General features: G+C 36.1%; 47 protein-coding genes and 9 tRNA genes (1 of these 56 running past the window's edge). 36 read left to right on the forward strand and 20 right to left on the reverse strand.

Features of this window, described 5'->3' with window-relative positions; all coding sequences use genetic code 11:
* Positions 1-286 precede the first annotated feature (286 nt).
* On the reverse strand, positions 287-1,699 hold the full coding sequence (gene rlmD, locus QM481_RS15680; RefSeq protein WP_283382403.1) for a 23S rRNA (uracil(1939)-C(5))-methyltransferase RlmD: 1,413 nt from the start codon (positions 1,697-1,699) through the stop codon (positions 287-289).
* Between the two features lie 128 nt (positions 1,700-1,827).
* Between rlmD and QM481_RS15685 the strand changes: the two genes are divergently transcribed.
* Positions 1,828-2,643, forward strand: coding sequence for an SDR family oxidoreductase (locus QM481_RS15685; RefSeq protein WP_283382404.1), 816 nt, complete (start codon positions 1,828-1,830; stop codon positions 2,641-2,643).
* A gap of 90 nt (positions 2,644-2,733) precedes the next feature.
* On the opposite strand, the gene QM481_RS15690 is transcribed toward QM481_RS15685, so the two are convergent.
* A complete protein-coding gene (locus QM481_RS15690; RefSeq protein WP_283382405.1) occupies positions 2,734-3,471 on the reverse strand; it encodes a hypothetical protein in 738 nt (245 codons plus the stop codon).
* An 88-nt stretch (positions 3,472-3,559) separates the two neighbouring features.
* On the opposite strand from QM481_RS15690, the gene QM481_RS15695 reads away from it, so the two are divergent.
* The 8 genes from QM481_RS15695 to QM481_RS15730 all read left to right on the forward strand — a co-directional run bounded on the left by QM481_RS15695 (position 3,560) and on the right by QM481_RS15730 (position 5,177).
* A tRNA-Lys gene (locus QM481_RS15695) sits at positions 3,560-3,632 on the forward strand.
* Positions 3,633-3,716: 84 nt separating this feature from the next.
* A tRNA-Lys gene (locus QM481_RS15700) sits at positions 3,717-3,789 on the forward strand.
* A gap of 82 nt (positions 3,790-3,871) precedes the next feature.
* A tRNA-Lys gene (locus tag QM481_RS15705) sits at positions 3,872-3,944 on the forward strand.
* A gap of 82 nt (positions 3,945-4,026) precedes the next feature.
* Positions 4,027-4,099: transfer RNA gene (locus tag QM481_RS15710), tRNA-Lys, on the forward strand.
* Between the two features lie 82 nt (positions 4,100-4,181).
* A tRNA-Lys gene (locus QM481_RS15715) sits at positions 4,182-4,254 on the forward strand.
* Between the two features lie 82 nt (positions 4,255-4,336).
* Positions 4,337-4,409, forward strand: a tRNA-Lys gene (locus QM481_RS15720).
* A gap of 86 nt (positions 4,410-4,495) precedes the next feature.
* Positions 4,496-4,571: transfer RNA gene (locus QM481_RS15725), tRNA-Lys, on the forward strand.
* Positions 4,572-4,676: 105 nt separating this feature from the next.
* Positions 4,677-5,177, forward strand: a complete 501-nt coding sequence (locus QM481_RS15730; RefSeq protein ID WP_283382406.1) for a hypothetical protein — start codon at positions 4,677-4,679, stop codon at positions 5,175-5,177.
* Here the strand turns inward: QM481_RS15730 and holA are convergent.
* Together holA and QM481_RS15740 are read right to left on the reverse strand one after the other, a co-directional pair.
* Positions 5,154-6,173: a DNA polymerase III subunit delta gene (gene holA / locus QM481_RS15735; protein ID WP_166550188.1), complete on the reverse strand. Its 1,020-nt coding sequence runs from the start codon at positions 6,171-6,173 to the stop codon at positions 5,154-5,156. The genes QM481_RS15730 and holA overlap by 24 nt on opposite strands.
* Positions 6,174-6,271: 98 nt before the next feature.
* Complete coding sequence (locus QM481_RS15740) at positions 6,272-6,874, reverse strand: acyl carrier protein phosphodiesterase (protein WP_283382407.1); 603 nt, start codon at positions 6,872-6,874, stop codon at positions 6,272-6,274.
* A gap of 171 nt (positions 6,875-7,045) precedes the next feature.
* Between QM481_RS15740 and QM481_RS15745 the strand changes: the two genes are divergently transcribed.
* Positions 7,046-7,558 (forward strand): FKBP-type peptidyl-prolyl cis-trans isomerase, encoded by a 513-nt coding sequence (locus tag QM481_RS15745; protein ID WP_166550186.1) that lies wholly within the window; start codon positions 7,046-7,048, stop codon positions 7,556-7,558.
* A gap of 51 nt (positions 7,559-7,609) precedes the next feature.
* Here the strand turns inward: QM481_RS15745 and QM481_RS15750 are convergent, their stop codons facing one another.
* From QM481_RS15750 to QM481_RS15760, 3 genes are all read right to left on the reverse strand, one after another.
* The gene (locus tag QM481_RS15750) at positions 7,610-8,089 is read right to left on the reverse strand and encodes a deoxycytidylate deaminase (protein ID WP_166550185.1); all 480 of its coding nucleotides are present in this window, start codon (positions 8,087-8,089) and stop codon (positions 7,610-7,612) included.
* Positions 8,090-8,213: 124 nt separating this feature from the next.
* A tRNA-Met gene (locus QM481_RS15755) sits at positions 8,214-8,287 on the reverse strand.
* Positions 8,288-8,311: 24 nt separating this feature from the next.
* Positions 8,312-8,385, reverse strand: a tRNA-Met gene (locus QM481_RS15760).
* Positions 8,386-8,682: 297 nt separating this feature from the next.
* On the opposite strand from QM481_RS15760, the gene QM481_RS15765 reads away from it, so the two are divergent.
* Positions 8,683-9,075 (forward strand): START-like domain-containing protein, encoded by a 393-nt coding sequence (locus QM481_RS15765; protein ID WP_095165263.1) that lies wholly within the window; start codon positions 8,683-8,685, stop codon positions 9,073-9,075.
* 61 nt (positions 9,076-9,136) lie between these two features.
* Here QM481_RS15765 and QM481_RS15770 read toward each other — a convergent pair whose 3' ends face one another.
* On the reverse strand, positions 9,137-9,541 hold the full coding sequence (locus tag QM481_RS15770; protein WP_283382408.1) for a ribosomal maturation YjgA family protein: 405 nt from the start codon (positions 9,539-9,541) through the stop codon (positions 9,137-9,139).
* A gap of 96 nt (positions 9,542-9,637) precedes the next feature.
* Here QM481_RS15770 and QM481_RS15775 point away from each other — a divergent pair, with 96 nt between their 5' ends.
* The 7 genes from QM481_RS15775 (at position 9,638) to menD (ending at position 19,369) form a co-directional block, all read left to right on the forward strand.
* The gene (locus QM481_RS15775; protein WP_283382409.1) at positions 9,638-10,486 is read left to right on the forward strand and encodes a pirin family protein; all 849 of its coding nucleotides are present in this window, start codon (positions 9,638-9,640) and stop codon (positions 10,484-10,486) included.
* Between the two features lie 350 nt (positions 10,487-10,836).
* Complete coding sequence (locus tag QM481_RS15780; RefSeq protein ID WP_283382410.1) at positions 10,837-12,333, forward strand: LptF/LptG family permease; 1,497 nt, start codon at positions 10,837-10,839, stop codon at positions 12,331-12,333.
* A gap of 55 nt (positions 12,334-12,388) precedes the next feature.
* Entirely contained in the window at positions 12,389-12,664 is a 276-nt protein-coding gene (gene rpsO, locus QM481_RS15785) for a 30S ribosomal protein S15 (protein ID WP_095165896.1), read from the forward strand.
* A gap of 248 nt (positions 12,665-12,912) precedes the next feature.
* The gene (pnp, locus tag QM481_RS15790; protein ID WP_166550180.1) at positions 12,913-15,042 is read left to right on the forward strand and encodes a polyribonucleotide nucleotidyltransferase; all 2,130 of its coding nucleotides are present in this window, start codon (positions 12,913-12,915) and stop codon (positions 15,040-15,042) included.
* Positions 15,043-15,273: 231 nt separating this feature from the next.
* Entirely contained in the window at positions 15,274-16,137 is an 864-nt protein-coding gene (locus tag QM481_RS15795; protein WP_026995355.1) for a sigma-70 family RNA polymerase sigma factor, read from the forward strand.
* 116 nt (positions 16,138-16,253) lie between these two features.
* Positions 16,254-16,982: a carbon-nitrogen hydrolase family protein gene (locus QM481_RS15800; RefSeq protein WP_283382411.1), complete on the forward strand. Its 729-nt coding sequence runs from the start codon at positions 16,254-16,256 to the stop codon at positions 16,980-16,982.
* A gap of 680 nt (positions 16,983-17,662) precedes the next feature.
* Positions 17,663-19,369 (forward strand): 2-succinyl-5-enolpyruvyl-6-hydroxy-3-cyclohexene-1-carboxylic-acid synthase, encoded by a 1,707-nt coding sequence (gene menD / locus QM481_RS15805; protein ID WP_283382412.1) that lies wholly within the window; start codon positions 17,663-17,665, stop codon positions 19,367-19,369.
* Positions 19,370-19,764: 395 nt separating this feature from the next.
* Here menD and QM481_RS15810 read toward each other — a convergent pair whose 3' ends face one another.
* A complete protein-coding gene (locus QM481_RS15810) occupies positions 19,765-20,676 on the reverse strand; it encodes a tetratricopeptide repeat protein (protein WP_283382413.1) in 912 nt (303 codons plus the stop codon).
* Between the two features lie 188 nt (positions 20,677-20,864).
* Between QM481_RS15810 and QM481_RS15815 the strand changes: the two genes are divergently transcribed.
* Positions 20,865-21,308, forward strand: a complete 444-nt coding sequence (locus tag QM481_RS15815) for a peptidylprolyl isomerase (RefSeq protein ID WP_283382414.1) — start codon at positions 20,865-20,867, stop codon at positions 21,306-21,308.
* Positions 21,309-21,310: 2 nt separating this feature from the next.
* A complete protein-coding gene (locus QM481_RS15820; RefSeq protein ID WP_283382415.1) occupies positions 21,311-21,550 on the forward strand; it encodes a hypothetical protein in 240 nt (79 codons plus the stop codon).
* Between the two features lie 41 nt (positions 21,551-21,591).
* On the opposite strand, the gene QM481_RS15825 is transcribed toward QM481_RS15820, so the two are convergent.
* Positions 21,592-23,388, reverse strand: a complete 1,797-nt coding sequence (locus tag QM481_RS15825; protein WP_205690803.1) for a M61 family metallopeptidase — start codon at positions 23,386-23,388, stop codon at positions 21,592-21,594.
* Between the two features lie 125 nt (positions 23,389-23,513).
* On the opposite strand from QM481_RS15825, the gene QM481_RS15830 reads away from it, so the two are divergent.
* The 6 genes from QM481_RS15830 (at position 23,514) to trmB (ending at position 32,462) form a co-directional block, all read left to right on the forward strand.
* The gene (locus QM481_RS15830) at positions 23,514-26,516 is read left to right on the forward strand and encodes a tetratricopeptide repeat protein (RefSeq protein ID WP_283382416.1); all 3,003 of its coding nucleotides are present in this window, start codon (positions 23,514-23,516) and stop codon (positions 26,514-26,516) included.
* Between the two features lie 36 nt (positions 26,517-26,552).
* Entirely contained in the window at positions 26,553-28,232 is a 1,680-nt protein-coding gene (locus tag QM481_RS15835) for a TonB-dependent receptor (RefSeq protein WP_283382417.1), read from the forward strand.
* A 100-nt stretch (positions 28,233-28,332) separates the two neighbouring features.
* Positions 28,333-29,361: an HU domain-containing protein gene (locus QM481_RS15840; RefSeq protein WP_283382418.1), complete on the forward strand. Its 1,029-nt coding sequence runs from the start codon at positions 28,333-28,335 to the stop codon at positions 29,359-29,361.
* A 9-nt stretch (positions 29,362-29,370) separates the two neighbouring features.
* Positions 29,371-30,318 (forward strand): hypothetical protein, encoded by a 948-nt coding sequence (locus QM481_RS15845; protein WP_283382419.1) that lies wholly within the window; start codon positions 29,371-29,373, stop codon positions 30,316-30,318.
* 32 nt (positions 30,319-30,350) lie between these two features.
* Positions 30,351-31,643 (forward strand): bifunctional folylpolyglutamate synthase/dihydrofolate synthase, encoded by a 1,293-nt coding sequence (locus QM481_RS15850; protein WP_283382420.1) that lies wholly within the window; start codon positions 30,351-30,353, stop codon positions 31,641-31,643.
* Positions 31,644-31,796: 153 nt separating this feature from the next.
* Positions 31,797-32,462, forward strand: coding sequence for a tRNA (guanosine(46)-N7)-methyltransferase TrmB (gene trmB, locus QM481_RS15855; RefSeq protein ID WP_283382421.1), 666 nt, complete (start codon positions 31,797-31,799; stop codon positions 32,460-32,462).
* A gap of 206 nt (positions 32,463-32,668) precedes the next feature.
* On the opposite strand, the gene gap is transcribed toward trmB, so the two are convergent.
* Positions 32,669-33,682 (reverse strand): type I glyceraldehyde-3-phosphate dehydrogenase, encoded by a 1,014-nt coding sequence (gene gap / locus QM481_RS15860; protein WP_283382422.1) that lies wholly within the window; start codon positions 33,680-33,682, stop codon positions 32,669-32,671.
* 1,550 nt (positions 33,683-35,232) lie between these two features.
* On the opposite strand from gap, the gene QM481_RS15865 reads away from it, so the two are divergent.
* On the forward strand, positions 35,233-36,051 hold the full coding sequence (locus tag QM481_RS15865; RefSeq protein ID WP_283382423.1) for a 2,3,4,5-tetrahydropyridine-2,6-dicarboxylate N-succinyltransferase: 819 nt from the start codon (positions 35,233-35,235) through the stop codon (positions 36,049-36,051).
* 92 nt (positions 36,052-36,143) lie between these two features.
* Here QM481_RS15865 and QM481_RS15870 read toward each other — a convergent pair whose 3' ends face one another.
* Positions 36,144-37,031 carry a 3-hydroxyacyl-CoA dehydrogenase family protein gene (locus QM481_RS15870; RefSeq protein ID WP_283382424.1) on the reverse strand — a complete coding sequence of 296 codons (888 nt, stop codon included), beginning with the start codon at positions 37,029-37,031 and terminating at the stop codon, positions 36,144-36,146.
* A gap of 360 nt (positions 37,032-37,391) precedes the next feature.
* On the opposite strand from QM481_RS15870, the gene QM481_RS15875 reads away from it, so the two are divergent.
* From QM481_RS15875 to QM481_RS15885, 3 genes are all read left to right on the forward strand, one after another.
* On the forward strand, positions 37,392-38,237 hold the full coding sequence (locus QM481_RS15875; RefSeq protein ID WP_283382425.1) for a CvfB family protein: 846 nt from the start codon (positions 37,392-37,394) through the stop codon (positions 38,235-38,237).
* A 103-nt stretch (positions 38,238-38,340) separates the two neighbouring features.
* Entirely contained in the window at positions 38,341-38,826 is a 486-nt protein-coding gene (locus QM481_RS15880) for a helix-turn-helix domain-containing protein (protein WP_283382426.1), read from the forward strand.
* Between the two features lie 1,994 nt (positions 38,827-40,820).
* Positions 40,821-41,291, forward strand: a complete 471-nt coding sequence (locus QM481_RS15885) for a pyrophosphohydrolase domain-containing protein (RefSeq protein ID WP_283382427.1) — start codon at positions 40,821-40,823, stop codon at positions 41,289-41,291.
* 420 nt (positions 41,292-41,711) lie between these two features.
* On the opposite strand, the gene QM481_RS15890 is transcribed toward QM481_RS15885, so the two are convergent.
* Both QM481_RS15890 and gyrA read right to left on the reverse strand, forming a co-directional pair.
* Complete coding sequence (locus QM481_RS15890) at positions 41,712-43,196, reverse strand: tetratricopeptide repeat protein (RefSeq protein WP_166550162.1); 1,485 nt, start codon at positions 43,194-43,196, stop codon at positions 41,712-41,714.
* Positions 43,197-43,338: 142 nt separating this feature from the next.
* Positions 43,339-45,867 (reverse strand): DNA gyrase subunit A, encoded by a 2,529-nt coding sequence (gene gyrA, locus QM481_RS15895; protein WP_166550161.1) that lies wholly within the window; start codon positions 45,865-45,867, stop codon positions 43,339-43,341.
* Between the two features lie 1,036 nt (positions 45,868-46,903).
* Between gyrA and QM481_RS15900 the strand changes: the two genes are divergently transcribed.
* Entirely contained in the window at positions 46,904-47,407 is a 504-nt protein-coding gene (locus tag QM481_RS15900) for a guanyl-specific ribonuclease (RefSeq protein WP_283382428.1), read from the forward strand.
* Positions 47,394-47,810, forward strand: coding sequence for a barstar family protein (locus QM481_RS15905; protein WP_166550160.1), 417 nt, complete (start codon positions 47,394-47,396; stop codon positions 47,808-47,810). Before QM481_RS15900 ends, QM481_RS15905 begins: the two co-directional genes overlap by 14 nt.
* A gap of 297 nt (positions 47,811-48,107) precedes the next feature.
* Here QM481_RS15905 and QM481_RS15910 read toward each other — a convergent pair whose 3' ends face one another.
* The 4 genes from QM481_RS15910 to QM481_RS15925 all read right to left on the reverse strand — a co-directional run bounded on the left by QM481_RS15910 (position 48,108) and on the right by QM481_RS15925 (position 51,762).
* Positions 48,108-49,127 carry a LacI family DNA-binding transcriptional regulator gene (locus QM481_RS15910; protein ID WP_283382429.1) on the reverse strand — a complete coding sequence of 340 codons (1,020 nt, stop codon included), beginning with the start codon at positions 49,125-49,127 and terminating at the stop codon, positions 48,108-48,110.
* Between the two features lie 57 nt (positions 49,128-49,184).
* Positions 49,185-49,535 (reverse strand): dihydroneopterin aldolase, encoded by a 351-nt coding sequence (gene folB, locus QM481_RS15915; protein ID WP_166550158.1) that lies wholly within the window; start codon positions 49,533-49,535, stop codon positions 49,185-49,187.
* 86 nt (positions 49,536-49,621) lie between these two features.
* Entirely contained in the window at positions 49,622-50,782 is a 1,161-nt protein-coding gene (locus QM481_RS15920; protein ID WP_283382430.1) for a DivIVA domain-containing protein, read from the reverse strand.
* Between the two features lie 80 nt (positions 50,783-50,862).
* Complete coding sequence (locus tag QM481_RS15925; RefSeq protein WP_166550156.1) at positions 50,863-51,762, reverse strand: WD40 repeat domain-containing protein; 900 nt, start codon at positions 51,760-51,762, stop codon at positions 50,863-50,865.
* A 150-nt stretch (positions 51,763-51,912) separates the two neighbouring features.
* Here QM481_RS15925 and QM481_RS15930 point away from each other — a divergent pair, with 150 nt between their 5' ends.
* On the forward strand, positions 51,913-52,545 hold the full coding sequence (locus tag QM481_RS15930) for a 4'-phosphopantetheinyl transferase family protein (RefSeq protein WP_283382431.1): 633 nt from the start codon (positions 51,913-51,915) through the stop codon (positions 52,543-52,545).
* Positions 52,546-52,718: 173 nt separating this feature from the next.
* On the opposite strand, the gene QM481_RS15935 is transcribed toward QM481_RS15930, so the two are convergent.
* Positions 52,719-53,555, reverse strand: a complete 837-nt coding sequence (locus tag QM481_RS15935; RefSeq protein ID WP_283382581.1) for a transglutaminase-like domain-containing protein — start codon at positions 53,553-53,555, stop codon at positions 52,719-52,721.
* 576 nt (positions 53,556-54,131) lie between these two features.
* On the opposite strand from QM481_RS15935, the gene galE reads away from it, so the two are divergent.
* The 3 genes from galE to rfbA are packed head-to-tail and all read left to right on the forward strand — an operon-like array spanning position 54,132 to position 57,107.
* Positions 54,132-55,154 carry a UDP-glucose 4-epimerase GalE gene (gene galE, locus QM481_RS15940; RefSeq protein WP_166550240.1) on the forward strand — a complete coding sequence of 341 codons (1,023 nt, stop codon included), beginning with the start codon at positions 54,132-54,134 and terminating at the stop codon, positions 55,152-55,154.
* 21 nt (positions 55,155-55,175) lie between these two features.
* Entirely contained in the window at positions 55,176-56,231 is a 1,056-nt protein-coding gene (rfbB, locus tag QM481_RS15945) for a dTDP-glucose 4,6-dehydratase (RefSeq protein WP_095165376.1), read from the forward strand.
* A gap of 15 nt (positions 56,232-56,246) precedes the next feature.
* Positions 56,247-57,107: a glucose-1-phosphate thymidylyltransferase RfbA gene (gene rfbA / locus QM481_RS15950; RefSeq protein WP_166550154.1), complete on the forward strand. Its 861-nt coding sequence runs from the start codon at positions 56,247-56,249 to the stop codon at positions 57,105-57,107.
* Positions 57,108-57,206: 99 nt separating this feature from the next.
* Here rfbA and chrA read toward each other — a convergent pair whose 3' ends face one another.
* Positions 57,207-57,671, reverse strand: the final stretch of a protein-coding gene (gene chrA / locus QM481_RS15955) for a chromate efflux transporter (protein ID WP_166550153.1). Its footprint extends 708 nt past the window's final position; the window shows 465 of its 1,173 coding nt (coding positions 709-1,173); its start codon lies beyond the right edge, outside the window — the gene reads right to left on this strand; its stop codon occupies positions 57,207-57,209.

The following is a 57,671-nucleotide window of genomic DNA, read 5'->3' on the forward strand; positions in this document are numbered from 1 at the left end:
CCGTTATGAGCATTTGCCATAAAGGAGTAACCAAACATCACTTCAGTATCTATCTACCATTGAGTGATCGGTTTAACTCCCTCATGACCAAATATTATTTTGTAAGCGTAAATCTACAAATGAGTGATTGTTTTTTATCTGACAATACTTGAGATTGAACATATTCATTTGCTATTAAATACAAAAAAGGGGTCGAAAATTGTTTTCGACCCCTTTTTTGATATTATATTTCAGAATGACATCTCCTCAAATAATCACTCATTCACTAACTCACGCAATTAAACCTCTATCTCTTCACCAATTTCACAACGTTCTCTACATGGTGAGTCTGTGGGAACATATCTACTGGTTGTACTGCTTCAACACGATATTTTAAATCTAGTAAAGCCAAATCACGAGCTTGTGTGGCTGGATTACAACTTACATATACAATCGTGTGAGGTTCGGCATTTAGGAGCGTTTGTACGACTGGCTCATCCATACCTGCACGTGGAGGGTCAGTAATTACAACGTCTGGTCGTCCCTTAGCATCAATAAATGAATCATCTAAAAGCTTACGCATATCACCTGCATAAAACTCCGTATTGTTGATGCCATTGATTTGAGAATTTACCTTCGCATCTTCAACAGCCATTTCTACATATTCCAATCCAATTACTTTCTTGGCTTGTCTAGCGACAAAGTTGGCAATTGTTCCTGTTCCTGTATACAGGTCATAGACAAACTCAGAACCCGTTAGACCTGCATAGTCACGTGTAATTTTGTATAATTCATACGCTTGTTTTGAGTTGGTTTGGTAAAAAGATTTTGGCCCAACTCTGTATTTCAAGCCTTCCATTTCTTCTACAATGTACGGCAATCCTTTGTAGTTAACTACCTCTAAATCAAAGAACGTATCATTTCCTTTGGTATTGATAATGTAGTTTAACGATGTAATTTGAGGGAAGTTGGCATCCAAAAACTCCATTACCAAACTAATCTGCTCCTCGGTTGCGTAGGCAAACTGAACGATTACCATCAAGTCCCCCGTCGTTGCAGTACGAATGATCAAATTACGCAAAGCACCTTTTTCCTGCTTTATTTGCTCGTAATAATCAATTTGATGTTTTTGAGCTAATTCATGCAATGCATTACGAATTTGATTCGAAGGATCTGGCTGTAGATAACAGTGGTCTACATGTAAAATTTTGTCGTAGCGTTTTGGTACGTGAAAGCCCAATGCATTACGAGAAAACTCTTCACCCGATTGAATTTGCTCTATGGTCAACCAACGGTTTTGAGAGAAAGTATATTCTAATTTATTTCTATAATAGAATGTTTCTCCAGAACCTAAGATAGGATTGATGTTAGGAAGATCTACTTTAGCGATTCTTTCCAAGGCATCAGTCACTTGCTTAGTTTTAAATGACAATTGGGTTGCGTAGTCAATATGTTGCCATTTACAGCCACCACAAGTGCCAAAATGATCGCAGACCGTTTGAGTTCTATAAGGGGAACTTGGCTTTATATTTTGAGCAGTCGCTTCATAATAGCTTTTTTTCGATTTTGTAATACGTAAATCAGCATAATCGCCAGGAGCCACAGGACCGTCGATAAAAATAACTTTATCCTCGACACGACTGATACATTTTGCCTCAGCTGCAAAATCTTCTACCAAGACATTTTCAAAAATGATATTTTCTTTGTGCTTTTTTCTCATAAGGATGCAAAATTACAAAAAAGAGCCACATAAATCGAAATCTTTGGACTACATCTAAACTAAAAAATGTATTTTGCTAATTAATACCTAATTTTGAAAATCTTAAACACAAGTATAGATATAGTATTATGAAAGATAAAGTAGTCATTATTACTGGGGCATCGTCGGGTATTGGTAAAGCAATGGCTTTTGCTTTTGGCAATGAAGGTGCAAAAGTTGTAATCACTGGACGTAAGCAAACTCCTTTGGATGAAACTAGCAAAGAGCTCAGTCAAGCTGGGATAGATAACCTTGCTATTGTTTCTGATGTAAGCCTTGAGGAGGATAATATAAAGGTGGTGAAACAAACTGTCGCCAAATATGGCGGAATAGATGTGCTCATCAACAATGCAGGTATTTCGATGCGTGCCATGTTTGAGGATTGCGAGGTAGACGTTATCAAAAAGGTTATGGATATTAACTTCTATGGAACCGTTTATGCCACCAAATATGCTTTACCGTATATCAAAAAAGCAAAAGGTTCTATTGTAGGAATTTCGTCGATAGCTGGATACCGTGGCTTACCTGTCAGAATTGGTTATTCGGCCTCAAAATTTGCCATGAATGGCTTTCTAGAGGCACTTCGTACAGAATTACTTCACGAAGGTGTTCATGTATTGACAGCTTGCCCTGGTTTTACGGCTTCTAACATCCGATTTGCTTCTCTAGGAGCTGATGGTCAAACTAAAGGAGAAAGTATGCGAGATGAAGGAAATATGATGTCTGCGGAGGAGGTTGCAGGTCTTATCCTCAAAGCCGTGAAAAATCGTAAGAGAGAGCTCATTTTAACCACTCAGGGTAAACTTACGGTATTCCTTAACAAGTTCTTACCTTCCTTGACAGATAAGCTTGTATTTAATACACTTGCGAAAGAGAAAGATTCTCCTTTGAAGAAAAAAAATTAGCATTGAGTGAGTTGGTGAATGATTTATTTATTTATTTATTCTACATTTTAAGATAATCACTCATTCACTAACTCACCATTCACTCATTACCTATTCCACCTGCCAAAGGTCAGTTTGCTTCACGTACAAAAGTTGATCTTCCCAAAAGACCCTTTTCCAAATGTCGCTTCCTCCAATAATATTTAGGCGATGCCCTTTGTTAATGACATATTCGACTGGTGCGCCTGCCGATGGGCTTTTTCTTAAGATGACATGGTCTGCATTGATGATGCCTTGATGATACTTATCTGGTAGATTTAATAAAGTCCAAACTCCAATTAAGTAAACTCCCAAAATAATTTTTTGCGAAGTGGGAATATATTCATTTCTATATTTTTTGCCAATCAATACGACAAAAACATATAATCCTATCACAAGCATCAACGCCACCAAAAAGCCAGAATAGGTTTTGTAGACCAATATTAAGAAATTAAAATCATTTAATTCGTATCCTTTTAGTTCGTGTTCTTGGGCAATTGTATAGAGTTTTGAAAGAATTTTGTCATTAGGACTTGTCTCAAAAGACTTATTGAGGTAGTAAAGTGTCCTCAAATAGTCTCCTTTTTGCTCGTTAATTTTAGCAAGCTTCAAAAAAATAATGTGCGACGGATGTTCCAATTTTGTCAATTCTCGTTCAAAAATCCGCTCAGCTGCACCATAATTTTGAATTTTGTATAAAGAATCTGCATTTTTTAGTGATACTGTATTGTCCAGACACCTAGAAAGTTGCGGAATCGTAACGAAGAAAAATAAAAAAAATATAACTTTTTTTAGATGGATGGCTTGCATTATGTTTCTAGAAGTAGTAGTTTTGCACCGCAATTAAGGAAAACGAAACAGAACAACAAAAATACTGAAAACGCTTCTTATATGCAACGATTCCGTAGCTCAGTTGGTAGAGCAATACACTTTTAATGTATGGGTCCTGGGTTCGAGTCCCAGCGGGATCACCGAGATGTCTAGAACGATAGATGTTTTTAGAGTAAAATTTTTGACTTAGTTTTTACGATGTAAATTGTAAAGAAATGAGTACCGATTCCGTAGCTCAGTTGGTAGAGCAATACACTTTTAATGTATGGGTCCTGGGTTCGAGTCCCAGCGGGATCACCTAGATGTCTAGCAAGATAGACGTTTTAAAATAAATTTTTTGACTTAGTTTTTACGATTTAAATTGTAGAAAATGAGTACTGATTCCGTAGCTCAGTTGGTAGAGCAATACACTTTTAATGTATGGGTCCTGGGTTCGAGTCCCAGCGGGATCACCGAGATGTCTAGCAAGATAGATGTTTTAGAATAAATTTTTTGACTTAGTTTTTACGATGTAAATTGTAAGAAATAAGTACCGATTCCGTAGCTCAGTTGGTAGAGCAATACACTTTTAATGTATGGGTCCTGGGTTCGAGTCCCAGCGGGATCACCGAGATGTCTAGCAAGATAGACGTTTTAAAATAAATTTTTTGACTTAGCTTTTGCGATGTAAATCGTAGGAAATGAGTATCGATTCCGTAGCTCAGTTGGTAGAGCAATACACTTTTAATGTATGGGTCCTGGGTTCGAGTCCCAGCGGGATCACCGAGATGTCAAGCAAGATAGACGTTTTAGAATAAATTTTTTGACTTAGTTTTTACGATGTAAATTGTAAGAAATGAGTACCGATTCCGTAGCTCAGTTGGTAGAGCAATACACTTTTAATGTATGGGTCCTGGGTTCGAGTCCCAGCGGGATCACGAAGATTGTCAGTGACAAATCTTCCCTTCGCCTCCAGAGTGGGGCACTTTTATATATAGTGAAGCGGCTACGTGCCAAATCACACGATTCCGTAGCTCAGTTGGTAGAGCAATACACTTTTAATGTATGGGTCCTGGGTTCGAGTCCCAGCGGGATCACCAAAAGGTTCAGAGATTTCTCTGAACCTTTTTTGTTTTAGGGCTCAAAGCTATTTTCTAGTCAATTTTTTTATAATCTTTATTTAATGATTTTAAAAATGCGCAAAAATGAAGAGATTCTACAGCCTCGTAATGTTATTCTATTTCTTAAGCTTTTTTGAGCACAAAGCCTGCGAATGTCCACAGCCTGTGATGGATGCAAAAAAGGCTATTCAGAACTACGCGTATGTGTTTGAAGCTGTTTGTGAAAGTTCAAATCACGATTATCCTTGGAATTACACTTTAAGCATTTTGAGATGGTACAAAGGGAGAAGTTGGAAGTTGAAACTTAATGGTGAAGCAGATGGATGTGGCAAAATACCAAAATCTGGTAAACGCTGGTTGGTTTTTACCAATAACCTTGAGGATGCATCTATCATTAATATGTGTTCGCCGTCTATTGGTTATCTTGATGATATGCTACCGCCATTGCCACAGGGTACTACTGCCCAAATGAAGATATTTTATGTCAAAAAACACGTAAGCCGAAACATACTAATATATAACAAAATGAGAGCCGATTTGGATCGGCTCTCATGGAATGCTTTAATGCAAAATACGAAACGTTAGTTCTTTTAATTTATCGCCATCAGAGCTTGAGCTAGATTCTATTCCTTTGGCTTGTAGCTCTATTTGTTTGATGTCGTGAATGATTTGTATGACTTTGGGTAAATTGTAATTCCTGATGGTTTGAACGTAGTCTTTAGCAAAGAATGGATTAATCCCTAAGAAGCTTGCCAAGCCCTTATCTGACTTATCGGTATGCGTGTGGGCAAGAAGTACCTTACTAAAGAAATTATACATCAAAAGTATCATTGGTGGCAAAGGATTGTCTTTTGGATTGGAAGCGAAAAACTGTACAATTTGATTCGCTTTCAACACATCTCTTTGTATGAGTGCTTTTTGAAATTCAAAATAGTTGTACTCCTTACTAATTCCTACAAAGCGTTCTACTACGGATGCATTGATTTCTTCATCTATTTTGAGATTAATGACAATCTTATCGATTTCTGAAGCCAAACGCTTTAAATCATTCCCAACATTCTCTACAAGCATCTGTACTGCCTTAGGACTGATTTTTACCCCAGATTCATGACAATACTCGATTACCCAGTCAGGTATTTTGTTGTCATACATCTTTTTGGAGGTCATTACCAATCCCGATTGATCTATTGCTTTTACCCAAGCCTTTCGCTCGTCTACTAAATCCTTACTCGCTAAAACCAGAATAGTGGAAGCCAACGGGTTTTTGGCATAGCTTTCAAGTACGGATTGCATATCTTTCTGCTCTATTCCTTGAATGCTTTGCGCTTCTTTTACGATGACTACTTGTTTGTCAGACATCATCGGAAATCGCTTGGCATAGGACATAATGCTGGGCACTGTATGGTCCTTGCCATAAATAATATATTGATTGAAACCTTTATCGGCAGCCGATAAAGCGTTTTCTTCAATGAAGTCTACTACTTTGTCAATAAAATACGGTTCGTCACCGTGGAGTAAATAAATAGGTTGAAAGTGCTTTTTCTTTACTTCTTTAAATACCTCTGCAAATAATTTGGGCATACTATTTTGGGGCTTGGACTCTTATTTCACAAAGATACAACATCAAATGTTTGATTTCTATCAGGTGGCTTGTTGAACAAATTAATTTTCCAGAGATTTTAGAAAACGGGATTTTCTATGAATTTTTGACAATGTGCTTGTATTTCTGGAAAAAATTGAAAGAAATCATCTTCAAATTCCTGATACTGTGCAGTTAATATTTCGGTAGCATTCTCAATGTCAGATTCATATTTTAATCTAGAGGAAATACCTTTTAATGACCATTTCAAACCCTCTAAATTGGCATAATTGGTCAGCCAATCTCTCGAAGTCATTGAGATGATCATTCTATCGAGTGCCGCAGGAAGGTCGTCTTCTCTCTTTTGGAGTATTTGATAAAAATTAGCACTGAAGTCTTCCAATTCGATAGCTGAAAAATGATGGAAATTTTTGGCAAAAATATGATCATAGAACATGTCAATTACAATACCTGAAAATTTATGGTATCGATGCCTGATTCGACTCATGCTCTGTTTTACGATAGGGTGCTGGTCGGTAAAAGCATCAATTTGACGATGCAGGGCTATACCCAAAATGATATCCTTATTATAAGATGTATCATGTAGTTTACTTAGGTGACCTTTCACATAATCTCCCAAGAAATTCCCAAGAATAATGTCCTCATTATCCCCAGATAAATATATATGTGATAAGTAATTCAACTTTTTACAGAATTTTGATGTTGATACCTTATAAAGTTAAGGAAAAAAGATTACGTTTGTAAAATAAACGAAGACTCTTCCAGATTCTTTCAAATAGGTTATAACTCTTGCCGATGACAGGAATAACTTGTTTTAGTATATATTCGCATCGGTACCAAACACTTAGATATAATGCAAATTTCAAACGCTAAAGTTGTGTCATTGACTTATCAATTAACAGTGACAGACAAAAATGGTGACCGTGAGTTAGTAGAAACAGTAGAGCAGGAGCACCCAATGGTATTTATCCACGGTATGAGTGGTTTGCCAGAAGCTTTCGAAGATAAAATTGCTGGTCTTTCAGCTGGAGATACTTTTGAATTCTCAATTCCTGCTGAGGAAGGATATGGCGAGTATGATGCTTCGGCGGTAGTAGATTTACCAAAAGATATTTTCAAAGTAGATGGCGAGTTAGTTGATGAAATGTTAGAAGTGGGTAACTTCCTTCCAATGACCGACGATCGTGGAAACCGTCTTCAAGGTCAAATCATCGAAGTAGGTGAAGATTTTGTTAGAATGGACTTCAATCATCCTTTGGCTGATAAAGAAATGTTTTTCAGTGGCGCTATCTTGAGCGTAAGAGAAGCGACAGAATCAGAACTAGACCATGGTCACGTACACGGTGAAGGTGGCGTTCATCATTAATTCTGATGATAACAAAAAAGTCGCACAGTGTGAGCTATGCGACTTTTTTGTTTATTTAAACAAATGAGATAGTCGATTTTTATCATATTGGATTACCTCTACACCAAACTTCCTTAAGAATTCAACGCCCTCGTCAGCTACTAATCCTTTATACTGCGCATAAGAGTCCAAAAATACTACTTTGCTTATTTTCATAGAGAAAATAATTCTGGCACAAGCAATACAAGGAGACAATGTTACATATAAAGTGGCTCCATCTACCTGTGAACCATTTTTGGCAGCAAACAAAATTGCATTTTGTTCAGCATGTAGTGCCAACGAACAGCTTCCTTTCGAATCGCGTGCGCAGCCATGCTCGGGAAATTCTTCATCGCAGTTGTGTGTGCCTGATGGTGGACCGTTATATCCGATAGAGATAATGCGAGTATCTCTTGCCAAAACAGCACCTACTTGAGCTTTAATACAATGTGAACGTTTGGCGATATTTACAGCCAACTCCATATAAATATCATCAAATTCGGGTTTTGCCATGATGTGCTATAAGATTTGGGAAACAGATAGGAGATAAATCATTCGTAAATACGACACTATTTTGAAGCGAATTTACAAGTTTTTATAAAAAAAAAGCCTTTCTGCGAGAGAAAGGCTTTTTTAGTAGCGGGGAGCAGAATCGAACTGCCGACCTTTGGGTTATGAATCCAACGCTCTAACCATCTGAGCTACCCCGCCAAGGGGCAAATTGTAATAATTTAGTAGCGGGGAGCAGAATCGAACTGCCGACCTTTGGGTTATGAATCCAACGCTCTAACCATCTGAGCTACCCCGCCTTGTTTTTCGTGATGCAAAATTAGACAATTATTCTATCGAAGGCAAGTGATTTAGAGCATTTTTCTGAAAATAATTCGTAACGTATATGGTTACTTATTGGTATTCAGTGCCTTATGAAAGGCAAAAAAAGTGAAAATATTTTTTTTAGTATAAATTATAGTTTAATATTTTAAGTTGCTGAAATACAGATATTTATGTATTATTTTGAGGCTTAATTGAGTAAAGATGTGATAAATACTTGCATATTATCTAGATAATTATACCTTTGCCAAAAAGGTAAATTTAAATTCTTGCGTATGAGTAAGCACAAGTTTGTTATTGAGTTCGAATTAAGAGCATCTCCTAAAGTTTTGTTCCCGTATGTTAGTTCTGCTTCGGGTTTACAGCAGTGGTTTGCGGAGAAAGTAACATTGAAGGATAGCTCTACTTTCGACTTTGTTTGGGATGGTGAAAGTCACATTGCCAAATTGTCTCAATTACGATTAAATAAATCCGCAAAGTTTGATTTTGTCCCTTCTAACCCCGACGACCGTGATCATAATTATCTCGAGTTCAAAATGGATGTTAGTGATTTGACTGGCTCAACCTATTTAAAAATCATTGACTATTCTGCAAATTCGGATGAAGAGGAGTTGACTGAACTATGGGAAGATTTAATTTTTAAATTGAAAGAGATCGTAGGTAACTAATGTTAAACTCAAATGCTAGTTGATGGGATATAATCTAATCCTGCCAACTAGCATTTTAATTTTAGCGTAAATAATTTCTTTTTAGGAAGATGATAATGCTTAAATAACCTAGCGTGTAGGCTATGATATCTAGCCACGAAAATGCACTTCCGATGAGCATTGACAGAATTTTGTATTTTATCAATCCTGTTTTTTCTAGAAAATGAATTTTTTGTAAAAATTCAAGAAAATAAGCCACTCCTAATGCTACTGCTGCCAGCTTAATATCATACTGATTTGTGTGATAAAAGAAGCTTTTAAAAAATGTGTAGGCAAATATCACTGCAATATAGTCCCCAAAAAATGGTCGAAAGAATGCGTCATGAGCATAAAGCGCCAAATACGCTTCATAACAGAATAATACTACACTAATGAATGGATACAGCATACATCGATACGTTGCTGTTTGAAAGAACGAAGTTTTCATGATGAGTTATTAAAGGTGTTTTACGTATTTACAATGAAACTGAATGGCATTTTTTCTAGTTAAGAAAATATAACATGCGTTTCGCACTTCAAAGATATGAGAAATATTAAACAAATTCATCAGCCTCATTATGCACCCATTCGTGATTTGGTAACTTATGGCGTAATTCCAACACGAACTTTAGATTATCTTGACCCATTTCTTTTCTTAAATCATCATGGGTATCAAGTATATCCCAAAAACAATCAAGGTTTACCATTTGGTCCTCATCCACACAGAGGAATGGAAACGGTGACTTTTATTTTGGATGGCGACATCAAACACCAAGATAGCACTGGACATACGAGTGTGATGAAAGCAGGAGGGGTTCAATGGATGACTGCTGGAAAGGGGCTAATTCATGCAGAGACTTCTTCAGAAGAGTTTATGAAGGAAGGAGGACCTCTTGAAATACTTCAATTATGGATAAATCTTCCTGCTTCTCATAAAATGATGGAGCCTCAGTACAAAGGATTGGACAAAGATGATATTCCTACTATTTCGAAAGAAGGTGTTGTTGTCCAAGTATTGTCTGGCAGCGTTGAAGGAACTCAAGGACCATTTGAATCCGTGACTGGAGTAACTTTTACTACGGTAAGCTGTGCTGCGGGCTACTCATGGAGTATGGATATTCCTGCCGAGGATACCATCTTCTTCTATATTGTAAGAGGAAATGTTAGATTGAATAATCGTTCGATTGGGTATCGAAATTTAGTAGAGTTTGATTATCAGGAAGGTAAGTTGTCATTTGATGCCATTGAAGATTCTTACATCCTTTTAGGACATTGTAAGCCATTAGATGAACCAGTAGTTTCACAAGGTCCATTTGTGATGAACACTGAAGAAGAGATTTATCAAGCATATTCAGATTATCAAAGAGGATTATTTGGTAGATGGAACTTTTGATAAAATAATATTTCAATATTACGTATAATAAAAAGGGTATCTAAATTAATTTCTTAGATACCCTTTTTGCTTATTTCTCAAAAACAGTAAAATCTAAAAAATATCCAATTCGTATTCTAAACTTCTTTATTGTCACCGAGTTAGCTGAGTCGAATTTCTTAAAGTTTCTTAAAACTTATTTCATCTATAAAATTCTTCGAAAAGGATTTCGTTAATTTGACTAAAAAGAAATAGGGTAGATAGAAAAAGTTAGCACGAAATTCATCTTAGGATAATTTTGTCTCCTGACGTAATTGATTAAAATATTGCTCAAGAAATGGTAACTTTGCGTTGCAAATTATTGTGGATTTATGAAAAAACTAGATAAGCTTATCCTCAAGGCTTTTTGGGGACCATTTTTACTGACCCTTACTGTTGTAATATTTATATTTTTAATGCGCCTAATTGTGGTCTATTTTGCCGATTTATTCGGGAAAGACTTAGGTGTGGAGTTATATTTTGAATTATTCTTCTACTTCAGCCTAATTACCATTCCGATAGCATTGCCACTAGCGATGTTGATTTCTATGCTAATGACTTTTGGAAAGCTTGGAGAGTTTTTTGAACTAACTGCCATCAAAAGTGCAGGTATTTCTATTAGCCGAGCTTTGCGACCTATGTTCGTGGTGGCGGTATTAGTAGCAGGATTTTCTTTTTGGTTCAATAACGTACTTTGGCCGTGGGCGAATCTTAAAGGATATCGTTTGTTATATGACATAAAAACTACTAAGACAACCCTGAATATTAAGGAAGGAATTTTTTATAATGAGTTACCTGGCTATAGTATTAAGGTTAACAAAAAGTTTCCTAATGGTAAATCCTTGAAAGGTGTCATAATTTATGATCATTCCAAAAATGATGGTAATAAACATGTTACCATTGCGGATTCGGCTTTGATGTATACGATTATGGACAAGCAGTATCTGGTGTTTGAATTATATAATGGTCATGATTATGTAGATGATGCTGATAGGTCGACTGGTGCAGATGCAACCGATTTTGTATCGCATTCATTTTCCAAAAGTAAAGTTGTGATGAGTATGTCGGCATTTGATATGCATAAGACCGAAGAAGATCAATTTAAGCACCATCAAATTATGAGAAATGTGCTTCAATTAGGAAAGGATGCGGATTCTTTGTCGAGACTGACCACTGATTACCGTAAAAACTTTTTTGAAGCTGCGAAGTCATATTATATATACAGTTTGAAAACCTTACCAGCTACTATTACTCCTGAGCAAAAAGCGATTATGAAAAATCAAGGAGATTGGGTAGGGAAAATAATTAAGAAAAAAATTAAGCCTAATCCTTATGAACATTTAGACTTTGCTGTTTCACAAGCCAAAAACATGATTTCATTTGCAGAAAGTAATGTTTTTACCATCACCGCTAAAAATGAGGATTTACGCAAAACCAATTGGTTTTGGCATCAAAAATTTACTGATTCAGTAGCTATTTTTGTTATGTTCTTAATCGGCGCACCTTTAGGAGCTATTATTAAAAAGGGTGGATTTGGAATGCCAGTTGTTGTAGCCATATTTTTCTTCATTCTTTCTTATGTCATGACACAGCAAGGGAAGAAGCTTTCAGAAGAAGGAAAGGTGATGGTACAAGTAGGAGCTTGGACTTCAAATTTGATACTATTCTCTATAGGCATGTATTTCTTTAATAAGGCTCGCCATGACTCACGATTGTTTGAATCTGACGTTTATGTGATGGCAATGGCAAGATTGAAGGAAAAAATAGGCTCGCAAGCAACTTTGAGAAAAATATTTTCTAAAATCGGGATGAAATTTGCAAATAACTAAGAAAATTCCTATTTTTGCACGTTTACAAAAATTCATTAATTTAAACTGGTTGAAGATGTATTTAACTTCAGAAAAAAAGCAAGAGATCTTTGAATCTAAAGGTCACTCGAAGTCTAAAATCGATACTGGTTCTGCTGAGTCACAAATTGCATTGTTTACTTTCAGAATCAATCATTTGACAGAACACTTGAAAATCAATAAGAAAGACCACTCTACTCGTTTAGGTCTTTTGAAATTGGTAGGTAAGCGTAGAAGCTTACTTGATTATCTTATCAAGAAAGATATTACACGTTACAGAGCTATCATTGCTCAGCTTGGCATTAGAAAGTAATTTACTTTCAGCAAACAGGGAATTCTATCTAATAGGGTTCCCTGATTGCATAGACGGAGATCGTCTTCCCCCTCTTCTATTTGGGTCTTCGTTAATAGTTGATAGTTATGTTAATCGTGAAGCAGCCATTCATCATCAAACTACACTATTGGCAATTGACGATTCACTATTAATGACTGCAAATCCAACAAAATCCTTTTACATTTCGTTGATATCAAGTAGCGTAAAAGGTAATAAGCAAACAATTTATGGCGTTTAACGTAATTACGAAAAAAATCACAATGCCTGATGGTAAGGAAATTACCATCGAAACAGGCAAACTCGCGAAACAAGCCGATGGGGCTGTTGTAGTGAGAAGCGGAAATATGATGCTTTTAGCAACGGTTGTTGCTAACCAAACACCAAAAGACGGTGTTGACTTTTTGCCTCTTTCAGTAGATTACCAAGAAAAATTTGCTTCAGCAGGTAAAATTCCTGGAGGTTTCTTGAGAAGAGAATCAAAGTTGTCAGATTATGAAGTATTGGTAAGTAGATTGGTAGATAGAGCTTTGCGCCCTACTTTCCCTTCTGATTTTCATGCAGATACGCAAGTAATGATTAACTTGATTTCTGCAGATGCTGAAGTTTTACCAGATGCGTATGTAGGTCTTGCTGCAGCTGCTGCTTTGGCAGTTTCAGATATTCCTTTCAACGGTCCTATCTCTGAAGTTCGTGTCGCTAAAATTAACGGTGAATATATCGTTAACCCAGAAACATCGATTCTGAAAGATGCAGAATTAGAACTTATTGTAGCAGCAAATGCCAACGATATTTTGATGGTTGAGGGTGAAGCTAACGAAGTTTCTGAACAAGAAATGTTAGAAGCACTTCGTTTGGCTCATGCAGCTATTAAGCACCAATGTGTTGCTTTAAAAGAACTTGAAGCTGAAGTTGGAAAAACTCAAAAACGTGAATATAAACACGAAAATCACGATGAAGAGTTAAGAACATATTTGTGGGATACCTATTTCGATCGCTATTATGAGGTTGCTAAATTAGCAAATCCGAGTAAAAAAGCACGTCGTGAGTCTTTCAAAGCTATTGAAGATGAATATTTCGCTTCATTGCCAGAGGATTCTACTGTCAACAAAAGCTTGGCAAAATGGTATTTCCATGATATCGAAAAAGAAGCGGCTCGTCAATTGGTATTAATCGAACGTTATCGTTTGGACGGTCGTAAACTTGACGAAATCCGTACTATTACTTGTGAGGTTGACTATTTGCCAACACCACATGGTTCAGCTGTTTTTACAAGAGGAGAAACTCAATCGTTAACTACAGTAACTCTTGGAACAAAATTAGACGAGCAAATTGTAGATCAAGCAATGGTGTCGGGATACAATCGTTTCTTGTTACACTATAACTTCCCAGGATATTCGACAGGTGAGGTAAAACCAAACCGTGCTCCTGGTCGTCGTGAAGTTGGTCATGGAAACTTGGCAATGCGTGCTTTGAAAAAAGTATTGCCTCCTGATGCAAAAAATCCATACACTGTACGTATCGTTTCAGATATTTTAGAATCAAATGGTTCATCATCAATGGCTACTGTATGTGCAGGAACGCTTGCGTTGATGGATGCAGGTGTACCTATTAAAGCTCCAGTATCTGGTATTGCAATGGGACTTATCTCTGATCCTAAAACTGGAAAGTATGCAGTACTTTCAGATATCTTAGGTGACGAAGACCACCTTGGTGATATGGACTTCAAAGTAACTGGTACAACTGAAGGTATTACTGCTTGTCAGATGGATATCAAAGTAGACGGTTTGTCTTATGAAGTATTGACAGAAGCTTTGGAACAAGCAAAACAAGGTCGTTTGCATATTTTGGGTAAAATGCAAGAAACTATTGCTGAGCCTCGTAGCGACTACAAACCACAAACTCCTAGAGCAACTGTAATCAGAATCTTGAAGGAGCAAATTGGTGCGGTAATCGGACCAGGTGGTAAAGTTGTTCAAGATATCCAAAAACAATCTGGCGCAACAGTAACTATCGAAGAGAAAGAAGATGGCGGTTATGTTTCTATCTTCTCTGCTAATAAAGCTGCGATGGATATTGCTGTTAAAATGGTAAAAGGAATTGTAACAATTCCTGAAGAAGGCGAAATCTATGATGGTGTTGTTAAATCAATCATGCCATTTGGAGCATTCGTTGAATTCTTACCAGGTAAAGACGGACTTTTACACATCTCTGAAATCAAATGGGAACGTCTTGAAACAATGGACGGTGTACTAGAAATTGGCGAACAGGTAAAAGTGAAGTTGATTGAGGTGGATAAGAAAACTGGTAAATACCGTTTGTCAAGAAAAGTTTTGTTGCCAAAGCCTGAGAAGAAATAGAACAAACTTAAGGTTATTTACGTTATTTTTATAACGGATTAAACTATATTGTTAAATTTGTTTCCTACCAAACAGTTATATTCTTCACTTATATAACTGTTTGGTATATAGTTTTCAGGAAGTGCTATTTGAGTAAGAAATATTGTGACTACCTATTGCAGTATTTTCCCTCAAAAAACTCTTTATTCCTAATTGTTAACCTACTAAGAACTTTAAGAGGTAGTAACTAATATGAGACAGCTAAAAATTAGTAAGCAGATTACCAACCGAGAATCACAATCACTCGATAAGTATTTGCAAGAAATTGGCAAGGTAGATTTGCTAACGCCAGAGGAGGAGGTTATTTTAGCTCAGAAGATTCGTGAAGGAGATCAACTTTCATTAGAAAGATTGACCAAAGCGAACCTTCGTTTTGTGGTGTCTGTTGCTAAGCAATATCAAAACCAAGGCTTAAGCTTAGGTGACCTTATCAATGAAGGTAACCTTGGTTTGATTAAAGCAGCTCAAAGATTTGATGAGACTCGTGGATTTAAGTTTATTTCGTATGCGGTATGGTGGATTCGTCAGTCAATTCTTCAAGCTTTGGCAGAGCAATCACGTATCGTGCGTTTGCCACTCAACCGTGTGGGCTCTTTGAACAAAATTTCAAAGACGTTCTCTGAGTTGGAGCAAAAGTTTGAACGTGAGCCAACACCAGAAGAATTAGCTGAAGTACTCGAAATCACAACTGGAGAAGTGGTAGACACTTTGAAAATCTCTGGTCGCCATGTGTCTATGGACGCACCATTCGTTCAAGGAGAAGAAAACTCTTTGTTGGATGTTTTGGAAAATGACGGCGAAGACAAACCAGATAGCGGCTTGATTAACGACTCACTTCGTCGTGAAGTACAACGTGCATTATCAACATTGACTCAGCGTGAGGCTGACGTAGTAACGCTTTACTTCGGTTTGAATGGTGAGCACGCGATGACTTTAGAAGAAATCGGTGAGAAGTTCAACTTGACTCGCGAACGTGTACGTCAAATCAAAGAGAAAGCAATTCGTAGATTAAGACATACATCGAGAAGCAAAGCGCTCAAAACTTATTTGGGCTAATATGCTTACAATGCCTTTTCGGAGCCTCATTTATGAGGCTCTTTTTGTTTGTGGGAAATACTAAAGAAAAAGTGCATAGTAGAATAGTAATGTGAGAGCGTTAACAAGAGGAAGTCATGAAAATAGCTGTAGCACAATTACGACCAATTAAGGGTAATACATATTCAAATATTGTAAAGCACCAACAACTCATTCATCTAGCTATTTCGTATAAAGCTGACGCCATATTTTTTCCTGAACTTTCTATCTCAAGTTATGAGCCTGAGCTCGCTAAAGCATTAGCATCTGATTTAGGGGATAACCAATTTGATGTCTTTCAAGAAATTAGTGATCACAGTAATATTACGATTGGTATTGGAATGCCTGAGAAGACTATTGCTGGGATTAAAATCAGTATGTTTATTTTTCAACCTAGCCAACCCAGAAAAGCGTATTCAAAGCAACAGTTACATTCAGATGAATTAGCCTATTTTGTAAAAGGAGAAAAACAAAGTATCATAACAATTGATCATGTAAAAATAGCACCAGCCATTTGTTATGAAAGTTTACAACCCTCACATATAGAGTCAGCAGTTGCCCTTGGTGCTGAAATTTATATGGCAAGTGTTGCAAAATCTCAAGAAGGTATACGTAAAGCAATAGCATATTACACTGTAATAGCAAAGAAATATTCAATGCCAATATTAGTTTCAAATTGTATTGGATTTTGCGATAATTTTGAAAGTGCTGGACAAAGTTGTGTATTGTCGAAACAGGGTAATGTAATAGGACAATTAAATAGCACTGATGAAGGAATATTGATTTTTGATACAAAAATATCAGAGATATTAATACAAATAATATAGTCATGTCTTTTTCTCCTCATAACAACCAAGATGCATGCTTTGAGTATAAAAGTTAAGAAAATACAAAATGATAAGATTTGAAACTTCTGATTTAACGATTGCCCTTCTTAATGAGTCAATTTATAGGGTTGATTCAGTCGATAATATGTTTTCTTATACAAAACAATATTGTAGCAGTAATGGAAGTCAATTATCTTCTCGAAAAATCGGAATTAAAATTTGTCAACATAAACAGCTTGTTGGTAGTTGTATTATTCTAGGGATAGGTGGTGCAACAGCAATCACTCAATATTCGTGTATAATTGCATCGGAAAATATATTGATTTGCTGCGGAGACTCTGTATTTTGTCTGTCTCTACCGAGATAAGAATTAGTATGGAATATGAAGTTAGATGACATAACGTGCTTCCAAATTTTTAAGTGTGAGGATGATTTTCTCAAATAGATATAACAAGAATAGATACAGAAGGGAAAATAAAATGGAAATTTAGTGGAAAAGATATTTTTGTATCTCTTACCCAAGAAAAAGCAATATCTATTTTACCTGATGGGGTTTTACTTACAGATTTCGGACAAACAAAATATAAAATAGATTTTGATGGAAAGCTTATATGGACTAATAATTCTAATATGTAACGCATCAAAATAGAAAAAACAAAACAAGAGAACCAAAACCATTTATGGCAATATTACAACCCATTATTAATATAGCGGAAATACTGGTTACCAAAAATGTGACTGATGCGATAATTTCCCCAGGTTCCCGCAATGCACCCTTGACGATTGCGTTGGCAAGACATCCGCAGATAAATGCCTTGTCGGTATCAGATGAACGTTCGGCTGCCTTTATCGCCATGGGAATGGCACAAGTGAAAAATAAGCCTGTCGCTATTTGTTGTACCTCTGGGTCGGCGGCCTATAATTATGCACCTGCCGTGGCTGAAGCCTTTTTTCAAGAGATACCTTTAATTGTTTTTACAGCTGACCGACCAACCGAATGGATACATCAGCATGATGGACAGACGATTTATCAGGAAAATATTTATGGAAAACATGTAAAAGCTTCGTATCAGGTAGGCGCAGATTATTCGCATCCTGATGCTCGCTGGCATATCGAACGAGTGATGAATGAGGCTATCAACACAGCCAATACTTTTCCCAAGGGGCCGGTTCATATCAATATTCCTTTGCGTGAGCCATTTTATCCTTCAGCTGAAGAACAAGTTGTATTCGAACGTCCAAGAAATATTCGCCAGCATTCGTCAAAAGCTAGTTTGAGCCAAGAGACTTGGGAGGAGTTACTTGATCAAATAGATGATTATTCAAAAGTCATGGTTATTGCTGGACAAGATGCGACTAACCCTGAAGTTAATCAAGCGTTAAAAGGATTACAAGAAGAGTTTGGATTTGTAGTGGTTGGAGATTTGATTGCAAATACAAAAGGCGAGTTCATAGCAAATCATGATTTGTATCTAGGTCAGTTAGACGATAGCTATGCTCCAGAGCTTTTGATAACGTTTGGTAAATCGGTGATTTCAAAATCATTGAAGCAGTATATCAGAAAACACAAACCTGAAGCTCATTGGCATGTTCAAAGTTCTACTCATGTGATTGATACTTATCAAAGCCTTACAGATATTGTTTCGATAGCTCCTGAAGACTTCTTTAAAGAATTATTGGAGAGCTTAGATTTAAGAGCTTACAAAATGGGTGATGAGGAAAAGTCTTTCGAGTACCAAGAACAATGGTTTAACCTCGAAAGAAAATCTTCAAGATATATTCATCAGGTTTTGAGTAGTACCGACACTTGGAATGAATTCACGACCTATTATAAAGTGATGGAGAATATTCCTGCTGGCTCACAGTTGCATCTGGCAAATTCGATGGCCGTACGATATGCCAACTATCTTCACTTACCCAATATTGATGAGGTAGAGATTTTTGCCAATCGAGGAACGAGTGGCATTGATGGCTGTGTAAGTACTGCTGTGGGCGCGGCTTTGGCGACTGAAGCTCAAGTGTATCTTTTGGTGGGAGATGTAGCTTTTTTCTATGACCGTAATGCGCTTTGGAATAATTTCTTGCCATCGAATCTCACGATCTTTTTAGAGAACAATAGTGGGGGAGGAATTTTTCGGATGATTGATGGACCAAGTCAGCAACCAGAGCTTGAACCGTTTTTTGAAACTGCTCAAAAAATGACAGCAAAGCTAACTGCCGAAGAATCCAACATGGAATATTTATCAGCTACGAATTTTGAGCAGTTAGAAAATATCCTGACTACAATTCCACAAAAGTCTACTGGTGCTCGACTTTTTGAAATCCATACCAACTCAGTAGAGAATACAGCTTTCTTTAAGAAATTTAAAACTAATTTCATAGTTTAAAACCTGCTGAAGCCTAAAATACATAAGCCCTGAGAATCAAACGAGCTGTAATTATACCTAGAACAAGCTCAAATAAGCGATTCTCAGGGCTTTTATTTAGGCATAAAAATGGCAAAAAGGCTGTTTTTTGAGTAATATAATGCCGAATATTAAAGGGTATCAAACTTTTATGAAAGATAAAATTTGTATTATTTTAATGCTTGGCAAAGAAAATGCCGAAATAACACTTTTTATTTTTGTACTATTCTAATATTACTTAAAAATGCCTATAAAATAGACTCGAGAAAACAAATTAGTAAGTAAAGTAAGAAAATAGTCTATTGCTGAAGCCTTCTCCTAAATTTTATTAAATCAAAAAATCCCTAGCAACATTTTTGTGTCTAGGGATTTTTTGATTATTGAATCGAAATATTAGGGTTAAGTTTTTTAGCCTTATCAAAATACTCTTTGGCTTTTTGTATATCTCCTTTTTTCTGGAAATATAAACCTAAGTTACGAATGGCGAATGCATTTTCGGATTCTATACGTAAGGAATGTTCTATGGTTTCCTTTGCTTCATCCAACTTCCCTAATTGTAGTAAGATATACCCTTTATTGTTGAGATAGTAAGCTTGAGCAGGTTTGAGAAATATCGCCTTTTCTACCAAAGGTAAAGCCTCTTTATATTTTCCTTCTTCACTCAAAATAAAAGCTAGATTGTTTAGGGCAAAGTGTTGTTTAGAGTTAATACTTAAAGCCTTTTCAAAATCCTTTTTTGCCAAAGGATAATTGTTTTGTTCAAAGTACAAATACCCATGATTGGTATATGCCTCAGCATTATTGGGATCAAGTACGAGTGCTCGCTCATAAGCTGCGGTAGCTCCCGAATAATCTTGTGTTTGAGTCTTGACGTTGCCTAGCGTAACATAGTAAAAACTAGAATCTTTATAAACCTTTCCAATCTTGTTAAGGTCTTGTATGGCTTCCTGATAATTACCAAGGTTAAATAACAATTCGGCGCGATTATAGTAAGCCTCCCAGAATTTAGTATCTACCTCTATGGCCTTATTAAAATCCTCTAGCGCTTTCTCAGGCTTATCACTTTTTTGGTAGGCCAAGCCTCTATTATTATAAATATCAGCAAAATCTGGTTTCTTGTTCAGCGCTTCACCATACCAATGAATGGCCTCGTTATATTCTTGTTCTTTTAGTTTGAAATTACCTCGCTTGAAGAACTTAATGGCTTCCTCATTTTTATCAGTTCCACAAGACCCAAGACTCAACATAGCTGCTGCCATGATGATAGGGAATAGCTTTCTACTTTTCATTGAATTTGAGATTTATTCATTAATGTACATTTACTCAAAATTACGCTATTTTGCTCGAAAGACCGACTAATGTGCAGAAATCGTATAAGAAGAAACAAATGAGTAAAATGTTTAAAGAAATGGAAGAGATGCCTTAACTTTGCAAAAAACAATTGCTGTTTTATCATCCATTAACAATTGATTATAGTATGTTAAAAGCTGAAATGTTGACCGAAAAAGGTCTAATGGTTATAACGTTTTTCGAGGAGGATGCTCCAATTCATGTAAAGAACTTTGTTGATTTATCGAAAAAAGGATTTTATGATGGCGTAACTTTCCACCGTGTTCTTCCAGATTTTGTAATCCAAGGAGGTGATCCAACTGGAACTGGTGCTGGTGGTCCTGGTTACACAATTCCTTGTGAGTTGACTGGAAATAACCAATACCATGATCGTGGTGTTTTGTCAATGGCACACCGTGGTCCAAACACAGGGGGTTCTCAGTTCTTTATTTGTCATAGCCGTAACAATACTGCGCACCTTGACCGTAGACATACATGTTTTGGTAAAGTTGTAGAAGGTTTGGACGTAATTGACTTAATTCGTCAAGGAGATAAAATCATCAGCATCACTATTGTTGAAGAAGAAGCTTAGTTATGTACTTTATCGGAGAAATCCCAAACCCCAAATGTAAGGTATCCCTATACAAATGGAATAACAAGTATTTTGTAAAATTTGAAACGGCTGATTTAGAACAAACTTTCAAAATTTCAGAAACGGAAGTTTCGGGAGAATCAGAAGTAAGAGAATTGATTACAGAAGAATTTGTAGATAAAGTGATCAAACGCTTTGAAGATATGTATGGCGATTTGCATAATGCCTTGAATCCCTACTAACAAAAAAGCCCTGAATACTCAGGGCTTTTTTTATAAATGACTTATTGGATAAACATCCATTTTTTGTAAAGTGCTTTTTGCTGTTCGGTTTGATCAGCTATTGGCTCCAGCTTATAAGATTTGATTGGGTTTTTAGCAAGTGTTACTGAGTACGTTTTTTCTAAACCATCTCTTTTTACTTTGACCTCAATCACATCACCAATTTTTTTCGAAGCTAATAATTTTGTTAAGTCTTCTACTTTCTGGCCATCGATGCTCAAAATCTCATCGTTGACATTCAGTCCATAATTGTAGGCAGGAGAGTCTCTTCTTACAGATGAAATTTTTCCAGCTCTTAAATCAGCACCAAGGAAAGCATTGGTATTATCAGCATTCGTATCTACGATCTTCAAACCTACTGGGGCTAAGTATACATTATAAGGAATAGACTCAGTACCAAAGATATAATTCTTGAAGAATGACGACATATCTTTGCCTGCTACAATATCAGTAGCTTTCATGAATTCTTCATCTGTAAAACCACGACCTAGCTTTTTGTAGTAATTCTGATAAAGGTAACGCATTAAATCGTCTAGGTTCTTTTCGCCTTTCGTTGAAGACAAAATGGCTAAGTTCAAAATTCCTCCTAACACAGCACCTTTGTCATAATAAGATACCGTGCTATTACGAGAGTTTTCGTTTGGACGATAATATTTAATCCACGCATCCCAGCTAGACTCAGCTGCTGATTGAATAGCATTACCCGGTTGGTTTTCGATGGTATTCACATCGTCCATATACGATTTGATATATTCTTCAGGAGAGAAGATACCTGCACGGCGGAGGATATAATTTTCATAAAAACTTGTACCTCCTTCAGAATACCACAACATGTGCGTGTAGTTTTCGTTTTCATAGTCGAAAGGTCCTAAAGCTTTCGGACGAATACGCTTTACATTCCAAAGGTGGAAATATTCGTGAGCAATAAGACTTAGAAAACCTTTGTATGATTTTTCATTTTCGTACACACCACGTGAAGTTTGGCAAGTAGTAGAATTAAGGTGTTCTAAACCACCACCACCAGCGGCAAGGTTATGAATCAAAAAAGTATAGTCTTTACAAGGGTGTTCAGTCACCACGCTTTTGGCAGCTTCGCAAACACGTTTAATGTCGTTAGTTACTTTTTCGGCATCATACTTTGCCTCACCATACATAGCAATTTTGTGAGGAACACCTGCTAAATCAAAGTTTAAAACTTTTTGATTACCTATCTCGATAGGAGAGTCTATCAAAATGTCTAGGTTATCTGCCAAGAAGGTATTTTTAGAAATTTCTTTCATGCCAGTCGAAATCGTTGACCAATCTTTGTAAGGCGTAATTTCTAAAGTAGAAGGCAAAGCTTTCCATTCATTCACATACATGAATACACTTGCTGGATTAAGATAGCCATGAGAATCATCCAAAAACGAGGTACGAACGGACAGTTCATAAGCATAAACTTTGTATTTTAGCGTTACTTCCTGAGTGGAGGCATTCACTTTTATACGCCAAGTATTTTTGTTGATTTTGTCAAGAGACAATGGAGTGTTTGCCGAGGAGGCAGTTACTGATTCCACATTTTTAGCGTATTCACGAACAAGGTAAGACCCCGGAGTCCAGACAGCCATTTTTACATCGACGAAACCTTGCTGTTTCATTTTGGCATCTAGCGTCTTCAATTTCATGACTACGTCAAAGTAGTGAGACTGAGGTTTTTCCATAGAAAGCGCATAAGCAATCTTGGATTGTAGCTTATTAGTTTGAGCTGATGAAATTACGCTAAACAGTAAACAGATAGCGAAAATTGAGATTTTTTTCATAATTTAACGTATGAATTTTGCGTTTTTAAAACGTGAAACTAACAAAGCCTCGCCTTTGAAACAAGTAAAATTTGGCTAATCTATTATCCCAACAAAACATAGATACCCAATAAAAAACATATCTAATGAAAAAATTACCTTCGATTGTATTTTTATCCGTTGCGGCTACATGTACTATTTCTGGTTATGAAATTTTTGCACAAAGTACGCTCAACTATAATGAAGCCAATATTCATTTTAGAAACGGACAAGAGTATTATGAATCCAAAAGCTTTGAAGCGGCTCGTGCCGAATTTGAACTCTATCTCTCTGAACATCGAAACTTCTTAGACAAAAATGACCCTAATCAGGCTTGGGCGAAGTATTTCATCGTGATGTGTAGCTTATACCTAGATCGTGCCGATACCGAACTCCTTGCCGACCGATTTGTTCGTGAATATCCCGAACATCCTGTGGCGAGTAACCTTTTCAGAGAAATTGGAAATTACTTCTTTGATAACGGGGAATATGGAAAGGCCATAGACTATTTGAGTAAAACTGGCAAAACTGATGAAGAATCCCAGTATCATTTGGGTATTGCCTATTACCAAACGCAGTCGTATGCGCAAGCGCTTACCGTATTTACACGTCTTCGTGAAAGTCCTAACCAAGCTTACGGACCTCCATCTGCGTATTATGCAGGAGCAATTCAGTTTCAAAATAAAAATTATGAGGAGGCAATCAGCAATTTTAATCTTGCTGAAAAATCTTCGCAGTATAAAGCTGAAATTCCCGGATGGATTGCCAATGCCTATTATCGTCAAGGTAAGTATAACGAAATGCTTGATTATACAGAAAGAGTACTTCGTGAAAAAGGGCGTAAACTCGATGATATTGCTTTGCTAACGGCGGAGGTATATTTTAATAAAGGGAATTACGAAAAAGCAGCAACTTATTATGGTGTTTATAAAAACTATAAATCACAAGGGATGATGCCAGTTGTGGCGTACCGTTATGGATATAGTCTTTATAAAACTAACCAGTTCTCTGCTGCAACTGATCAACTGAAAAATGTTGCCTTGCCTAAAGACACTTTAGGACAGAATGCTTCTTTTGTGCTAGGAATTTGTTATCAAAGAGTCAATAATTTAACAGGTGCACTTGGTGCTTTTGATCAAGCTAGTAAATTGTCATTCAATAAGCCTGTTCAAGAGGAGGCAACCTTTAATGTTGGTAAAGTACTTTTAGATCTAGGTCGCTCCAATGAATCTGTAAAAGCATTAGAAGGTTTTATTGCCCAATATCCTGGTTCAAGATTTGAAGATGAAGCCAATGAACTACTTTGCGAGGCATATCTTTCATCTAATAACTTGTTGGCAGCTCTTAATTTTGTAGAGAAACTTCGTAGAAGAACTCCGAGAGTAAATGCTGTTTATCAGCGAATTGCTTTCAACCAAGCTGTAAAAAAATATAACGAAGATGGATATGCGGAGGCAGTTACCTTTTTCGATAAATCTTTGAGTGCCCCAGAGTCTCGTGATTTAAAATACAGTGCGATGTATTGGAAAGGCGAATCATTGGTTGGTATGAATCAAAATGCTGCTGCGATTGATTTGTATAAAAAAGTAATTGCTGCGACAGACAAAGATGTTCCTTCTTTACCTGAATTTCAACAGAAAAGCCGTTATAGCCTAGGTTATATTTATTTGTCTACCAACCCAGCGGAGGCGAATGCTTATTTTAATGAATACTATCAACGCGGAGGTACAGATGGTAATGTAGATGATGCACTTTTGCGAATAGCGGATTCTTATGTAGCTCAGGGTCAATATGCTCAAGCACTAAAAGCTTATGACAAAGCCTATCAAACAGTAAAAACGAATAAAGATTACGCTCTCTATCAGAAAGGAACAATTCAAAATATTTTGAACGACCCTAATGGTAAAGCAACACTAGAGGAAGTTGTTCGTACATTCCCGCAGTCAAAATATGTGGAAACAGCTTTACGTGATTTGGGCGATAACGAAATGTCTGCTGAGCGTAGTGAAAAAGCAATTGCCTATTATTCAAGATTAATTTTAGAACGTCCTCAAAGTGCCTTGGTGCCTTATGCAATTATGCGTAGAGGAACGGCTTTCCAAAATATTGGAAGAACCCAAAGTGCTATTTCAGATTATAAGTATTTGTTAAGAAATTATATCAACGATTCTGATTTTGCCTCACAAGCGATGGCGGGTTTGAATGAGTTGATGGATCCAAGTTCTCCAGAGTATATCGAGATAAAAGCTTTGTATGCCAAAGCAAACCCGAACGATACCAGTTTGCGAGAAAAAGAATTTGAAAAAGCGAAAGGGTTATATTACGACGATGCACACGACAAAGCTTTAGTTGCTTTTGGAGAATATGTTCGTAACTATCCAGATTCACCTGATACCCCAGAAGCTAAATTCTTAATTGCAGAAACGTATTTCAAGCAAAAAAATAAAATGGATGCTTTACGCAATTACTATATTGTGATTGCAGACAATAAGTATAAAGCACTTTCGAAAGCTTACGCCAAGGCAGCGCAAATTGAACTTGAAAACAGTAATTATTCAAGAGCGATAACTAACTATCGTGGGGTGTTGAGAGTTTCATCGGATCGTAAAGATAATCAAACGGCGATTCAGGGTTTGATGGATTCGTATTTCAATACACCGAAAAATGACTCTACTATCTATTACTCAAAACAAATGGTATTACTACCTGAAGCTACAGTTGCACAAAAAACGAAGGCTTACTATTATATGGGTAAAGGATACTTGCAAATTGGGGATAATATTTCAGCAACGAGCTCATTTAATCAAGGGGTGGCTCTTGCAAAAGATGACTACGCAGGGGAGTGCCAAATTATGCTAGCAAGAATGCTTTATAGTCAGAAAAAATATAAAGAGTCAAGTGAAATGATTATGAATAAGTTTAACAATGAGTTCTCGGGTGTGTCGTTACCAGTGATGGGGAAAGCCTTTTTATTGTTAGCGGATGACTTTATTGGAATGGAGAATTATTTCCAAGCAAAAGCAACCCTGAATTCTATCATTGACAAACTACCAGATGAGAATTCGGTTGAACAAGCGCGTGTAAAACTACGCTCTATTAGTAACAAGTAATCTAAATTTATTCTTAATCAAAGACTTTTATTTATTATGCATCATACATCATTAAAGCTTTCTCTCGCCAGCATTATGCTACTTGGATTATCCACACAAGGATTTTCTCAAGTAAATAAGAAAGAAGGGAAAATAGATAATTCAGAGGTAAGTGTAACGAAGGAACAAAAAAAGATTGTTGTACCACCACCCGTGAGAAAACTCGAGAAAATGGTAACACCACCCAATACTGTTCCAAGACCACCTTTGAGATTTTTATTTTCTGAAGTACCCAATAATGGAAGAATTACAGAAATTTCGAATCAAGTTCAAATGCCTGTAAATCCAGTGACGCCTGTTCAGTTATCCAAATATAACAATGTGATTAGAGCAGGATTCGGGAATTTTGGACATACCTATCTCGAAGGGCATGCAGGTATTGCTGTTGGTCAAGAAAACTATCATGGCATTTATGTCAAACACAATGCTTATCGATTAGGGCCGATTGGTGCCAACTATTCAGGAGAGTCGGATAACCAAATTAAGGCACATAGTCGTACACAATTTAACTCAGTAAAATTGGAAGGCTCTTTGGGCTGGAAACGTAAAGGTTTTTATTATTATGGATACCAACCTAAGGTATATTCATTTGATAAAGAAACCATTTTTAACTCATGGAATAAATTCAATTTTGACGGGACTATTTCTAATACGAGTAAAACATCTCCTATTGATTATATCTTCCGTTCAAAATTATCTTACCTATTTACGAAAGTAGGGGCAAACGAGTTACTTTGGGATGCAGGTATGTCGGCGTCATTTCCTTTAACGGATAAACTTTCAGCCAATTTTGACGGACAGATGGTCTTGGCACAATCGCAAGATTCATTAACTACTTATCGTAATTTGTACAAGTTGGTTCCTAACTTTAAATACAAAGACGAATTATTTAGTGTGACATTGGGGGTAATGCTTGCTAATAGCAAGGAAAAAACTACGGAAAATGAAACCTATGTACTTCCTGTCCTAAAAGCTGATTATCAGTTGATGGATGGAATCAAGCTTTACGCAGGTTATGAAGGAGATGTTATGGCGAATAACCTCACAACAATTCTTCAAGAAAATCAATGGTTAGGTCGTTTTCAATCTTTAAAACCAACCAGAAAACTGTCTGATATATACGCAGGTGTCAAAGCTAATTTATATGGCGGACTTTCAGGTGAGTTGAAAGGGAGTTTTGCCACTTACAAGAATTTCTATGTCCTGAATAATTCTCGCTCAGATTCTACCAAGTTTGAAATTTTGTATTCTAACGATACCACAAAAGTTCATGTGACAAGTCTTTCAGGACAAATCAATTATGAAATTCCACAATTGTTTCGTTCATCCTTGTTAATGGATTATTATATTTATAGTAATCTCGGTAACTTAAAAGAGGCTTGGCATCGTCCTGCTTTCAAGGCTACATGGTCTAATCAGTATCTGATTAGAGAAAAAATGCTAGTAACATCCGATTTTTATGTGCTTACAGGATTAAAAGGACTCAATGGGCAGACCAATCAGCAGGTGACGCTTAACCCAATCTTTGATTTAAACTTGAAATTCACCTTCTTTATCAGCGAAAGATTTGATGTATTCCTTTCAGCGAATAATATTTTAAATAAAAATTACCAAAGATACTTATATTATCCTGTTCAGGGTGCCAACTTCCTTGCAGGATTGTCATTTTCTTTTTAAATTGTAACACAATTTCTTAAGATCGTGTAATTATTTTTCTCAATAATTCAGGTTATTGATTTTAAGATAATTACACGATTTTTTATTTTCTGACAATTCTATGGCAACAATTCAACACTATATTCAGGAGCTTTTATTCGAGCGCGATTGTGTGGTCGTTCCTGACTTTGGAGGTTTTATTACTAACTTTCAAAGTGCCAAGTTAGACCGCTCGTTGAATTTTATCTCACCTGCCAAGCGCTGGGTGGCATTCAACAGCCTTTTGAAAAATGACGATGGTTTATTGTCTCATTTCATCGCCAAGTCAGAAGGAATTTCACTGGAAGAATCAACGATTAAGATAAGAGCATTTGTCGATGCACTTAAGTTTAGACTGAGAAATGCTGAACAAGTATATTTAGAGCAAATAGGCTTCTTTGAACTTAATAAGGAAAATAAATTGGTATTTACACCATTATCAGAACAAAACTATTGCTCTGATAGCTTTGGACTAGGTACTATCAATATTTATCCAAAAAGAAATCTAGAAATAGAATCTCCACAGAAAGAGTCCAAATCTAAACTTTCAGTATTCAGAGGCGCTGACCGTGCAGCAGAAAGAGTTGTCAAAACTTCTAAGAAAACGGCTGCAACTGTGAAAAAGCTCGTTCCCTTCATGACAGGAGTGGCTACGGCTGTCTTGTTAGGCATCGGAATACTTTCTTATGAGGAGCAAAATAGTCTTAGCACAATGAATCCTTTCGTGGGTATCACAGCAAGAAAGCCAGTGCCAGCCCCCATCATTGAGACGAAATCGAGGTTTGTTGATACCCTCACTAGAGAAGTTCAACCGATAAAAGATTCAATACCAGCATCACAAGGAAATACACTTTCTTATAACAATAATGGTGATTATTTCGTTATTGTAGGGAGTTTTGGCAATGAGGCCAATGCCCAAAAGTTTGTAAAAGAACTTCAATCAAAGGGTTTTTCAAACGCTACCGTGATTGAGCCAGAAAGAAAAGGAAAGTTGATAAAAGTATCTGCCAACTCATATCGCAATGAAAATGAAGCATATACTGAATCAGCAACAATCAAGTCGAAACTAAGAGCTTCTGCTTGGATATTTAAGTCTTCAAAAAAACAATAGCTCTAACGAATGTCTACCTACAATCTAGAACAAGAAGAAAAACAAAATCGGCAATTCGCCTTTATTGTGACCAGTGCTGTTAACATACTCTTATTTATCATGCTTTGGTATGTGACAGTTTGGAATTCAGAGGAAAATAAAAAAGTCGAAAAAATTGGAGGTGGCGGATTTGTAGTCAACTTTGGAACAGACAAAGATGGTAGTGGTTCCATTTATACCAAAAATCATGGGAATAAAGCAAAAAATGAATTTGATTCAAAACCTGCTGAAGTTAAGCCCTTACCTAAGAAAGAGCCTACCCCAATTGTAGAAAAAGTAAAACCTGTTAAAGCCAAACCAAGCCCAGAACCAGAAGTCATTAAAAGTACCCGACCTAGTCCAGTGAAGGTGCCAGAAGTAACCAAAAAGGTAGAAAAGGCCAAAGAAAATCCTAAAGCCAATGTACCAGTTACCAAACCAACTCCTGCCAAACCAGTTGAACAACAAGTGATTAAAGGGGCAACAATCCCAGTAAGAACTGGTGGTAATGGTACTTCAGGTACAGACTCGAGAACAGGTGGTGGTTCTGATGGAGATGGAAAAGGTGTTGGAAATAAAGGTCAGCCCAATGGAAATTCAGTTAAAAATGGGACTTATGACCCTAAGCCTCCTGGAAGTGGTAACGGAGGAAATGGAGGTAACGGTTCAGGAACTGCCATTAGCTTAGCTGGTTGGACTTGGAACAGCCGACCAGAAGTAAACGATGATTCGGATGAAACAGGAATAGTGAAATTTAGACTAAAGGTAGATTCGGATGGAGTTGTTCAGGTGGTTGAAACCATCGAATCCAGTTTGAGTCCAGCTGTAACACAGAAATATAAAAGAGCCGTACAAAAATTAACTTTCCGTCCGACTTCCGCAGGGGAGAGACCAGAAATTTCGGTAGGAACCATAACATTTAGAATTTCATCAAAGTAGTGCGGTAACGCACTACTTTATTTTTTTGTATTATGAATTATCAAGAAACAATCGAGTATCTCTATCAATTACTCCCTGTCTTTCACAGAGAAGGTAAGAAGGCCTATAAAGCCGATTTAAAAAATACCTTGGCAATTTGTGAGCATTTAGGAAATCCGCAGCATCAATTCAAAAGTATCCATGTTGGAGGCACAAATGGGAAAGGAAGTTCATCCCATTTTTTAGCATCAATTTTACAAGAGGCTGGATACAAAACAGGGCTTTATACCTCCCCACATCTCAAATCATTTACTGAACGAATCAAAATCAATGGACAGCCTATTCCAGAACAGGAAGTAGTAGACTATGTAGAGCGAAATAAAGCCTTTATCTTGGATTTAAGACCTTCATTCTTTGAATGTACTGTTGGTTTAGCTTTTGAGTATTTCGCCTCTCAAAACGTAGATATAGCTATAATTGAAGTAGGTTTAGGAGGGCGTTTGGACTCCACCAATGTAATCACACCAGAGCTTTCATTGATTACAAATATCAGCTTTGATCATACAGACATATTGGGGAATACCATTGAACAAATTGCTACCGAAAAAGCAGGGATTATTAAGCCAAAAATACCAGTGGTTATCTCTCAAAGACAGCCAGAAGCCGATGTAGTGTTTCAAAATAAAGCAGTTGAGACTTCAACTGTAATTTCCTTTGCTTCAGATAGATACATATTGAATGAATATTCAGTTGTTGAGAATTTTGCAAAAGTAGAGTACTCTGACACTCAAAATAAGGAAATAATCAATCTCGAATCCCAACTTATTGGTAGGTATCAAATTGATAACCTACGAGGAATTATTAACGCAGTAGAAATTCTCAATAAGAGAGGTTTCGCTATTGATAAAAAGGACTTGGAAAGGGGGGTAGCTAAAGTTGTTACAAATACGGGACTAAAGGGCAGATGGCAAACTTTACGAGAAACCCCTAAAGTGATTTGTGATACTGGCCATAATATTGCTGGGATTACTGAAAATTTGGTGACGCTTGATAAGTATCGGTATCATCAATTATGGATGATCTTAGGATTCGTAAGTGATAAGGATATTCGTGCGATTTTAGAAATTTTACCTAAGACCGCTAAATTTGTATTTTGTCAAGCAGATGTACCAAGAGCCCTCGAGGCAGACGATCTTCAACAGTTGGCCAAAGACTATCAACTCGAAGGCACTGTCATTAAGGATGTCAATAAGGCAATAGATTGGGTGGTGCAACAAGCCAGCGAAGATGATTTTGTATATGTAGGAGGAAGTACCTTTGTCGTAGCGGGAATTCATCAACTATAGGTCAAAATGAAGGTTCTGAGAATTAATCGTACTGAAGTTAGATACGGTTGTATAATTTCATTTGATTCTCAAGCAACTCAATTTTGGTCATTTTAAGGGTAAATTCTTATTTATCAGCTAGTTTTAATCAATTTATTATAACAAATTTTTACCGTGTCAAGAAAGAAATCAGACAGGTTTGCGCTAAGTAGAGCGCTTTCTAACGTTTTAGAGTCAGGAAAACCACTTTATGAAACTATTAAGGGTCAGTGGAATGAAATTATGTTCGAGAAACAACAACCAATCGTTTTAGAGCTCGGTTGTGGGAAAGGGGAGTACACCGTTGGCCTAGCACAAGTTTTTCCAGAAAAGAATTTTATCGGAATAGATATTAAAGGGGATAGGATTGCGGTCGGTGCTAAATTTGCTAACGAAAATAGTCTTTCGAATGTTGCCTTTCTAAGAACTAAAATTCATCAGTTATTAGATTTCTTTGAAAAAGATGAAATTTCAGAAATCTGGATTACCTTTCCTGATCCTCAACCTTTGAAAAGTGGTATAAAGCGTCGTTTAACTAATCCAAGGTTTCTAGAACTGTACAAAGAAATCCTTCAAAATGACGGTTTATTACATTTGAAAACAGATAGTGAGCTTTTGTTTGACTATACTTTGGAAGTTTTACCAGCATTTGGCGTAGAAGAATTGGCATACACGAAAGATTTATACAATTCTGAACTAAATGTTCGTCACTATGGAATTAAGACCAGATTTGAGCAAATATTCACTGAAAAAGGATACAATATCAACTATTTGTCAGCGAAGTTTAAGCATATATCATAAATAATGATAATAATAGTCAAAAGTCCCTGCATTCGTGGGGGCTTTTTTATGTTCTTAGGTTTGACTATACCTATCTATGAAGTTACAAAATTTTTATGCTATTCTCAGAAGGCATTTTTGTCTATAAAAAGGTTATACATCGAGTTGATATTACCTAAAAAGCAAAAAAAAAGGAGACCGAAGCCTCCTTTTTTCAATATGTTGAATTATTTGCTGATCAATTCAGCGAAATATTTAACAGTTCTCACCAATTGGCTTACATAACTCATTTCGTTGTCATACCAGCTAACTGTTTTCACTAATTGTTGGTCACCAACAGTGATAACTTTAGTTTGAGTAGCATCGAATAAGCTACCAAAGCTAATTCCGATGATATCGCTAGAAACGATTTCATCCTCAGTATAGCCAAAAGATTCGTTAGCAGCAGCTTTAGCAGCAGCATTAACTTCTTCAACAGTTACTTTTTTATCTAAGATAGTAACCAATTCAGTTAAACTACCTGTGATTGTAGGAACACGTTGAGCACCACCATCTAATTTACCTTTCAATTCTGGTAATACTAAACCGATTGCTTTTGCAGCACCTGTGCTGTTCGGGATAATGTTAGCAGCAGCAGCTCTAGCACGACGTAAATCTCCTTTTGGATGTGGAGCATCTAAAGTATTTTGGTCGTTAGTATAAGCGTGAACTGTAGTCATTGTACCCATTGAGATACCGAAGTTATCGTTTAATGCTTTTGCCATTGGAGCAAGACAGTTGGTTGTACAACTTGCAGCACTAATAACATCTTCCGTTCCATCTAATGTTAAATGGTTAACGTTGAATACGATTGTTTTCAAGTCCCCAGTAGCTGGAGCAGAGATGATAACTCTTTTCGCACCTGCTTGTAAGTGAGCAGCAGCTTTGTCTTTGTCTGTAAAGAAACCAGTACATTCTAAAACTACATCTACATCGTGCTCTCCCCAAGGAATATCAGCTGGACTACGTTGAGCATAAATTTTTACTTCCTCACCGTTAACGATAATGCTATTTTCTGTAGAAGTAACTTCTTGGTTGAATCTACCTTGAGCACTGTCGTATTTCAACAAGTGAGCTAGGGTAGAAGGACTAGTTAAGTCGTTGATAGCAACAACGTCAATACCAGGCATGTTGTAGATTTGACGGTACGCTAGACGACCAATACGACCAAAGCCATTAATTGCAACTTTAATTTTAGCCATTTTTATATAAGGGATAATAGTTTAAACACTCTACAAAAATACTGGATTTAGAACCTTTTTCCAAAGAAAGAGGAAGAAAACATGATGAAAAACTGTAAAATAGGCAAGTTACATGTTTAGTAAATATGATACCACTGTTAGTAATTAGTTGGTTATTTTAGTAAAATGCTAATAAAATTGATAATAAATTTAGCAAAATCTTAAATATTGCTAAAAATAATAGTGTTTCAATTTATGACTAATAACTATAAACTATACTTAAATGGGGCGATTATAATCGAATAGGAGCAGAGAGGCTATTCTGGGAGTTTATGTCATCTATGGGCTACGAGTAAAGAATGTACTAAATTTTCCTTTCTAGTTATAAAAAGAATTTTCTCCGCCAAGTCCTAGTCCTGTGATTTTCCTCTAGATATTATTTTCTAAAGACCATTATACCTTAAACTTAGTCCGCTTTATGCTCCTGGCAAAAGAGAAACGCTTTCAGTATTTCTCTTTAGAAACTTTAGCATACGGTATAGCTTGCTTAAAACAGGTTTTTATATTTACTAACATTATTCTCTTACTTCTTCAAACTCAAAATACGAGTAGGGGTTTGATAGAAAAACCTCTTGAAGGTTGCATACATTTGGTCAAAAATTCAGTTGGTATTGGGAGAAACTTTCACCTAGGTGATTCAGTCGGATTATTAAAGAATAGGATAGAGACTGTTTAAACTTTTGTAAAATTGTTTGCGTGAACCATGAATCTCTACGGTTTGTGAGAAGCGAAGTAGAACGCCACTCTGATTATAAATTCTTGAATTTTTCGCGGCCTCCACTGTGGTTGCATTTTGTTTTAAGACAGAAACGACTAGTTGGGCACGCCTTGCTAAAAAGTAAGACGAAGAAAAAATCGATAAAATATTTTTTGAAAAATTTAAACAGTATCATAGTGTTTCTTGTACTGATCCTTCCTAAACTCATCGAATTTGAATGTTGGTTTAACCTAAAATACCCATTTGACAGCCTGGAATATGGGCTATTTATACACAGTAATCTAGCCTCCACTTATAAGTCTGACTATTTTTTTAACATTTTTTAAGGCATAAAATCCTTTCTTTTCGCTCAAATATTATAGAAAAAGCTAGGATTTTTCATTTATTTTTCCTTTCTTTGTTTAAGAATAATTACTTATTCTTTTGCTCATCCTTACATAAAAAATCTTCTCTTATTAATCATTTCTTTTGTGCCTCCTCATGGCGCACTATTGTTTGTTTTTTCTAAATTATTTCACCAAACAATATTCTGTTTTCGTTATTCGTCCACTTTTGTTAATAATGTAACTTCAACTAAATCAGTTAATTAAATGCTCCTACCTCAAGTTGAAAATTAAGCCTACTGATACGAGTTGTTTCTCACAAAATCCAGTTTTTTTATTCAAATAACCTCATTTAATCATCTAGAGAATACCCTCCAAAATTGGATTTTCCTCCACGTATATAGTGTCTGTATCGGTTAAATATGTTTTCTTTGTGCTTGAATTAAAAATGTATTTATTCACAGTATTCAATGGAAAACGTAAAAGAAATTATCGAGAAGGCTTGGGAAGACACTAGCCTCCGCTCAACTCCTGAAACAATACAATCAATCGAATACGTTGTAGAGCAAGTAGACAAAGGCCTACTTCGTACAGCTCAACCAAACGAAGACGGTTCATGGACTGTTAACGACTGGGTGAAAAAAGCTATCGTAATGTATTTCCCAATTCGTAAGATGGAAGTACAAGAAGTAGGAATCTTTGAATTCCACGATAAAATGAAATTGAAAACAGACTACGCTGGTCTTGGCGTACGTGTGGTTCCTCCAGCTGTAGCTCGTTATGGAGCATATCTTGCTAAAGGTGTTATTATGATGCCTTCTTACGTAAACATAGGTGCTTTCGTAGACTCTGGTACTATGGTTGACACTTGGGCTACAGTAGGAAGTTGTGCACAAATCGGTAAAGATGTTCACTTAAGTGGTGGTGTTGGTATTGGTGGTGTACTAGAACCACCTCAAGCAGCTCCAGTAATTATTGAAGATGGTGCATTCATCGGATCAAGATGTATCGTGGTTGAAGGTGCTCATATCGGTAAAAGAGCCGTTTTAGGTGCTGGTGTAACTATCACAGGTTCTTCTAAGATCATTGATGTGACTGGACCAGAACCTGTAGAATACATTGGATATGTTCCAGAAAACTGTGTTGTAATTCCGGGTGGATACACAAAAAGATTCCCAGCAGGTGATTACAACGTGCCATGTGCTTTAATTATCGGAAAACGCAAAGAAAGTACAGATTTGAAAACATCCCTAAATGCTGCTTTGCGTGAAAACAACGTAGCTGTTTAGCAATAGGAGAGAAGTATATAACATCAAAGGCTTGCTATTAATAGCAAGCCCTTTTTTATGCCTTTTTATGAGATTTAACGCCTTTTTATTTCTTACCTAAAGCGTTGGGACACTTCAGCCTCTTTTAGTCCCTTAGCGTACGAATAAAAGCCTTCGCCACTTTTTACCCCTAATTTCCCAGCCTGAACCATATTCACCAATAGGGGACAAGGAGCATATTTAGAATTCTTGAATCCATCATACAATACTTTCATTATCGAAAGACACGTATCTAGTCCAATAAAATCAGCTAATTGTAAAGGTCCCATTGGATGAGCCATACCTAATTTCATAATCGAATCTATTTCATCAACACCTGAAACTCCTTCAAATACACTTATAATTGCTTCATTAATCATTGGCATCAAAATTCTATTTGCGATAAACCCTGGGTAATCGTTCACAACAACAGGAATCTTGTCTAACGCTTTTGTATAGTTATACACCAACTGATAGGTTTCTTCGCTAGTTGAGTAGCCTTTAATGATCTCAACCAATTTCATGACAGGTACTGGATTCATAAAGTGCATTCCTATAACCTTATCGGGTCTTTGGGTATAAGAGGCTATTTGTGTAATAGAGATAGAAGAAGTATTGGTGGCAAGTATACAGGCTTCAGGGCAATGTTTATCTAATTCCTGAAATATAGCTTGTTTCAAAGTGGGGGCTTCAGAGACTGCTTCTACCACTAAATCTGCCTTCTGAACGGCTTTCTCGATAGAAGTAAGGGGTTGAATCAGTTCAATGGTTTTTGATTGAATTTCGGCAGTTATTAAGCCTTTCTTGACTTGTCTCTCAAGGTTTAGTTGAATAGTCTTCAGTGCATTTCCTAATACCTCTTCTTTTGTATCTACAATAGCTACGTTAAAACCATTTTGAGCAAAAGAATGGGCTATACCATTTCCCATAGTACCAGCACCTATTACAGCAATGTTTTTCATATTTAATATCAGTCTGAGTAATTGTAATTAGTTTGTTTGTAAAGTCTCGAAGTAGGAGCAAGAGCAACTGAATATTTGTTCTTGTCTACTTGATGATCTAAAAGTATTGTGACTGGAATTTACAGAAGAATTACTTATACACAAGCTCATTTCAAGACAGTTTTCTTAATTGCCTGAAAATCAAGAAAATGCAACTTGTATATACATGAATAAAAAACAAGAAACGATCTTGTATATACAAGATAAAATATTGAGAAAGAATAGGTTAGGAGAGTGTGTAATTTATTCCATCATTAGGGATTCTAACAGAGATATTGCATTTTTGTAAATAGAAATGAATTCAACAAATCAATTAACAAAATGGAAAAACAGAGAGTAGAAATCGCCTTGGGAAAATACAATAACCTGGAGGTGATCAAGGAGCTAGAATTTGGTATGTATTTGGATGGTGGCGATGAAGAAATTCTAATCCCTCGTTCTTATATTCCTGAGGGTACAAAAATAGGAGATTTCATAGATGTGTTTCTTTATAGAGATTCAGAGGATAGACTTATCGCCACTACTATGAAGCCATTTGCTCAGGTAGGAGAATTTGCTTATTTGACCGTTAAAGACGTAAATCAATTGGGTGTATTTCTTGACTGGGGATTAGTAAAAGATTTACTTGTACCTTTTGGCGAACAATCTCATAAGATGGCCGTAGGAAGAAAATATTTGGTCTATATATATGTAGATACTCAAACGGAGAGAATCGTGGCTTCAGCGAAGATTGATCGCTTCTTACCTAGTGATAAAATCTCATTCTCAGAAGGACAGAAGGTTTCAATTCTTCCTTACGAATATACAGACCTCGGAATAAAATGTTTGATTGAAAACAATTCTCAAGGTGTACTTTACAAAAATGAATTGTTTAAAAATGTAAACATGGGCAGTTTACAAAATGCATTCATTAAGAAGGTAAGAGAAGATGGCAAAATCGATTTAACATTGGAAATTATCGGATTTGACAGAATTGAAGAATGTAAAATTACATTATTAAATGAACTTTCAGCTAATAACAACTTCCTAGAATTAAACGATAAGACTGCACCAGAGGTTATTTATGCAAGTTTACAAATGTCAAAAAAGGATTTCAAGAAAGCTGTAGGCGGTTTACTGAAAGAAGGGAAGATTCAGTTTCATAATAATGGCATTTCACTTTTGTAACTATTTAACATTGTAAATACATTTGTAAATCAATATTATCTATTTATATTTGTAACAAATAATGTGAATTTACATTAAGCAATATATGATTTACACTAGTAACATGGACTTAAATAAAAAAATAGAGCAAATAATAGTAGACAAAGGAATGTCACCGAGTTTCTTTGCAGATGCGATTGGAGTGCAAAGAAGTAGCATTTCTCATATACTTTCTGGTAGAAATAAGCCTAGTTTGGACATTATTCAGAAGATTTTAAGGGTTTTTCCTGATATTAACCGAGATTGGCTACTTTTTGACACTGAAACTCCTTATGATAACCACTCTACAAATACCATTCAACCATCTGTTTTTCAGCAAGTTACACCTCAAATAAGAGATAACTCAAACGCACGAGAATCGAGTAAATTTGTAGTGCCTGAGGAAAGGATTATACAACAAAATCTCAGACGTAAGGTAGAGCGCCCAGAAGTGCCATCAAATCCTATTACTCCACCCATTTCGGTGGCTCCAGAACCAACAGGTAAAAAAATTGAACGCATTGTCATTTTCTATACCGACGGAACTTTCATGGAAAGCAAGCCAATGTAAAGACGGGTTTATCCCGTCTTTTTTTTTGTATTTTTACAAGTAGACAAAACTATTGTTTTGTTAATTTTAACTAGGAAGGTTTGCCTATATGTCCTTATTATAATATTGAAGTTGGCTTCCTACTTACTTTTAACTCTATTCGAATAGTACAATTTAGTAGCTTCTAATTCTCCTACTTTATTGAAAGATTTTACAGCCATTCCGATGTCTATATCCAAGGGATTTAACACCATCTTTAGGTCTATTTAGCTGTGCGTTAAAGTGAATATATATTCATTTTAACGCTTATATTGAAGCACTGCAAGATAGTCTAATACCTGTTTTACCATGAAACTATCTTAATCTATTTGGCTAGTTCCTTCGAAAAAAGAAGAAAGAAATACATATATTTTATGATTTTGAAGGCTAATTTGTTAGGTATTTCTTTCTTCTTTTCAACGAAAAACCTTTCTTTGAATGTCAAAATCTCCTTCTGAAAATGAATTGTAATGCAACTTTAATAAATATAATGAATGGCATTATGCCTATTTTTTCATCTCTTTCACTATGATTTGGTAACCTTTTATACATCCACTATAGGGTAAAAATGGCCTTTTCTTCATGGCTATAGGTTTATAAAACCGGCGCATGTTCTATTAAAATGATGAAATATCCCAGCCTAGAAGGACAAAAATATGCTTGAATACAATGCTTAAATTTGACAAATTAAAGGCATACTTGACACCAATATGGTTTGAATTAGCCCAAAAAGCGGTCTATTCATCAGAATAAGATCCCTCTTTTTGTAAAGAATAATAAACAATTTGTAGACGATTATGTAATAATTGTCAGCCCAGAAGTCCTTTTCTCAAGTATTTATTTTATTAAATATCCTAAATAAAGACCTACTAACTTATTGGGTTCTATAGAAGGCGTCTTTCTCACTAGGGATAAAACTAGCCCTTCCTTTTACAAATGCTTTACTACTGAATTGGTATCCTAATCCAAAACTTATGACGTATATCAACATCAGAACCCCTCAAAATGATTAGATCGGAATTCTATTCTAAATATTCCTATCTCTAGAATTGCCTGCTAGCACAAGTTATGCTCGATAATTTAACTTTTAGGAGGGGATACATTCCCTGAAATATCTGCTACACAATACAACATAGCTTCGGCCAATACACTTCTAGCCCTAAGAGTTATGACATCGCTCAAGCCGCTTTCTTTGATACCAGAATGCGGTGTATAGAAACTTAATGAAAGAATTGGTAGCAAAAGGTATAGGGAGATTACCTATTTTATTAAAAAGTAAATGACTAAAATTCATACATAAAGGCTAAAAAAATCTAAATAATTCATATTTTAATAGCTATAAATCACTCAAAATAGGGCATTACACACGTTTTTTAGGCAGTAGGGGAGGCTATTTTTAGTTATTCAATGCTAGCATTGAGCGATGAAAATAGGGGCTTAAATCCAAAATTTTGAAAAGAGTAGGAGTGATTTTCATAATTTTTATATAAATATTAGGAGGGAAGGGGCTTATTTTTTTGCTCCGACCCGACTCTCAATTTTATATCTCTCCATCCATAACCCTGTCTTATTGCCACTTCTACTATAGAATCTTTCCCACTCTATACTCTTTGCCTATCCCATTTATTTAGGGTTCTTTTCTAACTCTACCTTGATAATTCATTGATATACAATTTATTATCCTCTACTCAAATAGACAATATTTAGTATTATTCCGTGAAACTACCCTGCTTCTTATAAATGTTCCACGTGAATATATAAGTGACTGATACACAATTTGTTATACTAAAAGAGGAATATCTTATTTTTCCGAAGAAATCATAAAATTTATAAAGTATCCATTTATAAGGTTTAGACTAATACAGATATAATATTTTGAAGAAATAGAATAATTAAGGACTTTTGGTAATGATTGCTTAAATTGCAGTACTAAAGACCCATTTGGGAGACCATATAATTAAAAAAGATAAGTATAAATGGAAAAGTTAGATTCGTTGAACCAGGTTGCAGCATTTCATAAAACTTTCAAAGCGCCGATTTTGGACACACCACAGGTACCATCAGAGGACAGAAGCAAGCTTCGTGTAAGTTTAATCGCTGAGGAGTTAAAAGAATTGGAAGATGGTATTAGAAATAATGATATTGTAGAAATCGCAGATGCTCTTTGCGATATTCAATATGTATTGTCTGGTGCGGTTCTTGAGTTTGGACTTGGAAATAAATTTGTTGAACTGTTCAATGAAGTACAGCGCTCAAATATGAGCAAGGCTTGCCAAACGATTGAAGAAGCTGAAGCAACTGTAAAATTCTATTTTGAAAAAGATGGTACAGAAGCATTTATCGAACCAGACGGTGAGCAATACTTGGTATATAGAAAATCTGATAATAAGATTCTTAAATCAATCAATTATTCTCCAGCGAACCTCGACGCCATTCTGAGTAAATAAATCACTCAGAAGCCAAATAAATGCAGTATTTGAAGCCCCTGAGAATCGTTTATATGAAAACATTCTTTAGTTGGTTCCGAATACTGCATTTTTGTTTAAAGCTAAAAGCCTTCTAATTCGCGTTAAAACGTGTTGTTTAACTCATAAAATAGAGATTTTGTCGGTGTTAAGTATGAGAGGGCTGAAGAGAACAGAGAACATCAAATGACAATACAGTAAAACAGCCTGTACCCCGATAAATTACTGAAATTGACGGATTTACACAAAAAAATAAATGTTTCATAATTTATATTATGTTAAATAGAACTTTACGCTAAATAAGCCTATTTACTGTACGTCCTACTTTACATTGTGATATAGCAACAAAAAAGCCTGACGAAAACTCGTCAGGCTTTTTTGTTATGCTAATAAATGATTGAATTACTCACCTAATTCTTTCAATTTATCTTCCATTTTCAATACGCGGTACAATTGTTTCAGGTTTTCTTTAACATCTTCCTCTTTCTTCAAAGAATATGCTTTTTCGAAGTACTTCAATGCTTCTTTGAACTTGTCATCTCTAGTAGCTTCAGCAGCTTTTCCATCTTTCTTGTACTCATCCATACCCATGTCACCTACTTTCTTATTTAAGATAACTGCCTCATTGAAAGCAATTACACCTAAGTTATAGTTCACATCGTAGTTGTTTGGATCTACTTTTAATGCTTTATCGTAATTTGCCAATGCACTTGCTTTAGCAGCTTTTTGTTTTTCTTGTAAAGCAGCAATCTTAGCATTCAACTCAGCAGCATTTCCTGCATTCGCAGACTTTTTAGCTAGTTCAGCATTCAAGTTATCAAGCTCCACCTTCTCAGCATCTCTTTGCTTCGTAATCTCAGCAATTTGTTTCTTTGTGTTAACTGCTGATTTTGGATCTTTTTTAATTTTGTCTGTCAAACGCTTAATTTCTGATTCAAATGCATCTACTTTATCTTTTTGAGCAGCTACTTTCTTCTTCACTCCTTCTACATCGAATTCAGCTAATTTTTCTTTAATGTCACGAATTTCACCATTGTATTGTTCAGCCTTGTTATCGAATAAAATAGCCAAGTTTAATACAGTTTGAACATTACTTGGGTCTTTTTCAACTACTGCAGACAATTCAGAGATTGCAGAATCAATTTTCTTGAATGCCAAGTACATATTGATTTTCTCGTTCTTCAAATCTTTATTAGCTGGGTGAAGTGAAATACCCTTCTCCAATGTCGCTAATGCTTTATCTTCATTTTTCTCATCTTTGTAGATTTGAGCCAAGCTGTAGTAAATACCTGGATCTTTACCTCCTAACGAAATGAATTTTTCAAAGCCCACTTTTGCAGCGTCATTTTCTTTAGCCATTTGACCAATGATACCTGTGTACATTGCCGCAGTAGTATCTTTTGAGCCAATTTCTGATGCCATTTGAAGATCTTTCAACGCACCTGAGTAATCTTTAGCTTGGTATTTAGCGATACCTGCGTTCATAAACGCACCGTATAATTTCATACCTTCGCCTTCTGCTTTACCTTCCTTATTATAAGCAACTGATAAATATTTCTTTGCAGCAGCAGCAGTCGATCCTTCTTTACCGTTTACAACATCCAATGAAATTGCTTTCTTTAAAGATTCAACAGCGATAACGCCAGCATTAGGAACTTGATTCGTTAACTCGGTATCTTGAGAGTTTGCCAAGTCAAGATAAGCCTCAGCTCTTGTCAACCAAGTTTTAGCTTTTAATGAATCTTTTTTAGTAATCGCTTCGTCTACTTTCTTTTTTGCATCTAAGATTGTTTTGCGGTTTGCCTCCAGAAGCAATTTATCTGTTTGGGCATACGATGCTCCTCCAGTTGCGGCAACAGCGAAAAGAGCAAATGTGAGTTTTCTCATTGTTTAGTAAATGGTTTGATTAAAAAATGAAATAGCAGTTAATACTAATGCTATTTTGGCAAAAAGCCAAAGTTGTACTAAGAAAATAAATAGCTAGCGTAAAATCGAATTGCTTCTCTCCTACTCTAGCTATCTAAAATTATTACTCTGCCGAAGCAGTATCGTCTGATTCATTATTTATAACTGCATCAGAATCAACCTCTTGAATCTCTTCTGGATCTTTGACAATTTTAGTAACTGAAGAAATTTCATCAGATTCGTTTTTCAAACGAATTAACTTCACTCCTTGTGTATTTCTTCCCATTACTCTTAAATCTGCCACTGCGATACGAATCAAGATACCTGCTTTTGTGATAATCATTAAATCATCATTGTCAGTAACATCCTTAATCGCTACAAGATTTCCAGTTTTATCTGTAATATTCAAAGCTTTCACACCTTTACCACCACGGTTTGTCAAGCGGTATTCCTCTACATCAGAACGTTTACCAAAGCCTTTTTCAGAAACAACTAATAATTGTTGTGACTCTGGACTTTCTACGCAAACCATACCGATAACTTTTTCACCTGGATTCTCTTCATCAAGCCATATACCTTTCACACCAGCTGCTGAACGACCCATTGGGCGTACACGATTTTCTTCAAAGTGCACCGCACGACCTGAGTTTGTCGCAATGATAATATGATTATTACCATTTGTCAACGCTACATCTAACAATCTATCTCCTTCACGAATAGTTACCGCAATGATACCATTTTGACGAGGACGAGAGTACGCTTCAAGAGATGTTTTCTTGATTGTACCATCCTCTGTACACATTACGATAAAGTTGTTATTGATATAGTCGGCATCAGTAATCGACTTCACGTTAATAACTGAGCGAATAGAATCTCCACTCTCGATATTCATCAAGTTTTGTACTGGACGGCCTTTGGCATTTTTCGAACCTTCAGGAACCGCATATACACGTAACCAGAAACATTTACCTTTTTCAGTAAAGAATAAAAGCCAGTTGTGCATGGTCGCCGTAAACAAATGCTCAGTATAATCGTCATCTTTTGTAGCTACAGCACGAGAACCTACACCACCACGACTTTGAGCTTTGTACTCAATCAAAGGAGTACGCTTGATATAACCCTGTGCTGAAACTGTGATTAACATTTCATCATCAGCAATCATATCTTCAACAGAAAACTCATCGTCAGTCATGTTGATTTGCGTACGACGCTCATCTCCATAACGTTCTTTCACTTCTGTCAACTCAATTTTGATAATTTCTAACTGTCTTTCTGGACGAGCTAAAATATCTTCTAGGTCTTTGATTTGCTTTTGAATTTCTTCATATTCAGCCATAATCTTATCACGTTCCATACCTGTAAGGCGTTGGAGGCGCATCTCAAGAATTGCTTTTGCCTGAATTTCAGAAAGGTTAAATGATTGTATCAAACCAGCTTGTGCTGTATTTGGATCACGAGACTCACGAATCAACTTGATAACAGCATCAAGATTGTCTAGTGCAATAATAAATCCTTGTAAAATGTGTGCACGCTTTTGAGCTTCTTTCAAATCGTACTGAGTACGACGAACGATTACTTCGTTGCGATGTTCTACAAAATAATGAATCAAATCTTTCAAGTTCAATGTCATTGGGCGACCTTTTACTAAGGCAACGTTGTTGACACTAAATGAAGATTGAAGAGCAGTATGTTTGTATAAATTATTCAATACAACGTTTGGAACGGCGTCACGTTTTAGATCAAAAACCACACGCATTCCTTGACGGTCTGATTCGTCACGAATCTCAGAGATACCTTCAATTCTCTTATCGTTTACCAAATCTGCACACTGTTTAATCAAGGCAGCTTTGTTTACCATATAAGGAATTTCTGAAACGATAATTTGCTCTTTCCCAGTTTTAGAAGTTTCGAAGGTAGCGTTTCCACGCACAACCACACGACCACGACCCGTTTCAAAAGCATTCTTGATACCTTGCACACCATAGATTGTACCACCTGTAGGAAAATCTGGAGCCTTAATATACTCCATCAATTCTGGGATGGTGATATCTCTGTTATCGATGTAAGCAGTAATACCATCCACAACCTCACTCAAATTATGAGGAGCCATGTTGGTAGCCATACCTACGGCGATACCAGAAGTACCATTCAATAAAAGGTTGGGGATTTTTGCAGGAAGTACTGTCGGCTCTTCAAGCGAGTCATCAAAGTTTGGTTGAAAATCAACAGTTTCCTTATTGATATCTCCCAACAACTCTTCAGCAATACGCTTCAAGCGAGCTTCAGTATAACGCATTGCAGCAGGTGAGTCGCCATCAATCGAACCAAAGTTACCTTGTCCGTCTACCAATGGATAGCGCAATGACCACTCCTGAGCCATACGAACCATGGTATCATATACTGATGAGTCGCCATGTGGGTGATACTTACCAAGCACCTCTCCAACAATACGAGCAGATTTCTTATAAGCTTTATTATAATTGACGCCTAGCTCATCCATTCCAAATAGCACACGGCGGTGTACTGGTTTCAAGCCGTCACGGACGTCAGGTAATGCACGGGATACAATTACGGACATTGAATAGTCAATGTACGCTCCCCGCATTTCGTCTTCAATGTTGATGGGGATAATGTTACTAATTTGATCTGACATATTCTTTGATTATGTATTTCGGGAATGAAATTCAATAATTATTTCTGTTTTCACCTCTCATTCCTTATTAATCATGGATAATATTGGAAAGTTTAGTAGATGTTGAGATAAACTAAATGCCAAAAATTAGCCTATATATACAAATTTCGTGAATTTTTCGGGGGTTTGCAAATATCAGACCAGTTAGTATATAACTGGTACATTGATTTTAATTGGTTTCTAATTTTTCTAAAACTGAGCTTAAAATTAGCTTAAGATACCAGAAAGATAATTTATTCCGAGAACAGACCGTCGTAACCAAAAATTAACCATCTAGCATCGTAAAACAAGGTGATTGTGAAACAGATTCTTTCATACATCCATTTTACTCGAATATATTCCTGGTAATTTCAACTAAATACATGCAGGATAAGATTTAAGTTATATGTTTAGGTACAAGGCACAGAGTGTTAAAATGTTTTTTATTACCCACAGCCATGCTTTTTTCCAAAACCCACCGCAGAAAGCCGTTACCTGAAAGCCCCAAGCATAATCTTAAATTTTATTTTGCCCACTAACCTTGGTATTAATGCAAAATAAAATTGAATTAAAATGCTTTAGGCATTAAGCAAAAATGTATTCATGATTTGTTAGAAATACTTTTTGCTTGTGGCATATAGCTTAAATTATTTCATGAAACATACTCTATAATTCTTAGCCTACTGCATAAGTCCTAGAACTTAAAGCGGGTAAAAGTATTTCAATTTTGCCTAAGTAGGCATTTTACAGGCATCAAGAATCATTAAGTTCTAGGACTTATACAATAGCTTAAAAGTTAAAAACGTTTCTCATGGAATAATGAAAACCTTCCTGTGGCGAACAAGATAATTCTCGTTTATTCAAACTTGCTTTGCACGATTGCTTAGGCAATTTTACTTTAGATAAATTTGGTTTTATGTACCACCAATAAATGACTAATTTTTGTAGATTTACATCTATAAAATAGAGATGAAAGAGGATATCCATCATTTCTAAAACAATTAACCAATAAAGCTTTATGTTAAAAACCACAATTCAACGTTTGCTATTAGTTCTTGCCTTGTTAGTAGGATTTAATTGGCAAAGCATAGCGATGTCTTTTTCTGAAGGTATTCACCATGTTGAGAAACAGAATGATTTCAGAAAGAAAAAGCACAAAAAGAAAAAGGACGAAAATAGTCAAAATAATACTGACAAGATTAAGTCTAACGGTGAGATTCCAAGTAAAGTTTATGAGGTTTTATCCCATATTAAATCAAATGGCAAACCAATAGATGGTTATGTTGGAGGTCGGAAATTTGGGAATTATGAAAAACTACTACCTCGAGAGGATGAAGAAGGTCGAAAGATACAATATCAAGAATGGGACGTAAACCCCAAAGTAGAAGGTAAGAATCGTGGTACCGAAAGAATTGTGACAGGCTCTGATGGAAAAGCTTATTACACCAATGACCATTACAGAAGTTTTCAAGTAATTCAAAATTCTAAACAAACAAGTAAATCAAATCATGGCAAATTTTAAAATATTGAGCGAGCTTTGTGTGATAGTGCCAAATGAGAATCAAGTTGTAGTATATGTAGATGGTGAGGAGAATTTAAGCATTGAGCAATTCTATCATACGATTGCAAAACAGTTACAGTTCCCTTCAGATTTTGGCACCAACCTCGATGCCTTTGACGAAATGCTGAATGATTTATCGTGGCTAGCTCAAAATGAAATTTTTATTGTATTCAGAAATTATGATGATTTCTTGGCGGATGAAAATGACGAGCTAAGAGAAATTCTTTTGACTATAATGGATGATGCCGCAGAGGAATGGAAAAGTGATGCAGGAACAAAATCCTTAAAAATTCTTATCGAGCCTTCTGAGTTAGGAGTTGATGATTTAGAGACTATCGGAATTTCTTATGAAGATGAGGCATAGAATAACCTCTCTCCTACTGAAAATCCTATCGCCCGACAATCGCGTGAGACTTAAATGAACCATCATAAGGTCAATTTTAGGTGTTTTATGCGATTCTCAGGCGCTTCAAAGCACTAAAAAAGGCTATTTTTACCTAAATTTCAGGGTAAAAATAGCCTTTTTTAGTAGTATCAAAAATGTCTTTTTTACACAATCACCTGATAATCAATAAGTTACAAAATAACTGTTTTTTTGCTCAGAATTGAAGATTTTAGTCAAAAAACAAAAAAACGTACTTTATTCAAGTACGTTTTTTACTTATTTTCTTCTTGAGGATTCTCGAATCACAAGATGTGTTTTTAAAACTCGAACTTGTGGCTTATAAAATTCTTGTCCATCTTCTATTTGGTTAATCAATAATGAAGTTGCAATTCGACCAATTTCTGTAGTTGGTTGAGCAACACTAGAAAGTGTTGGTGTTAAAAAACTACAAATAGGTTCGTCATTAAAACTTACCACAGATACCTCGTCTGGAACAGATATTCCTTTTGAGCGTAAAGCCATCATAGAGCCGACAGCTAGCCTGTCGCTTACTACAACCAAACCATCTGGTCTATCCGTGAGGTTCATCAATCCATGTGTCAGTGCGATGGCTTTGTCTAAGTTATATTCTCCATGTACGATCAACTCGTCCTTAAAGGGAATGTTCAAATCTTGTAGTGCTTTCCTGTATCCTTCGATTCGTTGATTGCTTACTGTAACACTTTTGGGCCCTGCCAAAAAAGCTATTTCTCTACATCCATTTTGATAAAGATGAATAACTGCTTCATAGGCCGCCCCCACGTTGTCGACCATCACTTTAGAAACATCTATTCCTACAGCATCTCTATCAAAAAACACAATTGGAATACCTTTTCTTATAAGCCGATTAATATGGTCATAATTGGAGGTTTCTTGTGAAAGCGAAATAATAAATCCTTCTACCTGTCCTCTGGATAAAGTTTGTAAGTTTACCAACTCTCTTTCGTAGCTTTCACCTGTTTGAGTCAATAGTAAAGTGTAGCCACGATATAAGGCTTCTGCCTCTATACCTTTTATAACAGATGAGAAAAAATGATAACCTAAATCAGGCACTATAACACCTAAAGTCTTAGTTCTACTTTTTACTAAGCTTGTAGCTAAAACATTAGGTTGGTAGTCCCATTCTTTTGCCAGATCAAGTACAGCCTGACGAGTTTCAGGCTTGATATCAGGCATATCTCTCAGCGCACGAGAAACGGTTGCAACTGAAATATTCAAATGCTTGGCGATATCCTTGATTGTTACTTGATGAGCCATAAAAATGAATTACTTTAGAAAAATAAATAAACAAATATAAGCAAGTTTTTACGCAAATCAGCCGATTACGGTAACTTTTGCACGAGTACAAACACCGCCAATTGGTGGGTTAAATTTAGATACTCCCACCTGAACTTCATTTACATTAGGATATATTTTACGGATTTCATCAATAATCAACTGCCCTACATGCTCGAGTAATTTAGATTTTGTTTGCATAACTCCCGCAATAATCCGATATAAATCCTCATAATTAACGGTATCTTTTAATTTATCATTCTGTGCAGCAGAAGAAAAATCTACAGATATCTTCACATCTATCTGATAACGGTTTCCTATTTTACGCTCTTCCTCATAATATCCATGATAGGCAAAAAACTCTAGTCCCTCTAATTCAATTGTTCCCATTTTAATTGATAAATTTAATTTGACCGAAAATATAAAGAGTCAGGCAGTTGTGCTACCTGACTCCATGAAATTTGTTATTTTATTATCTAGAAAGCATCAAAAAAAGAACCTCCCCCATTGGCAATTCCGCCAGGATTATCTTTCTTCAATTCCTCCATTACGGACGAAACTGTTGGAAGCCCCTTGCTGTCACCAGACTTTTTTATTTTTTTGATGAACTTGTATGGGTCTTTAGCCTGCGCATTTTCTTCAGTATTTTCATCACTTGAAGTAACAACCTCTGATGTTTCTTCCTGTGGCTCTTCTACAACTTCATTTTCTTCAGCTATGGCTTCAATGGTTGGAACGTTTTCAGAAGTTTCTATTGGTTCTGGTTGTTGTATAAGACTTTCTAACAAAGGATTATCAATAACATCAGCTTCGCTTTCTAGGATTGATGATAATGAAGGAAGTTTTTCATCAATTGAAAACTCTGAAGCTTCCTGTTCATCCTGTAAGACTGAAGATACTGTTGGAAGCTCTCCTTCTTCTTCATCAAAAACATCAGGATCAAGTTCTTGAGGTATATTCTCAACGACTGCAGGTAATTCCTCTGTTGCGATACTAGCCTCTATTGATTCTTCCACCTCTGCAATTGGCTCTTCTGTAACAGGAATTATTCCTTCTGCTGGAGTAATTTCCGAATCATTAGAAATAGTGGTACGCTCTTCAAACTTCGAAATTTTATCTAGTGTATCAGTTGCAAACTTTTTCAACTCCAATACCAACAAATCTTTATACTTTTCGAGCGACTTGGTATCTCTCTCAAAAGTTTTCAATTTGGAATCAGCTTCTTCCACTAAAAACGAAGCACGAGCTTCGGCATCTGCTATCGCAATATTTGATTGTCTTTTGGCATCTTCCTCAATCTGTGCAGCTTGGGCTTTTGCTTCTTCTACAATTTTTTCAGCCGAGAGCTTTGCATCATCAATAATCTTTGAAGCTTCTTGATGTGCTTTTTCATTGATTTCTTTTTGAGCTTCTTCTGCTACCTTAATAGTTTTGAATAAGCTTGATTCTATCTCCTTCACACGAGTAACCTCCTGCTCGGCTCTATCAAGTAATTGTTTAGTCACTCTTACTTCTTCAGCAACTCTTTCCCATTCTTGGGAAAGCGAAAGTAAAAAAGCATCAACTGACTCGGTATCATATCCACGAAAGCTTTTGTCGAAGGTATGTTGTCTGATTTCTAAAGGAGTAATTCTCATATATCTTTTATTTTGTTTGTAGCACGAGCAGTTTGATTTTTCATACTACAGTACTACAAAGGAATAGCTAAATATCTAGTCTAAGTAATTTTCCAAACAGAGACATTTCTATCATCGGAGCCAGAAATCAAAAGCGAAGATTCTTGTAACCAAAGAAGTTTATTAACAGATGTACCATGACTAGCGTGGCGAGCTTTGTCAATTACTTTTTTAAGTTTAAAGTTTTCGCTGTCCCAAACTTTTATTGATTTGTCCATACTACAGGTGGCAAACAAAGGCAAGTTGGGATGAAAACAAATGTCATTTATGGCAAACAAATGAGCGACAATATCCTGTTGAAGTTGATAATTTTCGGAAACATTCCACACTTTTAGATGTGCATCTCGTCCTCCTGTTAAGAGAAATTTATAATCAGGAGAATATTTCACAGTAAATACAGAGTTGGTATGCGCTTCAACTACTAATTTCAAAGAAAAATCGGTTAAATCAAATATTTTAACCGTAAAATCACTGTAGCCAACTGCAATTTCTTGGGTTACTGGGTTAAAATCAATAGTTCTAACGCTTTTATCTGAAGCTTTTATATGCTTTCGAATAGACAATAACTCCATGTCTATTACTACGATAGTCCCGTCTGATAGGCCAACAAAAGCCTGATTATCAAATAATTTTATTACAAAAATGGACGCATTTGAAATCTTCAATGACCCCACTTCCTTTTTATTTAATATATCCAGAACTTGTATTCCATCAAAGTTTTGACCTATCCACAAATGATTACGTTTTTCATCAAACGCTAGAGCATATACAGACGTCGGAATTTTAGCAAATAATTCTCCAGTATCTGGCTTTTCTACATTCCAACGCACGACCAAGCCATCACCTCCTGATGAAAAAAACTGGCTAAGACTATTTCCCTTCTCGAGAGCATACACACAATCACGATGACCTGAAAAAGTATCAAATTTTTCTACTAACATATACGCAAATTTTCCTCATTTGGTTTAACCAATAAGGTTTTATATTACAAAAGTACTTGTTTTATTACCAACCTCAAAACTCCTATAAAAGGTTTTGAAGAGTTTAAAAAGTTTCTGAAATTTGAACTTCATTTCAATCAAAAGCTATTTATGCCCATTTTTTTTAATCAAAAACTAAGCGAAAGTCAAATTCTTTGTGTCTGGAAAATTGAGGAAGATGTGCCGTTTTACACAGCATATTTAGGTATTTCAGAAAATCAAATAGAAGATTTATCTAAAAGTACGCATCCTCAAAAGCAACTAGAATGGCTTGCAAGCAGAACTTGTTTGAAATTTGCATGTCAAGAAATGGGCATTGAATTTTTAGGTGTTTTAAAAGATGAGTTTTCAAATCCTTGTCTCGTAAATCATCACGCTAATATTTCAATTACACATGCAGAAAAATTTGCAGCTATTAGCATCGACCTTGAAAAACCTGTGGGCTTAGATACTGAAAAAATTTCTAGCAAACTAGAGCGAGTGGCAAAACGCTTTTTGTCCGAAAATGAGATAAGTGTCCTCGATGGTACACCCGAACAAATTGGCGTGTATTGGTGTGCCAAAGAGAGTTTATATAAATGGTACGGTAAAAAGAAAATGAGTTTGAGAGATAATATCTATATCAAACCATTTGTCAATCAGACTGATAAGATTGTTGGTGTTGTAGACTTTGAGGATATTACCGAAGAACTTTCATTAAAGGTTTTTTACTGGGAAGACTATATATTGACAGTGACTGTATAAATGAAATGAGTGGTAATTGAGTCAATGAATGATGATTCTCACCCTGCCTCTGATATTTAATCATCCCAACCTTTCAGTATCAAAAAAGCGGTCGAAAAATATATTTTGACCGCTTTTTTGATACCTAATTTAAGAACAAACCTAATGCTAAAATTGAGAGAGACTCGTGTGTGTTAGGTAATTAGTTGCATTAAAATTGCATCCAGTTCCTTTACTTTTTCGGTATCGCCAATTTTTTCAAACGCTATTATTAAGTTTCTCAACACTCTTCTAATAATATCAATATTCTCACAAGGTTGATAAAAAATTTCTTCTTGTCCAATATTCAACTGTTGCAAATAGTTATCAATATCCGTTTTACTAAAGACCAACCCCCTATTGAATACATTGATATAAAATTGCACCTTGTCAGTTTTATAGGTTAGTATAAACAAATTGGGAAGATTTACTCCATAAATTGGCAACTTAAGTTTCTGGGCTACAAGCATATAGATAACACATAACGAGATAGGATTTCCTCTGTGAGAATCTAAGACCACATTAATCATTGAGTTCGAAGCCGAATGAAAATGTTTGGTATTTGCGCCAAATTTATGCTTCGAGAAAAATACATGATTTAAGGTTTTTATCTGATCCATTGGGTGCATATCATCTCTTAACTCTGTCCATGCATCCACATATATAGCATTTATCTCAGCTTCTAATTTTTCAAGTGAAAGCTCTGGGTATTGGTAAGTTGCAACGGCCCACATTCCTTTCAAAATATCCTGAGCTCCTGCATTATACCATTCCACAACTCTTTTTTCGAATGAACCAAATTGCAAATCATGAATCAAATCCTCCAATTTTCTTTGAATCACAGGACTCAGAGAGGACTCTTCCCATCTATCTTCTAAATAAGGTATAATATTCCCTCCCAAAGATTTAATCTTTGACTCTACCATCGTAACCACCTCTGTATCCTCGTCATCCAATAAGGATACTAAGGCCTTCAATTCTGAATCTCTCAATTCCATAAAATACACATTATAAATCATGAATAAGCTTTTGCTTGCGATACGGTATTTTATCTATACCTAACAATTAAGTTTGGTTGATATTTCTAAAAACGCTCGTCAAAAACTCATAATATTTCATTAACACAATTTAAGCGAATGAGTTCATATCTCCATCTATTTTTATAGAAATATTATTTCCTCTCAAAAACCTTTTCCATGATTAGTACAACCGTTTGTACATCAATCATAAACCTCTTAGTTAGCAACAGAACTTATTTTCTATAGAATTGATTACCAGATAGTTATTTTCATTTTAAAAGTAAATCAACTTTAAAGTGACCTTTCTTTCCTTATTTATTTTAGGAGCTTTCAGTAAGTTCTACAAGTGTATATAACGTTTCAAAATCGTACATTTGTAATGAGTAATTTTGATTGAAATAACAGTTTTATCGGCATATTTTACCAAAAAGAAGTCTGCAAAACTTGATAAATATTACCAAATACTCACAATTCAAAAATATAATTTTTTTTAGATTTCGATATTATTAACTTTGTTATCGAAAGCAAATCTTTCTTAATCTTACCATGATGAAAATACTTGTAACTGGAGGAGCTGGATTCATTGGCTCACACACTGTTGTTGAGCTACATCACGCTGGCTATGAATCTATTATCTTCGACAACTTTTCAAATTCTGAAAAAGCGGTACTTGCGGGACTCGAAACTATTATTGGGAAACCAGTAACATGTTATGAAGCAGACATCAATGACCCTGCTGCTTGGGATAAAGTTTTTACAGAAAATAAGATCGATGGTATTATTCACTTCGCAGCATTCAAGGCAGTAGGCGAATCTGTAAGCGAGCCATTAAAGTATTACAGAAACAATGTGGCAGCCACCGTTTTGATGTTAGAAAAAATGGCTGAACACCAAGTTTCAAATTTGGTATTCTCATCTTCATGTACTGTATATGGTCAGCCAGAAGCATTACCTGTAACTGAGCTATCAAAAGTGCAGCCTGCTAATTCTCCTTATGGAAACACAAAACAGATTTGTGAAGAAATTATCAAAGATACAGTTGCAACCAATAAAGGTTTGAAAGCAATATCTCTTAGATATTTCAATCCAATCGGAGCACATGAAAGTACACTAATTGGCGAATTGCCTTTGGGAGTTCCTGCCAATTTGGTACCGTTCATCACTCAAACTGTAGCAGGTTTACGTGGTCAACTATCTGTATTTGGTGATGATTATCCTACTTCAGATGGAACCGCAATTCGTGACTACATCCATGTAGTAGACTTGGCTAAAGCCCATGTTGCTGCTTTGGCACTTCTTTTGAAACAACAAGAAAAGACAACATATTATGATTATTTCAATATCGGTACAGGAACTGGTAGTTCGGTATTGGAAGTAATCACGGCGTTTGAAACAGCCACTGGATTGAAAGTTGATTACGCTATCAAACCAAGAAGAGAAGGTGACGTGACAGCAGTGTATGCTGACTGTAGCAAATCTAACGAAATCTTAGGTTGGAAAGCTGAAAAAACTTTGACAGAGGCACTAGGCGATGCTTGGAAATGGCAACTTGCTGTGGTAAATCGTAAGTAATTTTATTAGAAAAATAATACAATGAAAAAAATTCTCATTACAGGTGGTGCTGGTTTTATCGGCTCTCATGTGGTAAGGTTGTTTGTGACCAAGTACCCAGAATACCAAATCTTCAATCTTGATAAATTGACTTACGCAGGTAATTTGGCAAACTTGACAGATATCGAAAATCAACCAAACTATACTTTTGTAAAAGGCGATTTGGTAGATGCCCCATTTGTTGACGCACTTTTTGCTGAACATAACTTCGATGGTGTTATCCACCTCGCAGCTGAGTCACATGTTGACCGTTCAATTACTGATCCAATGGCTTTTGTTTTGACAAACGTAGTTGGTACCGTAAATCTATTGAACGCTGCCAAAAATACTTGGAAAGGCAATTATGACGGCAAAAGATTTTACCATGTTTCAACAGATGAAGTTTATGGTGAGTTACATAACCCTGAAGATTTCTTTACTGAAACTACAGCTTATGACCCACGTTCGCCATATTCTGCTTCAAAAGCATCTTCAGACCATTTTGTGAGAGCGTACGGAAATACGTACAAAATGCCTGTAGTGATCACTAACTGTTCAAACAATTACGGACCAAATCACTTCCCTGAGAAGTTGATTCCTTTGATGATTCATAACATCCTCAATAACAAACCTCTACCTGTGTATGGTAAAGGCGAAAATGTTCGTGACTGGTTGTTTGTAATTGACCACGCTCGTGCAATTGATACGGTATATCACAAAGGCGTACTTGGTGAGACTTACAATATTGGTGGTTTTAACGAATGGAAAAATATTGACCTAGTAAAACTTCTTTGCTCGGTTATGGATAAAAAATTGGGACGTGCAGAAGGTACTTCTGAACAACTCATCACTTATGTAACTGACCGTGCTGGTCATGATTTGCGTTATGCCATTGATGCAAACAAAATCATGAAGGAGCTAGGTTGGGAGCCATCACTTCAATTTGAAGAAGGTTTGGAAAAAACCGTAGATTGGTTCTTAGCTAACACAGAATGGTTAGATAACGTAACTTCTGGGAATTACCAAAAGTATTACGAGACCATGTACGAGAATCGTTAATAAACCGATATTGATATGAAAGGTATTATTTTAGCTGGTGGCTCAGGCACCCGACTTCATCCTTTGACTTTGGCAGTTAGTAAGCAGTTAATGCCTGTTTACGACAAGCCTATGATTTATTACCCACTTTCTATTTTGATGTTAGCGGGTATTAAAGAAATTTTGATTATCTCAACGCCACACGATTTACCTAATTTTGAAAAATTATTGGGTGATGGATCACAAATTGGCTGTAAATTCAGCTATGCAGTACAACCTGAACCAAATGGTTTGGCTCAAGCATTTGTGATTGGAGAGGAATTTATTGGAGATGATAAGGTGGCCTTAGTATTAGGTGACAATATCTTCTATGGTTCGGGGTTGAGTAAATTATTGCAAGCCAACAACGACCCAGATGGAGGAGTTGTATATGCCTACCAAGTACATGACCCAGAACGCTATGGTGTAGTAGAGTTTGATGGAGACTTTAATGTTCTTTCTATCGAAGAAAAACCAACTGAGCCAAAATCAAATTATGCTGTTCCAGGTTTGTATTTCTATGACAATGAGGTTGTTGAGATTGCTAAAAACATAGCGCCGTCTCCTCGTGGGGAATATGAAATTACAGACGTGAACAAGGTTTACTTGGAAAGAGGTAAATTGAAAGTTGGCGTTTTGAATAGAGGAACTGCTTGGTTAGATACTGGAACCTTTGCTTCATTGATGCAAGCAGGTCAATTTGTTCAAGTAATTGAAGAACGTCAAGGACTTAAAATTGGTTGTATCGAAGAAGTGGCCTACAGAATGGGCTTTATCGACGCAGAACAATTACGTACTGTAGCTACGCCATTAGTAAAAAGTGGTTACGGAAAATACTTATTAAACTTATTGAAGTAAGGTAGTAATGCCTTGCATCTAATAATATATCATCCGATATTCAAGTATCAAAAAAGCGGTCGAAAAGCATTTTCGACCGCTTTTTTGATTTAAGAGAGACTAAAGATAAACTATCAAACCAATTGCCAAACCTCCAAGGAAAATATAGAAGCTTGGGATTTTTGTAAATCTTATAATCAAAAGTGTTACCAGAATTGTTCCTATGCCAAGCCAATCTTTCTGCACTAAGATAGGTTCTAAGAAAGAAACCGCTGCTCCTAACGTAAGTCCTACAGAAGCTGAATTAATGCCATCTAAAGAGGCACGGATGGCTCTAAACTGTTTTAATTGTCCCCAAATTCTGTAAACAAAGAAAATTAAAAAAGTCCCTGGAAGAAAAATACCCGCTGCTCCTACTGCACTTCCAAGTAATTGTTGCCCGATGCCATGTCCTTTCATAGCAAGTGTTCCTAAATAAGAAGTAAAGGCAAACACGGGTCCCGGCAAGGCCTGCGAAAGCGCCATACCTGTAAGAAAATCATCGCTACGAATTACTTCTTTAAACTCTACAAATTCGGTAAAAAG

Source organism: Flectobacillus rivi (assembly GCF_030056655.1).
GTDB classification, from domain to species: Bacteria; Bacteroidota; Bacteroidia; order Cytophagales; family Spirosomataceae; genus Flectobacillus; species Flectobacillus rivi.

What these genes read in the sequence shown, in the direction of transcription:
- rfbA (WP_166550154.1), top strand. Translation starts at nt 56,247, where the DNA reads ATGAAAGGTATTATTTTAGCTGGTGGCTCAGGCACCCGACTTCATCCT.
- QM481_RS15750 (WP_166550185.1), bottom strand. Translation starts at nt 8,089, where the DNA reads ATGGCAAAACCCGAATTTGATGATATTTATATGGAGTTGGCTGTAAAT.
- QM481_RS15815 (WP_283382414.1), top strand. Translation starts at nt 20,865, where the DNA reads ATGTTAAAAGCTGAAATGTTGACCGAAAAAGGTCTAATGGTTATAACG.
- QM481_RS15890 (WP_166550162.1), bottom strand. Translation starts at nt 43,196, where the DNA reads ATGAGAAAACTCACATTTGCTCTTTTCGCTGTTGCCGCAACTGGAGGA.
- rlmD (WP_283382403.1), bottom strand. Translation starts at nt 1,699, where the DNA reads ATGAGAAAAAAGCACAAAGAAAATATCATTTTTGAAAATGTCTTGGTA.
- gap (WP_283382422.1), bottom strand. Translation starts at nt 33,682, where the DNA reads ATGGCTAAAATTAAAGTTGCAATTAATGGCTTTGGTCGTATTGGTCGT.
- QM481_RS15845 (WP_283382419.1), top strand. Translation starts at nt 29,371, where the DNA reads ATGTCTACCTACAATCTAGAACAAGAAGAAAAACAAAATCGGCAATTC.
- QM481_RS15810 (WP_283382413.1), bottom strand. Translation starts at nt 20,676, where the DNA reads ATGAAAAGTAGAAAGCTATTCCCTATCATCATGGCAGCAGCTATGTTG.
- QM481_RS15865 (WP_283382423.1), top strand. Translation starts at nt 35,233, where the DNA reads ATGGAAAACGTAAAAGAAATTATCGAGAAGGCTTGGGAAGACACTAGC.
- QM481_RS15730 (WP_283382406.1), top strand. Translation starts at nt 4,677, where the DNA reads ATGAAGAGATTCTACAGCCTCGTAATGTTATTCTATTTCTTAAGCTTT.
- QM481_RS15840 (WP_283382418.1), top strand. Translation starts at nt 28,333, where the DNA reads ATGGCAACAATTCAACACTATATTCAGGAGCTTTTATTCGAGCGCGAT.
- QM481_RS15820 (WP_283382415.1), top strand. Translation starts at nt 21,311, where the DNA reads ATGTACTTTATCGGAGAAATCCCAAACCCCAAATGTAAGGTATCCCTA.
- holA (WP_166550188.1), bottom strand. Translation starts at nt 6,173, where the DNA reads ATGCCCAAATTATTTGCAGAGGTATTTAAAGAAGTAAAGAAAAAGCAC.
- QM481_RS15905 (WP_166550160.1), top strand. Translation starts at nt 47,394, where the DNA reads ATGGCAAATTTTAAAATATTGAGCGAGCTTTGTGTGATAGTGCCAAAT.
- QM481_RS15900 (WP_283382428.1), top strand. Translation starts at nt 46,904, where the DNA reads ATGTTAAAAACCACAATTCAACGTTTGCTATTAGTTCTTGCCTTGTTA.
- QM481_RS15930 (WP_283382431.1), top strand. Translation starts at nt 51,913, where the DNA reads ATGCCCATTTTTTTTAATCAAAAACTAAGCGAAAGTCAAATTCTTTGT.
- menD (WP_283382412.1), top strand. Translation starts at nt 17,663, where the DNA reads ATGGCAATATTACAACCCATTATTAATATAGCGGAAATACTGGTTACC.
- QM481_RS15880 (WP_283382426.1), top strand. Translation starts at nt 38,341, where the DNA reads ATGGACTTAAATAAAAAAATAGAGCAAATAATAGTAGACAAAGGAATG.
- QM481_RS15770 (WP_283382408.1), bottom strand. Translation starts at nt 9,541, where the DNA reads ATGAAAACTTCGTTCTTTCAAACAGCAACGTATCGATGTATGCTGTAT.
- QM481_RS15835 (WP_283382417.1), top strand. Translation starts at nt 26,553, where the DNA reads ATGCATCATACATCATTAAAGCTTTCTCTCGCCAGCATTATGCTACTT.
- QM481_RS15850 (WP_283382420.1), top strand. Translation starts at nt 30,351, where the DNA reads ATGAATTATCAAGAAACAATCGAGTATCTCTATCAATTACTCCCTGTC.
- galE (WP_166550240.1), top strand. Translation starts at nt 54,132, where the DNA reads ATGAAAATACTTGTAACTGGAGGAGCTGGATTCATTGGCTCACACACT.
- gyrA (WP_166550161.1), bottom strand. Translation starts at nt 45,867, where the DNA reads ATGTCAGATCAAATTAGTAACATTATCCCCATCAACATTGAAGACGAA.
- QM481_RS15775 (WP_283382409.1), top strand. Translation starts at nt 9,638, where the DNA reads ATGAGAAATATTAAACAAATTCATCAGCCTCATTATGCACCCATTCGT.
- QM481_RS15925 (WP_166550156.1), bottom strand. Translation starts at nt 51,762, where the DNA reads ATGTTAGTAGAAAAATTTGATACTTTTTCAGGTCATCGTGATTGTGTG.
- QM481_RS15690 (WP_283382405.1), bottom strand. Translation starts at nt 3,471, where the DNA reads ATGCAAGCCATCCATCTAAAAAAAGTTATATTTTTTTTATTTTTCTTC.
- rfbB (WP_095165376.1), top strand. Translation starts at nt 55,176, where the DNA reads ATGAAAAAAATTCTCATTACAGGTGGTGCTGGTTTTATCGGCTCTCAT.
- QM481_RS15920 (WP_283382430.1), bottom strand. Translation starts at nt 50,782, where the DNA reads ATGAGAATTACTCCTTTAGAAATCAGACAACATACCTTCGACAAAAGC.
- QM481_RS15795 (WP_026995355.1), top strand. Translation starts at nt 15,274, where the DNA reads ATGAGACAGCTAAAAATTAGTAAGCAGATTACCAACCGAGAATCACAA.
- QM481_RS15765 (WP_095165263.1), top strand. Translation starts at nt 8,683, where the DNA reads ATGAGTAAGCACAAGTTTGTTATTGAGTTCGAATTAAGAGCATCTCCT.
- QM481_RS15885 (WP_283382427.1), top strand. Translation starts at nt 40,821, where the DNA reads ATGGAAAAGTTAGATTCGTTGAACCAGGTTGCAGCATTTCATAAAACT.
- rpsO (WP_095165896.1), top strand. Translation starts at nt 12,389, where the DNA reads ATGTATTTAACTTCAGAAAAAAAGCAAGAGATCTTTGAATCTAAAGGT.
- QM481_RS15780 (WP_283382410.1), top strand. Translation starts at nt 10,837, where the DNA reads ATGAAAAAACTAGATAAGCTTATCCTCAAGGCTTTTTGGGGACCATTT.
- QM481_RS15745 (WP_166550186.1), top strand. Translation starts at nt 7,046, where the DNA reads ATGCAAATTTCAAACGCTAAAGTTGTGTCATTGACTTATCAATTAACA.
- QM481_RS15875 (WP_283382425.1), top strand. Translation starts at nt 37,392, where the DNA reads ATGGAAAAACAGAGAGTAGAAATCGCCTTGGGAAAATACAATAACCTG.
- folB (WP_166550158.1), bottom strand. Translation starts at nt 49,535, where the DNA reads ATGGGAACAATTGAATTAGAGGGACTAGAGTTTTTTGCCTATCATGGA.
- pnp (WP_166550180.1), top strand. Translation starts at nt 12,913, where the DNA reads ATGGCGTTTAACGTAATTACGAAAAAAATCACAATGCCTGATGGTAAG.
- QM481_RS15870 (WP_283382424.1), bottom strand. Translation starts at nt 37,031, where the DNA reads ATGAAAAACATTGCTGTAATAGGTGCTGGTACTATGGGAAATGGTATA.
- QM481_RS15830 (WP_283382416.1), top strand. Translation starts at nt 23,514, where the DNA reads ATGAAAAAATTACCTTCGATTGTATTTTTATCCGTTGCGGCTACATGT.
- QM481_RS15685 (WP_283382404.1), top strand. Translation starts at nt 1,828, where the DNA reads ATGAAAGATAAAGTAGTCATTATTACTGGGGCATCGTCGGGTATTGGT.
- QM481_RS15825 (WP_205690803.1), bottom strand. Translation starts at nt 23,388, where the DNA reads ATGAAAAAAATCTCAATTTTCGCTATCTGTTTACTGTTTAGCGTAATT.
- QM481_RS15910 (WP_283382429.1), bottom strand. Translation starts at nt 49,127, where the DNA reads ATGGCTCATCAAGTAACAATCAAGGATATCGCCAAGCATTTGAATATT.
- QM481_RS15800 (WP_283382411.1), top strand. Translation starts at nt 16,254, where the DNA reads ATGAAAATAGCTGTAGCACAATTACGACCAATTAAGGGTAATACATAT.